This is a genomic window from Micromonospora sp. NPDC005194 (genome assembly GCF_040608335.1).
Taxonomy (GTDB): domain Bacteria; phylum Actinomycetota; class Actinomycetes; order Mycobacteriales; family Micromonosporaceae; genus Micromonospora.
In genome coordinates this window covers 55715-112171 of record NZ_JBEXIA010000017.1, presented here as the reverse complement: position 1 = coordinate 112171, position 56457 = coordinate 55715, and the positions used below count along the sequence as shown (strand labels likewise).

The window sequence follows — 56457 nt, the reverse complement described above, 5'->3', positions numbered from 1 at the left end:
TCCACGTGCTCCAGGCCGGCGCCCGGGCCGAGCAGCGACCGATCTCGGCAAAGGGGTTGACCGGCCCCGGTTACGACGGGCACGCCTTCTGGGACACCGAGATGTTCGTCCTGCCGGTGCTCACGTACACCCAGCCGAGCGCGGTGCGCAGCGCCTTGCAGTGGCGGCACAGCACGCTGGGGCAGGCCCGGGAACGGGCCGAGACGCTCGGCTTCAAGGGCGCTGCCTTTCCCTGGCGGACCATCGAGGGGCCGGAATCCTCCGGGTACTGGCCGGCAGGCACCGCGGCGTTCCACATCGCCGCCGACATCGCCGACGCGGTCCGCCGGTACGTGCTGGTCACCGGGGACACCGTCATGGAGCGGGAGATCGGTCTGGAGCTGCTGGTCGAGACCGCCCGGCTGTGGCGCTCGATCGGGCACCACGACCGGCACGGCCAGTTCCACATCGACGGGGTCACCGGCCCCGACGAGTACACGGCGGTGAAGAACGACAACGTCTACACCAACCTGATGGCCCAGCGGAATTTGCTCACCGCCGCCGAGGTCGTGATGCGCTACCGGGATGAGGCGTTCCACCTCGGTGTCACCGACGAGGAGGCGGCGAGCTGGCGGGACGCGGCGACCTCGATGCACGTGCCGTACGACCACGAGCTGGACGTGCACCAGCAGGTGGAGGGGTTCACCCGGCTGCAGGAGTGGGACTTCCCGCACACACCCGCGGAGAAGTACCCGCTGCTGCTGCACTACCCGTACTTCGATCTGTACCGCAAACAGGTTGTCAAGCAGGCTGACCTGGTCCTGGCCATGCACTGGCGGGGGGACGCGTTCACCCCCGAGCAGAAGGTGCGCAACTTCCTCTACTACGAACGACGGACGGTGCGCGACTCGTCGCTGTCGGCCTGTACCCAGTCGGTGCTCGCCGCCGAGGTGGGCCATCCCGACCTGGCGCACATCTACCTGCGCGAGGCCGCGCTCATGGACCTGCACGACCTCAACGAGAACACGCGCGACGGCGTGCACATGGCCTCGCTGGCCGGCGCGTGGCTCGCCCTGGTCAGCGGGTTCGGCGGGCTGCGCGATCACGACGGTGAGCTGTCGTTCGCGCCCCGGCTCTCCAGCCGGCTCAGCCGCCTGGAGTTCTCCGTTCAGTGGCGCGGGCTGGCGCTGCGGGTGGACGTCCGGCCGCACCAGACGACGTACTCGCTGCGCCACGGGGGCCCGGACGACGTCGTGGAGCTCCGCCACCACGACCAGATGCTGCGGGTCACCTGCAATGAGCCGGTGACCGTGCCGGTGCCGCCGGCCGAGCCCTCGGGGCCGCCGCCGGAGCAGCCACCGGGCCGGTCGCCGTTGCTGCGGCTGCCCGAGCACGAGCAGTGACGGCCGGGGCGGGAGCACTCCCGCCCCGGCCGTCACGCGCGTACGTCAGACCGGCTCGCCGGTCGAGGGCCGCCCGATCGCGTCGCGGGGTGCGGCCGCCTTGGGATCGTCGGGCAGCCGGGCCGAGGCGGCCTGGTCCCCGAAGTCCTGGTTGCGCTCCGCGTCCTGTTCACGTTGGTCGCGCTCGGTCATCTGCTGCTGCCGGGAGATCTGCTGCTTGGCCATGCTGATCCTCGCGATCCGTCGGGGCGCCGGTGCGCCGACACGGTCTGCGGTCGGTCGTCGCGTACCCGGCGGCCCACCCGGCAAACGCCGCCCCGGAAGCCGCGCGATGCGGCGGGCGCGGGGCGCGTGCGACGCGGCGGGTGGGGTAAGCGGGCCAGAGGCGAGCACGCGGAGGTGCGGCATGGACGAGCAGCGCAGCACGGTGACCATTCCGATCCGGGACGCCCAGCTTCCCGCCGATCTGATGCTGCCCCCACGGCCGGTCGGCGTGGTGCTGTTCGCGCACGGCAGCGGTAGCTCGCGGCACAGCCCACGCAACGTCGCGGTGGCCCGGACGCTGACCGACCGCGGCCTCGCCACCGTGCTGGTGGATCTGCTCACGCCGGACGAGGACGAGCTGGACACGCGCACCGCCGAACTGCGGTTCGACATCGGGATGTTGGCCAGCCGGCTGGCCGGGATCGTCGACTGGTTGGCGGTCGAGAGCCCCGCCGGTGACGTGCCGATCGGTCTCTTCGGTGCCAGCACGGGCGCCGCCGCCGCGCTGGTCGCGGCCGCGTACCGCGCCGACCGGGTGGGCGCGGTGGTCTCCCGGGGCGGCCGACCCGACCTGGCCGGCGCCGCCCTGGCCCAGGTGCGTACCCCGACGCTGCTGCTGGTCGGCGGCCTGGACGAGGAAGTGCTCACGCTCAACGAGCAGGCGCTCACCGAGCTGGGGGAGGTCGGCGAACTGTGGGTGGTGCCGGGGGCCACCCACCTCTTCGAGGAGCCCGGCGCGCTCGACCAGGTCGCCGAACACGCCGGCACCTGGTTCACCACCCATCTCGCCCGGACGACCGCCGCGCCGCGCCGCTCATGACAGTGCCGGCGCGTCCGTGGTGGAGCGGCGGCGCTGAACGGTGTCGATGACTCGCCAGAGAACGGCGGTGATCGGAACGCTGACGAAGGCGCCGGCGATGCCCGCGATCAGGGTGCCCGCGGTGACCGCCACCAGGATGACGGCCGGGTGCAGGCGCACCTGCCGCTTCATGACCAGCGGCTCCAACAGGTTGCCCTCGATCTGCTGCACCGCGACCACCGCGGCGAGGGTGAGCAGGGCGGTCGTCGGCCCGTTGGCCGCCAGCGCCACCAGCACCGCCACCGCGCCGGCCACCGTCGCCCCGATGATCGGTACGAAGCCGCCGAGGAAGGTGATCAGCGCCAGCGGCAGGGCCAGCGGCACCCGCAGCAGCACCAGGGCCAGGCCGATGCCGATCGCGTCGATCGCGGCGATCAGCATGGTCCCCCGGCTGTACGCGCCCAGCGTCTGCCAGCCGGCCCGGCCGGCCTCGGCCACCACCGGTCGGTTCGGGCCGGTCATCCGGGACAGCACCCAGTGCCACATCGACCTGCCGTCCTTGAGCAGGAAGAAGAGCAGCACCAGGGCGAGCAGCGCGGAGCCGACGACCTCGCTGGCCGTCCGGGCGCCCGACACCGGGTCCGGAGAGCTGCCGCTGAGCCCCTCCCGGGCCTGGTCGACCAGCTTGTCGAGTTGGGCGTCGCTGACCGGCAGGGTGGACGTGACGAAGTCACGGCTGCGGTCGAGCCCCTGGGTCAGCTCCTGACTGAGCTGGTCGAACTGGCTGGCGGTCAGGTTCCACACCAGCGCGCCGACCCCCACCAGGATGCCGAGCAGCAGCAGGACGGTGAGCAGCGCGGCCAGTGCCGCGGGCAGGCGCAGGCGGCGCAGCCGGAGCAGCACCGGGTCGAGCAGCGCGGTGAGGAAGATGGTGGCGGCCAGCGCGATGGCCAGTGGCGCCAGCAGGACGGCGATCCGGCCCAGCAGATAGAGCCCGGCGACGATCACCACCAGGCAGGCGCTCCACAGCACCGCGGTCCGGACCAGCCAGGGCAGGCTGGCCCACGCCTGGCGCGGGCCGGTCTCACCGGTCTCACCGGTCTCACCGGTCGTCGCCGCAGTGCCGGTTGTGGACGCGGTGCCGGTTGTGGACGCGGTGCCGGTTGTCGGCGCGGCGTCCGCCCCGGGTTCGTCTGCCGTCATGTCGGCCCTCCTCGACCTCGGCGAGTCGGTACCCGGCCGGCGATGCACCGACACCCGAATCGCGCCATCCCCGTCCGGACCGTCGGTGTTTGCGCCGACAGGCCCAGGGAACGCAAGTGGAAACGATCCGAGGAGGAGCGCCGTGGGTGACTTCATGGACAAGGCCAAGGACGTCACGGACAAGCACGACAAGCAGGTCGACCAGGGCATGGAGAAGGCCGGCGACATGGCCGACAAGCGCACGGGCGGCAAGTACGACGACCAGATCGACAAGGGCGTGGATCAGGCGCAGGCGCGTACCGGTGAGGGTGACCAGGTCCGCTGACGAACCGGACGTCTCCCGGGCCGCCGAGGTGTCGGCGGCCCGGGATTGTCCCTGTCGGACGGTACGTCGGTCAGCGCTGCTGCTTCTCGCGTAGCTCGTCCATCGACGTCGGCCGGTCGCGCAGTGCGTCACGCAGCCGGTCGATCAGCCCGGTGCCGGGGGCGAGCAGCTTGTTCGCCGGCGGGCGGTCCGGCGCGCTCGGGTGGGGCCGGGTCGGCGCCACCTTCTTGAACGCCGTCACCTTCCCGGCCAGCTCGACCAGCTCCTCACGGGCCGTGGCCGCGCGCAGCCGGGGGAAGAGGTCGTTCTCCTCGTCCTGCACGTGGTGACGGATGGTGCTGGTCAGGTTGGCGAGCAGCTCGTCGAAGCGGGGGTCGGACGGGTCAACCGACTCCAGGTCCTTCATGGTCCGTTCGGCGTCGGCGTGTTCGTCGATCTCGTGGTCGGCGATCTGGTCGCCGTCGGGCAGTGCCTTGCGAGCCGTCGGATAGACGTACGCCTCCTCGGCCACCGCGTGCCGCACCAGCTCGGCGATCAGCACGTCGGTGAGCTGCCGGCGGTACTCGGGCGTGCCCTGCCGCGTCTCCAGCTCGACGAAGAGGGTCTCGACCTCGCGGTGGTCGGCGATGAGGATGTCGACGACATCCTCATCGTCGGTGGTCTGTGGATTGCTCATCTGGGCCCCTTACCGGTTGCGGTCGGTGGGTGTGTGGCCCCTGGTACCCCGCAGCGGTCGGGCAAACCTACGGTCGCCGATGGATTTGACGGCGACCCGTTGTTCGCGTCGGGACGCTGTCGTACGCTTCGTCTCGGCCCGCCCTCACGGTCTCCTGTGAGGAGCAGTCATGCCCCTGAACCGCCTGCTGGCCCTCGGGCTCGGCGTGTGCACGGCGGTCGCGATGAGCGTCCCGCTGGCCGCGGCACCAGCCTCGGCCCATCCGTCCCACTCCGGTGGCGGCAGTCTGGTCCTTGTCGGCGGCGGGCTCGCCGACGACAACGCTGCCGTCTACGGCGACATCGTCCGGCTGGCCGGCGGCGTCGGCAAGGCCCGCATCGGCATCTTCACCGCGGCCGCTCCGGTGCCGGCCGAGGATCCGGACGCGGCCACCCCGGACTGCAACAACAGTGTCTGCAACGGCGACTACTACGCCACGCTGTTCCGGAGCTACGGCGTGGCCGACGCGCAGTGGATCCCGATCGACCTGGACCGGTCGGGCGCCGCCGAGGACCCGGCCGTGGTCCGGCAGATCGACTCGATGACCGGCTTCTTCTTCGGCGGCGGCGACCAGTACCGCTATGTCACCACGATGACCCGGGGGAAGGCCCAGCGGGACACGCCGGCCCTGGCGGCGGTGCGGCGCAAGCTCCGCGCCGGCGCGGTGGTCGCCGGCACGAGCGCGGGCGCGCAGATCATGGCCGGCCGCGACATGATCACCGGTGGCTCCACCGAGCCCGGTCTGCGCGACGGTGCCCGGCCCGGCTACTTCGAGGACGCCGGCGTGCTGGCGTACCTGCCCAAGGGTGGTTTCGGATTCTTCACCGACGGCCTGCTGGACACGCACTTCTCGCGGCGGGGCCGGGAGGCCCGGTCGATCCGGCTGGCGGCGGACACCCGGCACCAGCGGGTCTTCGGCCTGGACGAGGACACGGCACTGGAGGTGACCGGGGTCGGCACGCCGCGGCAGTCGCTGCGCGTCCTCGGCACGCGCGGCGTGAGCGTGCTCGACCTGCGCCGCGCCCGCGTCACCGAGTCGGCCGTGTGGGGCATCGAGGGGGTCCGGTGGAGCCGGCTCACCTCCGGTGACCGCTACCGGTCCGGCCGCTGGCAACCGGTGATTTCGCCGGGCAAGCAGCGGGTGACCCCGACCGCCGGCGCGTGCACCGTCCCGGCCTCGGACGACGTCTTCTACGACTATGCACTTGTCGGTCTCGCCGAGGGACTGGTCGACCAGGCCGGTTGTGCGTCGACGTCGGGCACGTCGTACGAGAAGGACCCGCAGTTCGCCGCCGAGGTGACCCGGGGCCGTGGCTTCGCCGGGTACCGGGTCGGCTCGACGACGTCGTTCGTGGACGCGGTGATCGGCATCCGTCCGGTCTGACGATCGGCCCACCTGGCACGTTTCACCAGGAGCGGTATGACTCTGCGTCATAAATATGGCGGGGAGTCATACCGCTCGTCCCGGTGGTGGCGGCCGGGCCACGTCGCCGCGCGCTGCGACGAGATGTAACAGGGGTTACTTATTGAGCAACGAACGTGATGGATGTAACTTCTGTTTCATCGATTCGTGGCCCCTCGGAGGTGCCCATGTCCCCTTCCCGTAACCCCATCCGCAAGCGGCTCGCGGTGCTCGTCACCACGACCACCCTGCTGACCGTGGCACCGATCGGGGTGACCGCCGCGTACGCCCAGGTCACCCGGGTCCGGCAGGGCAGCTCGACGGACGTCAGCCGGGCCAGCTGGTCCGGCCCGGCGTACACCATGAACGGCTCGGGCGGCATCGTGGCCGCGACGATGAACCAGGCGATCGCCGCGATTCGCGGCGGCTCCGGCTCGATCGACGTGGCCGTCGTCGCCGGATCGGGCACCGGCACCCCGGAGTGTGACGTGATCACCGGGCTGAGCGGCGTCAACTCCTGCACCACGCTCACCCTCACCGCCGCCAGCGACGGCAACAACAGCCAGGTCAACACCGACATCCGCAACGCCGAGTTCGTCTACTTCGCCGGCGGCGACCAGTGTCGGTACGTGGCGTGGAAGGGCACCGCGCTGGAGGCGTCCGTCGAGTCGGTGGTGGCCAAGGGCGGCGGGGTCGGCGGCGGCAGCGCCGGGCACCACGTCAACAGCGACATCGTGTACGACGCCTGCGGCGGCAGCGCCACCTCGGCCATCGCCCTCGACGATCCGTACGACGCGTCGATGACGTTCACGACCGGGATGTTCCGCTGGCCGAACTACGCCGACACCATCAACGACTCGCACTTCGTCACCCGGGACCGGATGGGCCGGCTCATGGCGTTCGTGGCGCGGTCCATCAAGGATGGCCGGACCAGCGGTGGCAAGGCGTGGGGAGTGGGCGTCGAGGAGGGCGCCTCGCTCTTCATCGACCGCTTCGGCCTGGCCACCCTCAGCGGGCCGAGCGCGTACGTCGTGCTCGGCGACCACCAGCCGGAGGTGGCCAGCTCGGGCCAACCCCTGACCTACTCCAACTTCAAGATCTGGAAGCTGACCAGCGGTCAGAGCTACCACTTCGGCAACCGGCCGACCTGCGGCTACTACCTCAAGAGCGTCACCAGTGGCGTCCCCAGCGGCAGCCTCTACAGCGGTACGCCGGTCACCGACTGCTCCACGCCGCCGCCCACCGGCGGATCCAGCTATGCCGAGGTCGAGGCCAACGACTCCCGCGCCGCGGCCAACGACGTGACCGGCCGCAGCTACCCGCTGACCATCACGGGGGACATGAAGAGCGGCACGGACCGGGACTACTTCACGGTCAGCCTCGCCAGCGGGCAGACGCTGTCCGTGAACTGCGCGGTGCCCACCGCGTACGACGCCGATCTCTACCTGCTCAGCTCCACCGGAAGCACGCTCACCAGGTCGGTCAACGACGGCGCCGGCACCGGCGAGTCGGCGTCCACCACCCGTACCGCGTCCGGCTCGGCGACCTACTACGTCGAGCTGGAGGCGTACTCGGGATCGGGCAGCGCCGACTACAGCTGCACCGTCACGAAGTCCTGATCACCGCTGCGGCGCGGACGCGTTCGGCGCGTCCGCGCCGCCTCGGGCCACGGCTAGGCTCAGCGCGTGTCGACCTCCGATCACGCCGACCAGCCGGGCGCCCGGCCGGTGGCGTACCCCAGCGGTTCTGATCCCGACGGCGTTGAGCCGGCGGCCGTCGGGGTGGCCGCCCTCATCCGGCAGCGCCTCGGTGAGTGCAGCCCGGCCGAGCGGCGGGTGGCGCGGGCCCTGCTCGCCGCCTATCCGGCGGCCGGGCTCGGCACGGTGGCCGCCCTGGCCGAGCGCGCCGAGGTGAGCGCGCCGACCGTGCTGCGCTTCCTCAGCCGTCTCGGCTTCGGTGGCTACCCGGAGTTCCAGCGCGCGCTGCGCGACGAGCTGACCGAGCGCGAGGTCTCGCCGCTGACCGCGTACCGGGCGGCGGAACGAACGGGCGAACCGCCGGCGGGGGCGCTGTCCCGCGCGGCGGCGCGGCTGCCCGAGGCGGTCGCCCGCACGCTCGTCGAGCTGCCGCAGGGTGAGCTGGACGCGGCGGCCCGGCTCCTCGCCGACCAGCAGCTGCGGGTCACGGCGGCCGGCGGCCGGTTCTCCGGGCTGCTCGCCCACTATCTGGTGCTGCACCTCATGCAGGTACGCGGGGGGAGCCGGCTGCTCCCGGCCAGCCCGGTCGAGCGCACCGACATGCTTGTCGACGTGGGCCGGCGTGACCTGGTCGTGCTCTTCGACTTCCGGCGGTACGAGGAGCCGACGCTGGCACTGGCCCGCGAGGTGACCGGGCGCGGTGCCCGGGTGGTGCTGTTCACCGACCGGTGGCTGTCCCCGGTGGCCGGTCTGGCCGAGGTGGTGCTGCCCGGCCGGGTGGAGTCGCCCTCGCTGTACGACAGCTTCGTTCCGGCGCTGGCCCTGGTGGAGACGGTGGTGGCGGCGGTGATCGACCGGCTCGGGCCGGTCGCGGGCACCCGACTGAAGGCGATGGAACAGGCGCAGCAGGAGTTCCACATCGGCTGACCGCCGTTACAGAAAACTGTAACCCCACAGAAATAGTAATGTGCGTTACAGTCCGGGTGCTGGTACGTCTGGCACCCGGAAGGACACCCCATGCGCATCCGTCAGCTCGCCCTGGCCACCACGGCCACGGCCCTTCTCGCCGTCACCGCCGGCTGCGGCGGCACCTCCTCCACCGCTGCCGGCTCCGGCGGCGAGGCCCCCACCGTCACGGTCACCGTCGAGGGCGTCGGCCCCATCAGCACCGACGCCAACCTCGCCAAGAAGGTCCCCGCCGACCTGCGCGGGCGGGGCACGGTCACGGTCGCCACCAACGCCCCCTACGAACCGTTCATCGACTTCAAGCAGGAGGGGCGGACCGACGAGTTCAAGGGTCTGGACTACGACCTCTTCCTCGCCGCCTCCGCCCGGCTGGGCATCAAGGCCACCTTCACCCAGCAGCCCTTCGACGGGCTGGTGCCCGGCCTCCAGGCCGGCAAGTACGACGCCATCGCCGGTGGCATCACCGACAAGAAGGAGCGCCAGCAGGTCGCCACCTTCGTCGACTACTCCGCCTCCGGCACCGGCTTCCTCGTCAAGACCGGCAACCCGCTCGGCGTCAAGACCGTCGCGGACCTCTGCGGGCGCAAGGTCGCCGTGCAGAAGGCCAGCAACCAGGCCAAGAACCTGGCCGCGTACTCCAAGGAGAGCTGCGCCGGCAGGGCTGTCGAGGTCAAGGAGTACCCGGAGAACCCGCAGGCCGTGCAGGCCCTGATCGCCGGCAACGTCGAGGTCGTCGCCGCCACCAAGGTCAACCTGGTGGACACCGCCGGCACGCTGGCCGGCAAGGCCGACCTGGTGGACGACCCGTCCGCCCCCAACGGCTGGCTGGCCAGCCCGAACGGCTTCGGCTTCCTCAAGAGCAAGAAGGACGTCGCCGAGGCGTACCGGGCCGCCGTGCAGTCACTGATCGACGACGGCACCTACGCCAAGATCCTCGGCCAGTGGAAGCAGACCCCGATCGCCGTCAAGCAGGCCACCATCGACCAGGCCATCGACTGACCCCGCGGTAGGCGACCCCCTGAACCGCGGTCGCCGGGCGCCCTTTCCACACCGTGAGGGCGGGTCCGAAAGGCGCCCGGCGACCGCCGCACCGCTTTCCGCAGGAGGCACTGCACATGAACGACACCGAGACCGTACGGGTGGTCCCCGTGCGGCACTACGGTCGGTGGCTGACCGCGCTGCTCGTGGTCGGACTGGCGGCCCTGTTCCTCCGGGCGCTGCTGGACAGCCCCAACCTCGAACCCGCCACCATCGGCGAGTACCTGTTCAAGGACTACATCCTCGACGGCGTGGTCACCACGCTCTGGCTGACCCTGCTGGCGATGGTGCTCGGCACCGTCGGCGGCGTCCTGCTGGCGGTCATGCGGCTGTCGCCCAACCCCGTGCTGAGGGCGGTCTCCTGGGCCTTTATCTGGGTCTTCCGGGGCACGCCGCTGCTCGTGCAGATCATCTTCTTCGGCTTCCTCGGCGCGCTCTTTCCCCGGCTGACGCTGAGCCTGCCGTTCACCGGCACCGTCCTGTTCGACCAGCCCACCAGCGTGGTGGTCACCGGCACGGTCGCCGCCGTCCTGGCCCTGTCGCTCAACGAGATGGCGTACGCCGCCGAGGTCATCCGGGGCGGCATCCTCGCCGTCGACGGCGGCCAGACCGAGGCCGCCGCGGCGCTCGGCATGAGCCCGGCGCTCACCCTGCGCCGGGTGGTGCTGCCCCAGGCGATGCGGGTGATCATCCCGCCGATGGGCAACGAGACGATCACCATGCTCAAGTCCACCGCCCTGGTCTCGATCATCGCCGGGCGGGACCTGATGACCGCCGTGCAGACCGTCTACCAGGGCAACTACAAGGTGATCCCGCTGCTGGTCGTCGCCGCGATCTGGTACCTGGCGCTGGTCAGTCTGCTCTCCGCCGGGCAGTGGGCGGTCGAACGGCGATTCGGGCGCGGGTTCAGTCGAGGAGGAGTGCGATGACCGTCGCCGAACGGGTCCCCATGGTCCGGGCCGAGTCGGTCACCAAACGGTACGGCCCCATCGAGGTGCTCAGGGGCATCGACCTCGCTGTGGCGCCCGGCGAGGTGGCCTGCCTGCTCGGCCCCTCCGGCTCGGGCAAGTCGACGTTCCTGCGCTGCATCAACCACCTGGAACGGATCGACGGCGGCCAGCTCTGGGTCGACGGCGAGCTGGTCGGCTACCGGCGCAGCGGCGACAAGCTCTACGAGTTGAAGGCCCGCGAGGTGGCCCGACGTCGCCGGGACATCGGCATGGTGTTCCAGCGGTTCAACCTCTTCCCACACCTGACCGCCCTGGGCAACGTGATCGAGGCGCCGGTCCGGGTGCTCGGCACCGCCCGGGAGGCGGCCCGCGACGAAGCGCTGCGGCTGCTCGAACGGGTAGGGCTGGCGGAGAAGGCGAACGCCTACCCCGGGCAACTGTCCGGCGGGCAGCAGCAGCGGGTGGCGATCGCCCGCGCGCTGGCCATGCACCCGAAGTTGATGCTCTTCGACGAGCCCACCTCGGCGCTCGACCCGGAGCTGGTGGGTGACGTGTTGGACGTGATGAAGGGCCTCGCCGCCGAAGGGATGACGATGATCGTGGTGACCCACGAGATGGGCTTCGCCCGCGAGGTGGCCGACTCGGTGGCCTTCCTGGACGGCGGGGTGGTCGTCGAGGCTGGCCCACCGGCGGACGTGCTCGGCAACCCCCGGCACGAGCGCACCCGCGCCTTTCTCGACAAGGTGCTGTGATGGATCCGCTGCTCACCGCCGCCGGCGACCGGCTTACCGCGTACCACGAGCGGTTGGCCGAGCTGGTCGGCATCGACTCCGGTTCCGGACAGCTCGACGGACTGCGCGCGGCGGCCGATCTCGTGCAGACCTGGTGCCTGGCCGCCGGCCTGGCGGTGGAGCGGGAGCCTGTCGCCGACCCGGCCGGCACGCCGCTGGGCGACGTGCTGATCGCCCGCCGGCGCGGACGCGGCACCCGCCGCATCCTGCTCGCCGGCCACCTGGACACGGTGTTCCCGCCGGGCACGGCAGCCGCCCGTCCGTTCCGGGTTCAGGACGGGCGGGCGTACGGCCCCGGGGTGTGCGACGACAAGGGCGGTGTGCTCGCCGGCCTGGCCGCGATGGAGGTGCTGGCCCGGTTGGGGCTGGCCGAGTACGGGGAGCTGATCCTGGTCTGCACCCCCGACGAGGAGATCGGCTCGCCCGGCAGCCGGGCCCTGCTGCGCCGCCTCGGGTCGGAGGTCGACGTCGCGCTCTGCCTCGAGTGCGCCCGCGACAACGGCGACCTGGTCTCCGCCCGCAAGGGCGTGGCGGACCTGGAGGTCACCCTGCGGGGCCGCGCGGCGCACGCCGGTATCGAACCGGAACGCGGCGCCAACGCCCTGCTCGCCGCGGCCCGGTTGACCGTCGCGCTGGACGCGCTCAACGGCCGCTGGCCGGGTGTGACGGTGAACGTCGGGCACCTGCACGCCGGAAACCGGCCGAACGTGGTCGCCGATCAGGCCCGGATGCTCGTCGACCTGCGCGCCTGGCGCACCGGCGAGTACGAGGCGGCGCTGGCCGAGATCCGCCGGCTGGTGGCCGTGCCGACCGTCTCCGGAGTCCGGGCCGAGGTGGCCGTCCACGCGCCCACCCCACCCTGGGAGCCGAGCCCTGTCGATCGTCGACTCACCGAACTGGCCGCGAAGGTGGGGGCGGGGCTGGGCGTACCGGTGTCCCACACCGCGACCGGCGGGTGCGCCGACGCGAACCTGCTGGCCGAGGCGGGCGCGGCGGTACTGGACGGACTCGGCCCGGTCGGCGGCGCGGACCACAGCCCGTCGGAGTGGCTGGACCTGGACTCCGTCGTACCCCGTACCGCCCTGCTCGCCGGCCTGATCGACCAGGTCAGCCGGGACGGCGGTGGCTGACGTACGGCTGGTGCGGCCGGTGCCGGTGGGGCGGAGGGGCACGATTGGCCGGACGTCCCCCGGGTAACCGCCGCCATGGCCGACGACCGCCCACCAGCCGACCGGGACCGGTCGGCGCTCGGCGAGGCTGCCGAGCGGAGCGGGCAGGCGGTCGAGCGGGTGCGACACCGCAGCGGGCAGGCCAGCCGCATCCGGGCCCGGCAGTGGGAGGTCACCCTGGTCATCTCGATCCAGGCCGGGCTGGCCGCCGCGCTCGCCGCCCTGATCGCCCAGCACTTCCTCGGCCCCGGAGCGCACGTCTTCGCCCCGGCTGCCGCCGTCGGTACGATCGCCACCGCCATCGGCCAGCGGGCCCGACGAACCTTCGAGCTGTTGTTCGGCGTCGGCCTGGGCATCGTCATCGGTGACGCGCTGCGCTTCATCGTCGGATCCGGGCCGTGGCAGACCGGCGTGGTCGTCGCCCTAGCCGTCGCCAGCGCCCTCCTGGTGGCCGGTAAGGGCGGGCCGTTGGTCGGCCAGGCTGGCGGTACCGCCGTACTGATCGCCACGCTGGCCCCGATGCAACGTGGCCTAGAGCTGCCCCGGATCTTCGACGCGCTCGTCGGCGGCGCGGTCGGCCTCCTGGTGGTCGCGCTGCTCCTGCCCATCAACCCGATACGGGTGCTCGACCGCGCCGCCACGCCGATCTTCGCGGTCCTGCGCGAGCAACTCGCCGAGCTGGCGGAGGCGGTACGGCAGCGCGACGTCGACCGAACGCAGGGTGTTCTGGAGCGGCTTCGCGGCACCGAGGGCGACGTGGGGCGCCTGAACGACTCGCTGAGTGGGGCGGAGGAGGTGGTCACCATCGCGCCGGCACGCTGGCACCGCCGTCAACAGTTCCACCGGTACGCCCGCAGCGCGTCGCACCTGGAGCGGCTGCTGCTGGACAGCCACGCGCTGGCCCGCTGGTCGACGACCGCCCTGCAGTACGACGAGCCGATTCCGGCGGAGCTGCCGGACGCGATCGCCCGGCTGGGGCAGGCGGTGGCGGAGATGCAAACGGAGTGCCGGGTCGGCGAGACCCCGCGGTGCACCCGGAAGCTGGTCGAGGAGTGTGCCGAGCTGGCCGGACGGGCAGCCGCGACCGGGGTCAGGTCGTTCGGCGACGCCCTCGTCACCGGCCTGCGCACCGCGGCCAGCGACCTGCTCCGGGCGGCGGGGTGCGAGCCCGACGACGCCAACCGGATCGTGCGCAAGGCGGCCGGTGCCGGCGAGGCGGCCATCTCCCCGCCGACCCGACACCATCTGCACCGCGCCCGGCCGACTCGGGCCACCCGGGCGCGTCGGCGAGCGCACCACGCCTCCCGCAGACGCGACGACAGGGCCGGCCTCTCCGCGAGGAAGAGACCGGCCCGGTGAACCGTCAGGGTCAGGAGGAGTAGCCGCGCTCGGCGATCCAGTTGGCGACCTTCGGCAGGCTCATCCAGTACTCGCCGAGCGCCGGGTCGGCCGGGTCGGCGACGCGGATGCTGTCCCCGCCGTCGCGGTAGCCGACGAGCGTCAGGTAGTGGCCGCCCTCGTACGAGTGCGGGTTGCCGTCGGTGTCCACGGTCGTGCCCTTGATGTTGGCCACCACCGGTCGGCCGGCGTCGATCGCGGCCAGGACGTCCCGGCGCAGCTGCTCGACCTGGTCGGGGCGGGCCACCGAGTCACGGATCTCGGTGGTCCGGTAGCGACCGCCGGTCAGCTCGTTGAGCACGCGGGTGGTGTCCAGGGCCGACGGTGTGCCCGCCTCGGTGGTGCCGAGCCGCTTGGCCACCTCGTCCTGGGACAGCGCCTTGCCCTGCGCGGAGAGCGCGATCCGGGTCGCGGCCGGGCCGCAGTAGAAGAAGTTCGGCTGGGCCTGGTAGTCGACGTCGAGAATGCGCTCCGCGCTCCGGTTGGTCTGGCTCGACGAGGGCGGGGCGCCCTGCGCGGGCGCTGCCTGCGCGGCGACCGCAGGGCCGAGGGCGCAACCGCCGGCGACCAGCAGGCCGACGACGGACAGGCCGCTCTTCTGCACGATCGGGTTCATGGTCGAGTCTCCGTTCGGGGGTAGCCGCCTCCGTGGCGGTCTCGGCCGTGCGTACCGGGGACGTAACGGCCCTGCTTCGGCCGACATTCCGTCGCCGGCTGCCGCCGGGGGCGTCGTGACCAGGTGCAACGGCTGTCGCCGGTGCGAGATTCCGGGAGACCGCGTGCGGCCGTGGGAGGGCCCGAAGCAGGCATGGTGGCATGAAGCGGACAGAACGCCAGTGCGGCTCAGAGGCTCCCGAGCAACCCGGTCACAGTGATCTCGATGACCACGCGCTCCGGATTCGGGCGCGGGGTCCGATACCGCTCGGCGTAGCGGCGCTCCGCCTCCGCGACGGCGGCTCGGTCCGACCGGAGCACCGCCCGGCCCTCGATCGTCAACCAGCGGCGGCCGTCCACATGGCAGACCGCCACCGGAGTGCCGTCGGCGCCGGCGGCGGCCACCTGGCGAGCCTTGCGGGACGTACCCGAGGTGATCACCCGGGCCAGCCCGGCCGCCGGATCGAGAGTGACCCCGACGGGCACCACGTGCGGGGTGCCGTCGGCGCGCAGGGTGGTCAGTGTCGCCAGGTGCCGTTCCGCGCAGAAGGCGGCCACCCGGTCGTCGCGGATGTCCAGCCGATGATCGCCCGCCACGTCCGTCCCCCGTCCTGTGCGCCAACCTCGATCATCGTACGGAGCGGGCGCGGTCCGGATCCGGCGGCGCGTCCGGCTGCCCGGGCAGGCGAAGGCCGGCAGCCCGGCGCTTGTGCACGAGCCGCGTGAGATAGATCAGCGCGCCGGCCAGAACACCCATGTCGTCCAGGTAGATCGGGTCCGGGAGGATGTCCACCGGAAAGATCGTGTAGATCAGCGCCCCGTAGAAGGCGATCTTGCCGCCCGCGCCGAGCCCGGTCAGCAGCCGCCTCGTGCGCACCACCCGTACCGCCAGCACCACCGCGCCGACCAGTGTGGCGATCGCCAGGATGCCGGCGATCACCACGAGGACCCACGCCTGTCGGGACATGCCGTCACGCTAACCCACCAGCGCCGGCCCGGCCCGGTTCGCCGGGTCGCGAAACCGGAACCGCCGGGCCACCGGGTCAGAACGCCGGGACCGCCGCCCGACCGCGGGCGACCACCGCGTTCTCCCGGGTCTGCTCGGTCGGCGGCCGGAGGACCTCGCTGAGCGGCAGCACCGACGCCGACTCCGCCACCCGCCGCCCGGTCGCCGCGTGGGCCTCCTCGCGAAGGCTACGAGCCGCCGCCACGGCCAGCTCCGCGGCCCGCCAGGCCGCCTGCTCCCGCTCCTGGGCCGCGACGTGCCGGGCGGCCAGATTGTCGCGGATCGCCCGCTGCAGCACGAGTTCCTGATCGACGGGGTGCAGCCGCGGGTCCCAGCCGTCGCGGTGCGCGAAGACGTCGCTGAGCTGCTCCACCGACAGCTCCCGCCGCCAGTACGCGTCCAGCGCGGCCCGGTGCAGGTAGCGCTCGCGGTCGGCGTACTCGGCGGGGGTCCGGGCGGTCTGCGGCAGCGGCATCGCGGCCGCTGCGCCGAGCCGTCGTACGCCGGCCTCGGCCGCCTCCAGCGCCTGCCAGGCGGCTTCGACGGTCTCCTGCGCGGCCACCCACTCCGCCCGTCGACGCTGGGCGGTGGTGGTGGCGCGCTCGGCGGCCACCGCGACCTCCTGCGCGTAGCGGCTCTGCTCCCGCTCCTGGAGCGCCTGTTCGAGCTGGCTGGGCATGGCGGCGTTGCGGATCCGGGCGGCCGGGTCGAGGCGGAGCCGGCCGGGTCGCAGCAGGAGCGCGGCGACGGCGACCACCACCACCCCGAGCAGGCTCAGCCAGATGGCGGCGGCCCGGGGCACGTCGGGCAGGACGGCGGAGAGGACGGTCTGCATGATCAGCACCTCGCGGTCGAACGACGGTATCGACGGATGGGTCCTGACGGCACCGGGCCGGTCGCTCGACTGGTGTCGACGCGCCGGGCTCCGAGTGGTCGGGGTGAGCTGCGGATGGCCGCCCGAGGCTCGGGCCGATCCCCGCTGGGCGGGATCTCGCGAGCCGGATCGGGTCTGGCTGCGGGTAGCGCCGGTGGCGGCGACCCGGGCACCCGGACGCACGACCCGGAGCCAAGTCACGGGGAGCGTCGGGTGGCCTGACGGCCTGAGATCAGCTGGTGGGAGGGCCGCGTCGGGGCGGGGTACCGCGGCCGGGCTCAACGGCCGACGTGTGCTCCGCGCCCGCGAGGACCGGGCCGGTCGGCGCGGCGACGATGGCGTCGCTGCTCGGCCGGGGCGCGGCCGGCTGGCTCGTCCGCTCGGTGGCCGCGACGGCCTCCGGCTGAACGGCGTCCACCCGGCTGCTCACGGCGCTGGGCCGCAGCTGCGCCTGAGCGGACGGCGGGGTGGCGGCGAGCGCGCCGCCGAGGCCGACCGCGAGCACCAGCGCGGTGACCGCCAGCCGGGTCAGCTCCCGCAGTGACCACAGCACGGCCCACCGGGCTGGGCGGACCAGGGCTGCGGACGACACCCGACCAACCTATCGCCCGACCCGGCATGGCGCAGCACGACAGCGGGCGAATGGGAGTGACCGCCACCACCGTCACCACTGTGGACGGTTCTGACCCGCGGCCGCACCGTATCCGGGTGTGAGGGCCGAGGGCCGGGGCCCGGGCCCCGGTGGCCGGTGGCCGAGGGCCGAGGGCCGAGGGCCGAGGGCCGAGGGCCGAACCACGGTGACCCCCGCCGCAGCAGGCGGCAGGGGTCACTCGGGTATCTCGTGCGGCGCCGGGTGCCGTCGGCGGGTCAGCCGGAGGTGCCGAGCACCGGCGGCGCGGCGTCCCCGCCGTCCTGCCACACCATCTCGTCCTCGGTCAGCCAGGTCAGCCGCTCGTCGGACTCGTCGTCCTCGGGGCGACCGTGCCCGCCGAGCACCCCCGGGCGGTTGGCGCCCCGGCCGTTGCCCGTCAGACCCTGGCGCCCACCCGCGGCCGACCGACCGGACTCACCGCGGCGGCCGTCGATGCTCCGCCCGACGCCACTGGCGGACCGGCTCTCGGCGGCGGCAGCGCCGCCGGTCGGCCGGGCCGCCGTGGTGGGCGTGCTGCTCGACCCGGCGAGCGCGGAGGTGCGCAGCACCCCACCGGCCGGCGCCCCGCCCGGTGCCCCGAAGAGCAGGCTCGGCCCGCCCGAGGCGCTGGCAGCCACGGTGGTGGTCGGCCCGGCCAGCCCGGCCAGCCCGGCCGCCCCGCCGGTGAGCAGAGCCCCGCCGAGCAGCGGGTCCGCGCTGGCGAGGGAGGTGGTGCTGCCCTCGGGGTCGCTACCGGTGCCCTCCGGCCCGATGGCGACGACCGAGGTGCCACCGTCCTGGCCGGGGACGGAACCGCCCCCGCCGGCCGGCGGAGGTGCCACCCCGTCGGGCGTCGCGACTGTCGCGCCGCCGGTGTGCGCGGTCAGGCCGGTGGCGGTCGGAGCGGCCGACGGCGTCGTGGTGGCCGGGCCGCTGCGCGGCGTCGGCCGGTCCTGATTGGTCGTCTTCGGCGTCTCCGGGTGGGGGTGGGGCGGGTCGACCACCCGGTCGTAGGCGGAGAGGTCGTAGCCGGCGGCCAGCTCGGCAACCACGTTCACCATCCGCTGGTGGGCCTTCTCCTGCTCTTCCTTGTCCTGCTGGTGGCCCATGATGCCCCCGACCACGGCACCGGGCAGGCCGAAGGCGGCACCCTTGAGCGCGCCCGAGATGGCCTGGTCGTTGTCGTCGGTCTCTTCCGGGCTCTCGGCCTGCTTGTGCGCGGCGCGCAGCTGGCTAGCCATCATGGTGAGGCTCTGCTTGATGCCGGCCATGCCCTCGCCCAGCGCGTCGGAGTGATCGACGATCAGCGTCAGCCGGCGCTGGAACTCCCGACCCGCCGGGCCGGTCCAGGTGTTGCCGAGCTTCTCCAGGTCGCCGCTCAGCTCCCGGCCGAGGCCGTCCAGGATGCCCTTGAGGGCGGCCCACTGGGCGGCGATCCCCTCGATCTGCTCCGGCTTGCCGGCCATCACCGCGTCGTACAGCTCGCGGTGGCTCTTGCCCTGGTAGCGCTGGGTGTACTCAGACACTGCCGTCCCCCTTCGGCTGCAACGCCCGGTCGACACCGGTCAGCGCAGCCGTGATGTCGGTGGCGTTGGCCGCGTTACGCGCCTCGGCGGTGCGGTAGTTGGCCAGGATGGTGCTGGTCGCCTGCTGCGCCGCCTGCACCGCCTGCCGGAGCCGCTCGGCCTGATCCACGTACGACTGGTGGACCTCGCTGTAGCGGCGCGAATTCTGGGTGGCGTCGGTGAACGAACCCAACGCCGGTGGACTGCACTGCATCTCGGTGTTGAGCTTGCGCAGCACCGACTCGGCCTGACTCAGCCGCGACGCCAGGTGCTTGTGGAAGTCCTCAAGGGACAGCAGGTCCACTTCCGTACGCCCGGTCATGGCAAACATCCCCGTCGTTCTGGTTGACAACCGTCAGCGAACCCAGGTTAGTCCACTGCCGCGACCCGGGGCGACCCGTCCGAACGGCTCAGCCGTCGGCGCCGGTCGATGCCCCGGGCAGCCCACCGCCCGTGCCGCCGCTCGCCGGGGCGCTCGTGGCCGTAGTGGACGACGTGGGCTGCGGCACGGACGCGGACGCCGGCGCGTCACCGGGTGCGAACTGCACGAGCGCGTCATCCCGGTCCAGGGTGGGCCCGGTCGGGATCAACGCGAGCAGCGAGCCGGGCACCGCCAGCGGGGTGACCCCTTCGTAGCCGAGCGCCCCCAGCGTCTCGGCGGAACCGAGCGGGTACCGGACACCCTGCGGGCTGATCAGGTAGACCGTCGCGCCAGCGGCACCGGACCCGCTGGTGCCGGCGCCGGGCGCGGCCTGGGCCAGTACGCCCTTGCCGCCGGGCAGCAGCACCGACTCGGCCGTGCGCACCGCGTCCCGGTTGGTCTGGCGCACCGGCACCGAGCCGGGCTCGTCCGCCGTCAACTCCGCCGGAGCCCGGTCGAAGACCTCCAGCGTGGTGGTCGGGGGACCACCGGCGCTGCCGGCCCGGTACGTCGCGCAGAGCAGCGTCTGCCCGGCCCGGGCCTGGTACAGGGTGGGCAGCGTCCGGGGCATTCCGTCCGCGTCCACCCGCTGCTCGGTCAACAGCCGACCGGCCTGGTCCGGCGTGATGTCGGTGATCTGACCGCCGCCACTGATGAGCAGCAGGGCGGTGATCTCACTGATCGAGACGAGACCCTCCCGCGCGAGCACGTAGTGCTGCCCCGCCGCCTGGAAGACCTGACCGATGGTGGCGGGCCGGCCGGCGACGCTCAGCCCGCTGCGGTCGCCCATTCCGGGCAGCGACGGCTTGCGCAGCGGCGGCCCGGCCGGCACGGCGTTGAGCAGCTGCTGCCCGACCGGCAGCGGTGCCGTGCCGGTCATCCGCAGCGCCGCGACCGCCTGGTCACCGCCGCGTACCTCGAGCCGGGAGTTGCCGGTGAGCAGGTGCCGCTGACCGTCGACGGTGACCAGGACCGCCCGGTCGCCGAGCGGCGCACCGCCGGGCAGCGCGCGGTCGATCACGACGCGGGTGGTGGAGTGGCGCGGGTCGGCCGCGTCGGGCACGTCGCAGACGGACCACGGCAGGCCGGTCAACGACTTGCGGTCCGGCAACGCGTCGGGCGCGCCGACGATGCCGACGGTGTGCCCCCGTGGACGGTCGCGCAGCGCCGCCTGCGACATGGTGCGCACCGTGGGGTCGGGCTCGTTGAGGATCAGCCGTGCGGAGGCGTAGTTGAGCGTCGGATGCAGCTGTCCCTCGGCGAACACGTACGTCGCGCCGGTCTCCCGCTCGATGACCAGGCTGTTCTCCTCCAGTGGCGCGGTGTTCCCGGTCAACTGGCCGTACGCGCCCACGCCGCCGAGCACCACCGCCGCGGCGATCACACTGCCGAAGACCGCCATGCCGAGCCGTCGCATCGGCAGGTTGGTCGTCTCCGGATCGCCCGACACGAGCGCGGAGACGATCCGACGGGTGACGAAGCGGTACGCCTGCACTTGATCGCGGCGGGTCCGCATGACTTACCTCCGGCGGGGTGGATCCGCGACGATGTCCTCGGGGTGCCGTCGCGGGCTTCCCTACGATAAGGGGCCGACGGCGGGTCCTCGGGGCCGCCGCCGGATCGGTGCCGGGCCGACCCGGCGCAGAGTCGTACCGTCCAGGAGGGACAGTCAGCGATGACGCAGGTTCAGGCGCCACCCGCGGATGCGGTCGCGAGGCCGTCCGACGTCCCGGTACGGGCCACCCCGGCGGCCGATCGGCCGGGTCGGGGTCGCATCGGTCCGGTGCTGGTCGGCCAGCTCGTCGTACTCGAGGTGTGTGCCCTCGCCGTCTGGGCCGCGACGGCCGGGCCGAGCTGGCTGCTCGCCACGGTCGCCGCCCTGGCGGTCGCTGTCGTGGTGGCCGCGTTCGCCCGCCGTGGCGGTCGCTGGTGGTTCGACGACCTGCTGCTGCGTCGCCGGCTCCGCCACCGCCGCGAACGGGCGGCGGCCGCGCTGGCCGGCGGGACCGCCGTGGACCCCCGGCTGGCCGCGCTCGCACCCGAGCTGGGCGTCATCGAGTTGACCGACCGGGGCACCCGGCTCGGCATCGGGCAGGACGAGCAGGGCTGGTTCGCCGCGGTCGCGCTGCAACCGGTCACCGGCGCCGCGGTCGGCTCGGTGGACGCGGCGACCGTGGACCGCGCGTTGCGGGTCCTCGCCGACTTCTCGGCCCCGGTGTCCAGGGCCCAGGTGGTCGCGCACACCCTGGTCTGGTATCCGGCCCCCGGTGCCCCGCCGGCGGCGCACCGGACCGTCTGGGTGGCGCTGCGGCTCACGGTTCACGATGCGCGGGTCGAGACGGTGAGCCGGGGCGGCGGGCTGCCCGGCGTCCACCGGACGCTGGCCGCCGGAATCGGCCGGTTGGGCAAGGCGCTGACGGCGGCCGGGTTGGCCCACCGGCCGCTGGGTCGCGACGAGCTGCGCGCCGCCGTGGTGTCGGCCGCCGGGCTGGACCTGGTGCCGGAGCCGCCGACGGAGAGCTGGCGGGGGCTGCGCGGCGGCGGCTGGACGCACCGCTGCCTGACCCTGCGGGGCCGCCCGGACGCGCCGCTGGGCCCGCTGGTGGACGCGATCACCGCCACGTCGGCCCCCTCGCACACGGTGGCCGCGGCGGTGTCGCCCGACGGGCGCATGGCGGCACCGCTGCTCCGGGTCGCGGCCGTGGACAACCACGTCGAGGCGCTGGTCAAGGTCGTCCGGGACGTCGCGCACCGCGCCGGCACGCCGGCCCGGCCGATGGACGGGCAGCACGGCCCGGGCGTCTACGCCAGCGCGCCGGTCGCGTCGGCGCTGGGCGGCGCCGGTCGTCGGCAACCCCGCTGACGGCGCGCTGGAGCCTCCCCGGTCAGGGCCGCAGGTTGACGATCCAGCCGTACAGGCCGCAGACCCAGACGGCGAGCGGCACCAGCGCGATGATCAGCATGATCTCGACGATGTCGAGCAACCGGCCCCACACCGGCGAGATGCGCTTGCCGACGACGGTCAGGCCGTAGATCAGGCTGACCACGGCAGCCAGCAGCAGGCCACCGAGGATCAGACCGAGCCGGACCGGAAGCGATCCACCGGCGAAGGTCGCCGCGGCGGCCAGGCCCAGTCCGACGGTGCCGGCGAGCAGCACCGGAACGCGCTGGGCTCGACCCAGGAGCGGACGCGCCCGCAGCAACGACAGCAGGGCCAGCACCAGGCAGAGCAGCACCGCCGGCAGGCGGCCGTCCAGGGCCAGCACGAGCTGCGCGCCGAGCACCAGCAGCGAGACCGTCCACAGCAGACCGGTGAGGAACTGGTCGGCCCGATCGCTCCGTTCGAGCACCTGCCGCCCGTCCACCGACTCGCTGTCGGTCTTCAGGTCGTCCGGGCCGGTCGGGATCGACGGCACCGGCAGCCGGGCCAGCCGGTAGGCCACCATCGGCAGCGCCGGCACCACGCCGAACGCGACCGCCGCCACCACCGCGGCCCCGGCCGCGGCGTCGCTGCGGAGGGCCAGGCAGAGCAGCGCCCCCAGACCCGTCCCCGCGCCCACCCCGATCGCGGCGAAGAAGAGAGGGTACCGGTCACCGACGGCCAGCACGGCCACCGCCCCGGCGACCACCACGGCGGTGGCCGCGAGCAGGACGTGCGGACTGGCCAGCTCGGTCAGCTTCCGGTCACCGGCGAGCAACAGCAGGCCACCGGTGCCCGCGTGCACCAGCCCGACCATCGCCAGCACCGAGCCCGTCCCGCTGTCACCCGCGGCCCGGGCGAGCACCGCAGCGCCGACCAGCAGCGCCACCGCGACCAGCAGGGCGGCCAGCGCGCCGGGCAGGTGGGGAGGGCCGGTGAACAGGGCGGCCAGGGCGCCGCCGCCGAACGCCGCAGCGGCGAACAGCACAGCGAACGATCGGCTCGCCCCGACCTGCCAGGAGCCCGGCCGCCGGGTGGTCGCGGTGGCGACCGCGTCCACCACGTCGTCGAATACGACCTCCGGCGCGGAGGCGGAACGGGGGTTGAAGTACAACACCTCGCCGTCGCGGACACCGAGCTGCGCGGCGGTACGACCACCCTCCAGAGGTGCGCCACCCAGGCGGGACAGCGCCCAGCCGCCGTGCCGCACCCCGTCGTCGGCCAGGTCCTCCCCGGCGTAGCGCAGCAGGGTGGGCAGAAGGTCCGCCATCGGCACGTCCGACGGCAGGGCCAGATCAATCCGGGTACGGGGGGCCACAATGGTGATCCGGCTCAGACCACCGGTCGCCGTCTTCGTCGCCACAGTGGCCTCCTGGTGTCCATCTACGATCGGCGGGCCGGGGTCCCGCGGTGCGGGTGCACCGCGCCCACGGGAGATTACCTACGATGACGGGCACGTACAGTGCCCACCCGCGGGCTTCGGGCCGCGCCGGCACGACAGCAGGGCCGCTTCTGGGGAGGAGACAGCCGTGAGCACGGTCGTGTTCCGCCGACCTCCGCGCCAGCCGGGGCCGGCCTTGCCGCGCGGTGAGGTGCTGCTGGAGTCCCCGCCCGAGCTGCCCGAGCCGACGCCCCGCGGGATGGGGCAGCTGCTCATGATCCTGCCGATGGTCTGCGGTGTCGGTGCGATGGCGTTCCTCTACGCCGGCCGGGGCGGCGGCATGATGACGTACGTCGCGGGTGGCCTGTTCGGCGTCTCGATGCTCGGCATGGCCATCGGCTCGCTCAGCAACGGTGGCAACGACAAGGCCGAGCTGAACGCGGACCGCCGCGACTACATGCGTTACCTGGCACAGATGCGCAAGCGCACCCGGCGGGCGGCGGCCCAGCAGCGGGACGCGATGAACTGGCGGCACCCGGAGCCCGACGCGCTCTGGTCGATCGCGGCGTCCCGCCGGCTGTGGGAGCGGCGGATCACCGAGCCCGACTTCGGTGAGACCAGGATCGCGCTCGGCCCGCAGCGGCTGGCCGTGGAAATCGTCCCCCCGGAGACCAAGCCGGTCGAGGACCTGGAGCCGATGAGCGCCATCGCGCTGCGTCGGTTCGTCCGCGCACACTCCACTGTGCCCGGCCTGCCGACCGCGCTGTCGGTGCGCGCGTTCAGCCGGGTGGTGCTGCGCGGCGACCGGGAGCCCGTGCTCGATCTGACCCGGGCGGCCCTGGGCCAACTGGCGACGTTCCACGCCCCGGACGACCTGGTCGTCGCCGTGGTCGCCGCGCCCGACCGGCAGTTGGCCTGGAACTGGGTGAAGTGGCTTCCCCACGCCCACCACAGCGGCCGGACGGACGCGGCCGGCGCGCGCCGGCTGGTCTTCGCCAGCCTGGCCGAGGCCGAGGCGTCTCTCGCGGCCGAGCTGGCCGGGCGACCCCGGTTCGCCGCCGAGGCCAAGCCGCTGACCACCGCGCCACACGTGGTCGTGGTGGTCGACGGTGGCGAGATCTCCCCGACCTGCCAGCTGGTGGGCCAGGGGCTGCTCGGCGTCACTCTGATCGACCTCTCCGGGACGGTGCCGCGCGACGTCGGCCGCTGGCTGCTCTGCCTGGACGTGGGCGACGGCACCACCCTCGACCTGATCCGGGGCAGCTCGTCGTCGCGGCTCGGACGACCCGACCGGCTCACCGCCGAGGCCGCCGAGGGGCTGGCCCGGCAGATCGCGCCGTACCGGCTGTCGCAGCAGCAGACCAGCAACGAGGAGCCGCTGGCCCGCAGCACGGAGCTGCCCGACCTGCTCGGCGTCGGTGACGCCGCCGCCGTGGACGTGCACCAGACCTGGCGGCCGCGCGGTCACCGGGACCGGCTGCGCATCCCGCTCGGCGTCGGCCCGGACGGCAACGTCGTCGAACTCGACTTCAAGGAGTCGGCGCACGAGGGTATGGGCCCACACGGCCTGGTCATCGGCGCGACCGGCTCGGGCAAGAGCGAGCTGCTCCGTACGGTGGTGGCCGCCCTGGCGGTGACCCACTCGTCGGAGGAGCTGAACTTCGTCCTGGTGGACTTCAAGGGCGGCGCCACGTTCGCCTCGTTGGAGGCGTTGCCGCACACCAGCGCGGTGATCACCAACCTGGCCGACGAGCTGCCGTTGGTCGACCGGATGCGCGACGCGCTGGCCGGTGAGATGGTGCGCCGGCAGGAGCTGCTGCGCGCGGCGGGCAACTACGTGTCCCGGTTCGAGTACGAGAAGGCCCGGGCGGCCGGTGAGCCGTTGGCGCCGATGCCGAGCTTGTTGATCATTTGTGACGAGTTCAGCGAGTTGCTGGCGGCGAAGCCGGACTTCATCGACCTGTTCGTGATGATCGGCCGGCTGGGTCGGTCGCTCGGTGTGCACCTGTTGCTGGCCTCGCAGCGCCTGGAGGAGGGCAAGCTGCGCGGTCTGGACACCCACCTGTCGTACCGGATCGGTCTGCGGACCTTCTCGGCGGTGGAGAGCCGGATCGTGCTCGGCGTGCCGGACGCCTACGAGCTGCCGAACGCGCCCGGGCACGGCTACCTCAAGACGGACACCAGCACCATGCTGCGGTTCCGGGCCGCGTACGTCTCGGGGCCGTACCGGGCGCCCGGCCAGCAGGCCTCCGCGTCGCAGGCCCTGGTGCAGCGCCGGATCGTGCCGTACGGCGTCAGCTTCATTCCGGCGCAGGCCACGCAGGTGTCGGTGGACGCCATGCCGGAGCCGGAGCAGCCGGCCGACGGCAAGGCCGTCGCGATGCTGGACGTCCTGATCGACCAGCTCAAGGGTCGGGGCCGCCCCGCGCACCAGGTGTGGCTGCCGCCGCTGGCGGAACCGCCGGGCCTGGGCGAGCTGCTCGGTCCGCTGGCCGTCGACCCGACCTACGGGTTGTGCACGGCGTCCTGGCCGGGCCGGGGTCGCCTCACCGTGCCGGTGGGCGTGGTGGACCGCCCGTACGAGCAGCGCCGCGACCCGATGATGGTCGAGCTGGCCGGAGCGGGCGGCAACGTCGTCATCGTCGGCGGTTCGCTCAGCGGCAAGAGCACCATGCTGCGGTCGCTGCTGGCCTCGCTGGCGCTCACCCACACGCCGCGCGAGGTGCAGTTCTTCTGCCTGGACTTCGGCGGTGGCGCGCTGCGCAGCCTGGAGCGCCTGCCGCACATGGCCGGGGTGGCCGGCCGGCGCGACGTCGAGGCGGTGCGGCGCACGGTGGCCGAGGTGGTCGCGGTGCTGGACGAGCGGGAGATGCGCTTCGCCCAGTACGGCATCGACTCGGTGGCGAGCTACCGCCGTCGCCGGGCGGCCGGCGAGTTCGCCGACGACCCGTTCGGCGACGTGTTCCTGGTGGTGGACGGCTGGAACACCCTGCGCCAGGATTACGAGGAGCTGGAGCAGACCATCACGACGCTCGCCAACCGGGGTCTCGGCTTCGGGGTGCACGTGGTGCTCACTGCGGTGCGCTGGGCGGAGATCCGGATCAACATGCGCGATCTGCTCGGCACCAAGCTGGAGTTGCGCCTGGGCGACGCGGCGGAGTCCGAGATCGACAGGCGCTCGGCGATGAACGTGCCGGAGAAGTCGCCCGGTCGCGGCCTGACCCGGGACAAGCTGCACTTCCTCACCGCGATCTCGCGGATCGACGGTCGGCGCGACATCGAGGATCTGAGCGAGGCGTCGGTCGCGCTCGCCGGGCACGTGGCGGCGAACTGGCCGGGGCGTCCGGCGCCGAAGGTGCGGCTGCTGCCGCGCCGGCTGCCGGTGTCCGAGCTGGCCCGGATCATCGACCGGTCGGCCCCCGGTCTGCCGATCGGCGTCAACGAGTCGGCGCTCGCGCCGGTCTACCTGGACCTGGCCAACGAGCCGCACCTGACCGTCTTCGGCGACGCCGAGTGCGGCAAGACCAACCTGCTGCGGCTGATCGCCCGGGGCATCACCGAGCGGTACACGCCGGCCCAGGCGCGGCTGGTGATCGCCGACTACCGGCGTGGGCTGCTCGGCGCGGTGGAGGGCGATCACCTGCTCGACTACGCGCCGTCCAACCAGGCGTTCGCGCAGGGGCTCGGCTCGATCCGCAGCGCGCTGTCCAACCGGCTGCCCGGCCCGGACGTGACCACCGCCCAACTGCGGGACCGCAGCTGGTGGAAGGGCCCGGACCTCTACATCCTGGTGGACGACTACGACCTGGTGGCCTCCGGTGGCAGCAACCCGCTGAGTGCCCTGCACGAGCTGCTGCCGCAGGCCCGTGACATCGGTCTGCACCTGATCGTCACGCGTCGGGTCGGCGGGGTGTCCCGGGCGCTCTACGAGCCCGTGCTGCAACGGCTCCGCGAGCTGGACTCGCCCGGCCTGCTGATGTCCGGCAACCGGGAGGAGGGCACCGTCTTCGGCACGCTGCGTCCGAGCCCGCAGCCACCCGGCCGGGGCACGCTCGTCCGCCGACGCGACGGCCAGCAGTTGATCCAGACCGCCTGGTCCGAGCCAGCCTGACCGAGCCGTCACGGGGCTCGCTGAGCCGGCGGTCCGGAATCGGCGGGTGACCATGCGTGGTCGCGGGGCCGTTCGGGTCGGATTCCCGTCCGAACGGGCCGCACAAACGACGCGATTCACCGCCATCCATGGAACGCGGCCGGTCAGGGCTGCGATGGCTGGACAGATTCCGCTACGGTCTCAGGTGGAGTGTCCGTCGGTGGGGTGTTGCTGCCTTGCCGCGGGGGAGGGGCGCGGCAAAGCCGCCGCCACAACATGACGGAAGGGTGTGAAGCATGGCGTTCGAGGTCGAAGCTGCGACTCTGCATACCGCCGCGAGTGACGTGCGGTCCACGCGCAGCGAGGTCGACGGCGAGCTGAAGAAGCTGTGGAACGTAGTCGACGACCTGGCCATGGCGTGGAAGGGTCAGGCGTCCACGGGGTTCCAGTCGCTCATGGCTCGCTGGAACGAGGACACGGTGGGCCTGCTGACCGCGATGGACAACATCGCGGACCTGCTCGACAAGTCGGGTACGACGCACCAGGTCAACGACGAGGAGCAGCAGCAGATGCTGGACAAGTTCCACTCTGCGCTCAACCCGTGATCCGTAGCCAGCAGAGGAGGAAGTCGTGACGATCAAGGTTGACTACGCGGTCCTCGAGAGCAGCAACCAGCAGATGCAGGCCATCTCGAAGACCATCGACGAGAAGCTGGACACGCTGCGGTCGATGCTGTCCAAGCTGCAGTGGGAGGGCGAGGACCGCACCGCCTACGAGCAGCACCAGGCGAAGTGGGACTCGTCGGTCCGGGACATCAACCGGATCCTGAACGAGATCGGTGGTGCCGTCGGCATCGCCCGCGAGAACTACGTCTCCACCGAGATGAGCAACTCCAAGGTGTGGGGCTGACACAATCACCGATGCGGCTCCGGTCCGGCTCGACCGGGCCGGAGCCGCATCGTGTTGGCGTCGGTGAGATACGGGAGAGCGATGCGTACGGGGAAGCCTTTCCGATCGACACGGGCCGTGGGCGCGGCCGCGCTGGCGCTGTGCGCCGCGCTGGCCCCCGCGGTGACAGTCGCGCCGGCGCCGGCTCGGGCCGCTGACACGGTCCGTGGCCTTCAGTGGTACCTGGACTACCTCAAGATCCCTGCCGCGCACAAGATCACCAAGGGCGCGGGTGTCGTGGTCGCCGTCGTCGACACCGGGGTCGAGGCCAGTCATCCGGACCTGCGCGGGCAGGTGCTCGCGGGGCACGGCACCAACGCCACGGCCGCCCCGGACGGCCGGCGTGACGACGACAAGGTGAAGGGGCACGGCACCTCGATGGCCGGCATCGTCGCGGGACGCGGCGGTGGCGAGATGCACGAGTTGGGCATCGCCCCGGCCGCGAAGATTCTCCCGGTCTCGATGGGCGCCAATTTCGATAACCAGGACGTGGTCCTGGGAATCCGTTGGGCTGCGGACAACGGCGCTGACGTCATCAACCTCTCGCTCGGCGACGAGGGGACGGCTCAGCCGGAGCTGGTGGACGCCATCAACTACGCGCTGAGCAAGGACGCCGTGGTGGTCGCCTCGGCGGGCAACATCGAGCAGGGCGACCGACAGGTCACCTCACCCGCCAACATCCCGGGCGTCATTGCCGTCTCCGGGTTCGACAAGCGCGGCGGGTTCTTCGCCGGCTCGGTGCAGGGCCCGGAGATCGTGATCGCGAGTCCGATGGAGAGCATCATCGCCCCGGCGCCCAAGGCGGTCTCGCCGAACGGCTACACGCTGGCCAGCGGCACCAGTTCGGCGGCCGCCATCATGTCCGGTGTGGTGGCGCTGATGCGCTCGAAGTACCCGAAGCTCGATGCGCCCAACGTCATCAGCCGTCTGATCGAGACCGCCCGCGATGCCGGTCCGGCCGGCCGGGACCCGCAGTTCGGCTTCGGCCGAGTCGACCCGATAGCCGCCCTGACCCGATCGGTGCCGGCCGTGACGGCGAACCCGCTGTTGGAGGGCGCGGCGGCCGGTCCGACCCGCTCCGGCGGGGCCGCCCGGCCCGGCAACGACGACGACGGACCGGCGGTCGAGTTCGGCGTCTCGAACAAGGCCGGCGCGATCGTCCAGGTGGGACTCTGCCTCGGCGTGCCGATCATCGGGCTGATCGTGCTGCTGGTGGTGCTGCGACGCCGCAAGCGGCGCGCACCGCCGGCCGCCGTCGGCCCGTACCCCGGCGCACCCGGCGTGCCGCCACCCGGCTGGCCCGCCCAGCCGCCACCGGCCTACGGCCCGCCGCCGCAGCCCGTCCCCGGGTACGGTCCGCCACCGGGCCAGCCCGGGCAGGGATACCCGCCGCCCGGCCATCCCGCGCCGGGTCATCCGCCCGCGCCGACCGCTCCGGCGCCGGGCGCGCCCGGCTGGCCGGGCTCGGGCCCGCCGCCGAACGGCCCACAGCAGCAGTGAACGCAGACCACCAGTCAGGGTTTCGGGGAGGGGACCGATGACGGACGACAGGACCACCCAGCCGGCACGGTACGTGAACGACGACCTCTACATCCCGATCCCGGTGGGCGGGATGCCGACGTCGGGCCTCGCCCTGACCGGCCTGGAGATGGACAACGTCGACCACGCCGCGACGCCGAAGGGCCTGGTCACCGCGCCCGGTGAGGCAGGCGTCAAGACCGAGTGGGACGCGACCAGCCTGGACTCGGCCATCACCTGGCTGGAGACCCACGCCGCCTACCTGAACAAGCTCTCCTACGACATGGTCGACATCCAGGACCTGATGGGGGGCGCGGCCAGCGGCGTGGCGGGTGGGGCGGGCGGCCAGCCGAGCCCGCTCGGGGGGTTCGACTGGGCGGCCCGGTTGGCAGCCAAGCACCAGGGGCTCTACCAGGGCACCGAGTCCGGTGTCCGCAAGCTCTCGCAGAGCCTGTACGACGCGGCGGAGGCGCTGCGCCAGGTCAAGCAGAACTACGAGACGGCGGAGGAGCAGAACAGGATGTCCGCCGCCGACATGCAGCGTGTCTTCGGCGACGTGGCCGGCAATGGCGACGGACGCTAGGACGGGGGAGGACGGCAGATGGGCCTGAGCTGGGAAGAGATGTGCCAGAAGGTCGTCATCGACGGCCGGCCGGGTGACGTGGAGAGCGCCGCCCTCGGCTGGGAACAGCTGATCAAGAATCTCAACAACGTCAAGCAGAGCCTCGACACCAACATCAAGGACCTGGGTACGACCTGGAAGGGTCCGGCGTACGAGGCGTTCAAGGGTCACATCGAGCAGATCTCCAAGGACACCGGGCAGATCGTGGCGGACGCGGAGAAGGGCACCGGCATCGTCCAGTCGCTCAAGACCGCCGCCGACAAGCTCACCGCGGCCCAGCGGGACTTCCCGGTCCCAACGACCTGCGTCAACGACGTGTTGGAGGCGCGTAACGCCAAGCTGACCCTCGGGGTCGGCTTCTTCGAAGCGAAGGTCTCGCCGGACTTCCTGGGCTGGTTCGACCCGGTGACCGCGATCGCCGACTGGATCAACGACCAGTCGGAGGACGCGGCCCGGGTCTACGAGCAGGTGAGCGGTGACTACCAGGCCATCGCGCCCGGCACTCCGGGCGATGCCGGCCCCCCCACCACACAGAGCCCGACGACCGAGATTCCCGATCTGGGCACCGGTGGTGGCGGTGGTGGCGGTGGCGGTGGCGTGCCGAAGCTCGGCGGCGGCCCGTCCACCGGCGGCCTGGGGGCCACGCCCTCGATCGGCGCCACCGACATGCCGGGCACGGGCAACCTGCCCAGCGGGTCCGGTGCCCATCCCGACCTCTCGGGCGGGTACGACTCCGGCACGGGCACCTACCCGAGCACCGGTGGCGTCCCGGGCGTCGGCGGTGCGGACGACGAGTTCAGCAGTGGCCTCGCGGGTGCGGGTGGTGGCGGTTCGCCCGGTCTCGGCTCCGGTCTCGGAGGCGGCCTGGGCTCGGGTGGCCTGGGCTCGTCCAGCGGGCTCGGCAGCGGCGGTGGCGGCCTGGGCGGCGCCGGTGCCCTCGCGGGCGGCGGCGCGCTCGGCCGGGCGGTCTCGCCGGGCATGGGCCCGATGATGGGCGGCGGCGCGGCGGGTGCCGGTCGTGGCGGTGGCCGGGGCGCCGGTGGCCGACTCGGCGCGGGCGGCAAGCTGGGCGGCGGCATGGCACCCGGTATGGGTGGCGTCGCCGGTGGCGGCGGTGCCGGCGCCGGTCGGGGCGGCGCCGGGCGTGGCGCGGCGGGGGCCGGTGGTCGGGGCGCGGGTGCTCGCGGCGCCGGTGGCGTGGCCGGGACGGGCGGCGGTGCCGGCTACGGCGAGGAGGACACCGCCCGCAACACCTGGTTGGAGGAGGACGAGGACGTGTGGGGCGCCGACAGCGGTGGCACCTCCGGCATCCTGCGCTGAGCTTTCCGCGTCACGGCGCTGCTGCGGTCGACCGCAGCAGCGCCGTGACGTGTCCCACGGACCAACCGTCCCGAGGGCTGTGCCGGCCGCTCAGCCGGTGACCGGTTCGTCGGTACGTCGGCCCGGCCGCCAGCCGCGCCGGCGGCCGCGCGCCACGATCGGTCGCGTGATCAGCAGCAGTACGGCGAGTAGAGCTCCCACCGCGGCGGCCCAGATCGCGACGGTGCGCTGCCAGCTCAGCGGGTCGGCCGCCGGGGCGGGTGCGGCAAGCGCGTCGACCGGCGGGTTGGTGCGGGTGCCCAGCAGGCTCGACACCGCCCGGTACGGGTTGACCACGCCGTAGCCGACCTCGGCGTTGCGCCCCTGCGGCGGGTTGTCCGCCGTCCGCTCCAACCGGTCGGCGACCTGCTCCGGAGTGAGATCCGGGTAGGCGGCCCGCACCAGCGCGGCCACCCCCGAGACGTACGCGGCCGCGAAGCTGGTGCCACCCGTCGGCTCGGCGCGGTAGCCGGATCCACCCGGTGCCGGGCCGATGATGTTCAGTCCCGGCGCGGCGACGTCGACGAAGGTGCCGCTGACCGAGGTGCCCACGTGCCCGCCCTGCTCGTCCACGCCGCCGACGGCGATCACCCCGGGGTACGCCGCCGGGTAGGCGGGCCTGTCCTCCTGGGTCTCCTGCCGGTTGCCGGCGGCGGCGACCAGCACCACCCGCTTGGCGAGGGCGCGTTCGACGGCCTGTGCCAGTTCGGGGCGGGGCAGGGTCACCAGGGACAGGTTGATCACGTCGGCGCCGTTGTCGACCGCCCAGTCGATGGCTGCGGCGATCTGCCCGGGCAGCCCCTCGTCGTTGGTGCCCTTGGCGTCCGGCAGGACCCGGATGGGCAGGATGCGCGCCGCCGGGGCGATACCGCTGAACGGCACCCCGGTGCCGTCCTTGCCGGCGATGATGCCGGCGACCATCGTGCCGTGACCGGCCAGGTCACACTGCCCCCGGTTGGCCGGCAGGTTGTTGAAGTCGCGGCCCTCGAGCACCTGACCCTTCAGGGCCGGGTGGATGGCGGAGACCCCGGAGTCGATGACCGCGACCGTCACCCCGGCACCCCGGGACAGCGGCCACGCCGAGGCCGGATCCACCCTTCGCAGCGCCCACGGCATCTGCACCAGACCGTCCTCGCCGGCCGGGCCGCAGGTGGGCGGTGCCGCGACCGCCGGGGAGGAGGGGACCACCAGGGCGGCGCCGAGCAGGGCCGCCAGCGTTCCACTGAGGACAGCTCGGACGGCACGGCGGGACGGCTCGGTCGCGCTCGGCGGCAGGCATTCGCGCACCCGCAGAGATTACCGCTGCACCGCGTCGGGCAGCGGCCCGGCGACGCCGTTCCGGGCGGGAACGATGACGTCGCTCAGCGGCGGGCGCGACGACGCCGGTCCGGGCGGGTAGCGGGTCGCCGCTCCAGGCCGGCGTGCGGCGACGCCGGTCCGGGCGGGTAGCGGGTCGCCGCTCCAGGCCGGCGTGCACCGACGACGGTCAAGGCCGGGACGTGACATCTTCTGCGGGTGCTTCGGCGAACAGCGCGAGCAGGTCGCCGACCTGGCGGTCGGCCTCGGCGGGGTGCCGGAACCGGCCGGCGGGGTTCAGGGTGTACTCGTTGCGACGCCCCACCCGGGTGCGGTGCAGGTAACCACCGGCCTCCAGGTCGGCGACGATGGCCTGGGCGGCCCGTTCGGTGACGCCCACCTCGGCCGCCACGTCGCGCAGTCGCGCGGTGGGATCGCGGGCGATGGCCAGCAGCACATGCCCGTGGTTGGTGAGGAACGTCCAGTTCCGGCCGCCTCCGGCCGTCGCCGCGCTCGTCATGGTGGAGCCGCCTCTCCGGTTGTCCGCCCCACCTCCGTGCCCGCCGGAGGGTCGGGCCAGGTGCCGACGGACGGGCCCGGTCCCAACGGCCGGAGGGCCGGTTCGGGGGTCAACGTATGAAATCTAAATCACGCATATCTTGACGCATCTTGCGGTGCGTGTGACCGTGGAGCCCGAGCCAGCGCCCACCGCCGGCCCGACTGAAAAGCCTCTTGAGCAGGTCAAACGCGTGGAGACGAGGTGCGGGGATGAGCCGTTCCGGTACGCCTGGCGGGCAGCCGGGCCCGCAGCGGGCTGCCGATCGAGCGCCGACGCCGACCGAGCCGGCCCGAGCGTACGCCGAGCTGGCCGCGGGCAACCGGCGCTTCGTCAGCGGGGCGCCGCGCCACCCCAACCAGGACGCCGGGCACCGGGCCGCCGTGGCCGACGGGCAGCACCCGTTCGCGGTGATCGTGGGCTGCTCCGACTCCCGCCTGGCGGCTGAGATCATCTTCGACCGGGGGCTGGGCGACCTCTTCGTGGTCCGTACGGCCGGACACACCGCGGGCCCGGAGGTGCTGGGCAGCGTGGAGTACGCGGTGACGGTGCTCGGCACTCCACTGGTGGTGGTCCTCGGCCACGACTCGTGCGGTGCGGTGCAGGCCGCCCGTGAGGCGGCCGCCACCGGCGTCGCGCCGCCGGGACACCTGCCCGCGGTGGTCGACGCGGTGCTGCCCAGCCTGCGACGTGCCACCGCCGAGGGCGTGGACGACGTCGACGGCATCGTCGACATCCACATCGCGCAGACCGTCGAGACGCTGCTCGGGCAGTCGCCCGTGCTGGCCGACGAGGTGGCACAGGGGCGGTGTGCGGTGGTGGGCATGTCGTACCGGCTCGCCGCCGGTGTGGTGCGCGCGGTTACCCCCGCACCGGCGGGTGCCGCGACGTTCGACGCGCCCGGCGCCTCGGACGACCCGGCAGCTTCCGCCGCCGCCTGACGCGGACCGCCCCGGCAACTTCCGCCGCCTGACGCGACGAGGGCCGCCCCGCCTGATGCGGGACGGCCCTCGACTTCTTGGCACCGGGTCAGAGCAGCGACATGTGCACGTGGTCGGTGTGGTTCGACGGTCCGCTGTACGACTTCCAGCCGGTCGCCGGGAACCAGATCTGCCGGTTCCAGATCACGTAGTAGATGCCGAGGCGGTCGGCGTTGCGGATGAGGAACGCGGCGACGTTGTTGCCGTACATGCGGGTGTCGTTGTTGTGCCACGGGCTGAAGCCGCTCTTCTGCAACGACCAGTCACAGGCGCGGCCCTTCGGGTGCTCGAACGGGCCACCGTTGCGGTGGCAGCCGACGAACCGGTTGAACCCGGCCCGCTTGACCTCCTTGTACGCGTGCAGGGTGCGCGGCGTGACACAACCGGAGGTGGTGGGGTCGTCCTCGCTGCATGACTCGGCCTTCCAGTCGCCGTCGGCGGTGCGACCCGGGCCGATCCGGGCGACCGGCGAGACGGCGTCGACCAGACCGCCGGTGAAACCCTGACCGCCGACCAGCGCGAGCGCCTTGTCCGCGTCGCGCTTGTCCTTCGCCATCAGGGCGGTCTGCTTCTGCTGCTCGCGGACCTCCGCGTCGAGGGCCAGCTTGGCCTGCTCGGCGCGGGTCTTGACCGTGTTGACCTCGGCGAGCTTCTTCTCGTTGACCATGTTCATCTCGTCGAGCGCCGCGGCCCGTCGGACGAACGAGTCCGGGGCGTCGCTCTCCAGCAGCATCGCGATCGCGCCGATCCGCCCGGTCCGGTACGACTGGGCGGCGATCTGCCCGACCTGCGGGGCCAGCGCCTCCAGGTCGGCCTTCGCCCGCTCGACCTGCAACGCCAGCTCAAGCTGCCGCTTCTTGGACTTGTCCAGCTTGGACTTGGCCGCCACGTAGTCCCGGTTGGTCTGCTCGATGACGTCGTTGAGGAGCTTGGGTTCGTCTTCCTCTTCGTGCCCGGACGGTGTGGGGGTCGTCGGGGCGGCGTGGGCCGGGAGGGGCCCGGCGAACACGGTCAGCGCAGCGAGCACGGCCACCACGGGTGTCAACCAGCGGCGTAGGGGTGCCGTCACAATGTTCCCTTCCGTCGACCGCCGACCGGGTTAGCTGACGGGTTCGGGGCGGAAGTGGCCCCTACCGCTGTCGCGGATTCACCCCACGTACCTGGGTCCCCGGCTCGCCGGTTGGCGATTGGGCGGTGGCACCGCAGGCGCCGCTGCGCGCCTTCGTCGGTGACCGGCAGCGAGGTTACCCGAGAGTCCACCGCCTGAGCTACGTCCTGATGCCGACTAAAAGCGTCATTTCGCCATGGCGTTGAGTGACCAGTGACGCGGTTCTCAGGGCGTAGGCCCGATCCGGTCACGCTGAGGAGTGTCACCATGCCGTATCCGTGCTCCTGTTCGGCTCTGGCCACCCGGTGGTGGCGGTGGATGGGGGTGCGCTCCGCTCCGGGTCGGGCCCGTCGGACCGACCCGCTGGCGGGGAGCTGAGGGCGGCCAACGCCTCCGTCCGGTCCGGACGGGGGCGCGGCGTCAGGACGTCGGCGGCCGCGTCCTGCGCCGGCGTCGACCCGGCCGCGGTCACCACGGCGGCGAGCCCGGTGGTGAGGGGTACGGCGGCGATCAGGCCGAGCGTGGCGACCGCGCTGCGGACGATCTCCTGGGCGAGGAACTCGCTGGTCAGGATCTGCCCGAGGGGGCGGGTGTCGGCGGTGAGCAGAAGCAGCAGCGGAAGTGAGGCGCCCGCGTACGCCAGGACGATGGTGTTGACCGTGGAGGCGATGTGCGCCCGGCCGACCCGGGTGGCCGCCCGGTAGAGCTGCAGCCGGCTCAGGCCGGGGTTGGCGTTCGCCAGCTCGGTGACGGTGGCGGCCTGGGTGACGGTCACGTCGTCGAGCACCCCGAGTGAGCCGATGATGATCCCGGCGAGCAGCAGGCCACGCAGATCGACATCGGCCTGGAACATCGACAGCGTGGTGGCGTCCTCGCTGCCGAAGCCGGTCAGGTGGGTGGCGGCGGTGGCGATGGTCGCGAGCACGCCGGTGAGCACCAGGCTGCCCAGGGTGCCGAGCACCGCGACCGAGGTCTGCGCGGTCACCCCGTGTGTCAGGTAGAGCACCACGAACATGATCAGGGCTGCGCCGACCACCGCCACCAGCAGCGGTGACCGGCCGGCGCTGATGCCCGGCAACACGAAGGTGAGCAGGATGGCGAAGCTGGCGGCCAGCCCTGCCAGCGCGGCCAGGCCCCGCCACCGGCCGAACGCGACGATCGCGGCGGCGAAGACCACCGCGAGCCATACCAGCGGCTTTCCGCGCTGATGCTCGGCGATGTTCCAGCTGCTGGTGGCGGGATCGGTCGGGTCGGTCAGCTCGACCAGGACGACGTCGTCGCCGACCTCGATCCGCGGAGCGCCGGGCCCGGCGGGGACGGGCGTCTGCACCTGCTGGCCGGCGCTCGGCCCGTCCTCGATCCGTACGTCCACGGTCCCGCACGGCCCGATGGCCGGCGTGCCCGCCGGGTTGGCCGACGGTGGGCAGGGTTCGGTCACCACCCGGGTGACCGTGCCGTGGTGGCGCGGCGCGTCCGTGCCGCCGCCGGTCTGCGGCGCCCCGTCCCGTGGCCAGAGCACCACGGCGGCGACGACGGTGGCCACGAAGAGTGGCACCACCGTCGCGACGAGGATCCGCCGGACCCGGGGTGGGACGGGCGGAGCGGTACGGCTGTGGTCGGAACCCAATGCGAGAACTCCCAACGATCCGGTGCGGGGTACGTGCCGACGGGCCGGTCGGTTCACCTCCGCCGGTCGAACGCGGTGCCGGGCGCATCGGATTGCCGGCTGGCGACCCGGTGATCACACAGGGTGAGCCGTCGGACCGGCCGGTCGGCGGAGGCGCCGCGCCGTGGCGGCGCCGGTGCCCGACTGGGCGGTGGGGTCCGGTAGGCCATCGCCGGAAATGCTAGCCAGCCGGACCGGGTGTCGCAGGTCGTGGCGGAGTGTCGGATGGTCGAACCGCCCGCGCGGCGTCGCCCGGAGCGGCATGTTGGAGTCATGCCCGCGTCCGAGCCCGCCCCTGAGCAGGCCGCCGACCAGAGCCAGCACGCGACGCCGGCCGGCCACGATCAGCACGCCGGCCCGGAGAGGCACGCCGGCCAGGACAAGCACGCTGGCCACGACAAGCACGCCGGCCACGACCCGGCGATGTTCCGCCGCCGGTTCTGGGTCTGCCTGGTGCTCACCCTGCCGGTGGTGCTGACCAGCCACCTGGTGGTGGACGGGCTCGGGCTCCGGTGGGACGTTCCGGGCCGCTCCTGGGTCGGGCCGGTGCTCGGATCGGTGATTTTCCTCTGGGGTGGCTGGCCGTTCCTGGTCGGTGCGGTGCGCGAGATCCGGGACCGGGCGCCGGGAATGATGCTGCTGGTCGCGATGGCGATCACGGTGGCGTACTCGGCGTCGTTGGCCACCAGCCTGGGCGCCTTCGACCTGGACTTCTGGTGGGAGTTGGCCGCGCTGGTCACCATCATGCTGCTCGGGCACTGGCAGGAGATGAAGGCCATCGGGCAGGCCCGGGGGGCGCTGGCGGCGTTGGCCGCGTTGCTGCCCGACGAGGCCGAGCGCGTGGCGGCGGACGGGCAGGCCGAGCCGGTGCCGGTCGGCGCGTTGCGGGTGGGCGACGTGGTGCTTGTCCGGCCCGGGGGTCGAGTGCCGGCGGACGGCCGGATCGTCGATGGCGACGCCGAACTGGACGAGTCGATGATCACCGGTGAATCGCGGCCGGTGGCCCGGTCGACGGGCGAGCGGGTGGTGGCCGGCACGGTCGCCACCGACTCGGCGATCCGGGTCCGGGTCGAGGCGCTGGGTGACGAGACCGCGCTCGCCGGCATTCAGCGCATGGTCGCGCAGGCGCAGCGCTCGGGTGGGCAGGCCCAACTGCTGGCCGACCGGTTCGCCGCCGCGCTGTTCTACGTGGCCGCCGGCACAGCCGTGGTGACGCTGGCGGTCTGGACCGCGCTCGGTGAGCCCGACCAGGCGGTGGTCCGTACGGTCACCGTCCTGGTGATCGCCTGCCCGCACGCGCTCGGCCTGGCCATCCCGCTGGTCGTGGCGCTCTCCACCGCCCTGGCGGCGCGGCGCGGGATCCTGGTCAAGGACCGGTTGGCGCTGGAGCGCATGCGGACCGTCGACGCGGTGCTCTTCGACAAGACCGGCACGCTGACCCGGGGTGAGCACGCGGTGAGCGACCTGGTGACGACCCAGGGGCTGGAGCGGGAGGAAGCGCTGCGGATCGCCGCCGGCGTCGAGTCCGACAGCGAGCATCCGCTGGCTCGGGCGATCGTGACGGCGGCCGGGTCCGCCGGCCCAGCGCGTGCCACCGGCTTCCGGTCGCTGCCGGGCCGCGGCGTGCGGGCCACCGTCGACGGTACGGAGTACGCGGTGGGCGGCCCGGCGTTGCTGCGGGATCTGGGCCGAGCGCTCCCGGACGACCTGAAGGCGGCGACCGGCCGATGGTCGGCGCGCGGGGCCGTGGTGCTGTACCTGGTGCGGCTGCCGGGCACCGTGCTCGGGGCGTTCGCGCTCACCGACGAGGTGCGTCCGGAGGCCCGGCAGGCCATCGCCGAGCTCCGTGCCGAAGGCGTCCGCACCATCGCCATGATCACCGGCGACGCGCGGTCGGTGGCCGAGTCGGTGGCAGCCGATCTCGGCTTCCGGTCGGGGGTGGACGAGGTCTTCGCCGAGGTGCTGCCGGCCGAGAAGGACAGCCGGGTCGCGGAGCTCCAGCGGCGAGGGCTGACCGTGGCGATGGTCGGCGACGGGGTGAACGACGCGCCGGCGCTGGCCCGCTCCGACGTCGGCATCGCGATCGGGGCGGGGACCGACGTGGCGATCGAGTCCGCCGGGGTGGTGCTGGCGTCGTCCGACCCGCGCGGTGTCGGTGCCGTGGTCCGGCTCTCCCGGGCGTCGTACCGCAAGATGCGGCAGAACCTGGCCTGGGCCGCCGGCTACAACGTGGTGGCGTTGCCCCTGGCGGCCGGGGTGCTCGCCTGGGCCGGGGTGGCGTTGAGCCCGGCGGTGGCGGCGGTGCTGATGTCGGCGTCCACCATCGTGGTGGCGCTCAACGCCCAGTTGCTCCGCCGGGTACGCCTCGACGCGGAGCCCGACTGACCGGCTCAGCCGCGCTTCATGAGTCGGCCGACGGCCGCCATCATCTCGGTGGCCATCTCGTCGGCCCGGCCCTCGGCCGCCCCCTCGTGCATGCAGTGCCGGGCGTGCCCGTCGAGCAGGCCCAGGGCCACCTTGTCGAGCGCGGCCTGGATCGCGGAGATCTGGGTGAGGACGTCGATGCAGTAACGGTCGTCGTCGACCATCTTCTCGATGCCCCGGACCTGCCCCTCGACGCGGCGGAGCCGCGCGAGCAGCTGGTCCTTGCTGGCGGTGTAGCCGCGGATCGGCGTGGGTGCGGTCATGGCGACGAGGATAGCGTACCCCTGGGGGGTATGGTAACGTCCCTCGTGTCCGATACCCCCACCGGGTACCGGTACATGACCGGTCACGAGTCTGCCTCGGCCTTACCCCTGGGGGGTATAGGCTGGCAGACGACGAAGGGAGAGATTCGATGGTCGACACGACGTTCCAGGTGCGGGGCATGACCTGCGGGCACTGCGTCAGCGCGGTCAGCGCCGAGGTGGGCGCCATCGCCGGGGTGCGCGACGTGCAGGTGGATCTCGCCACCGGCCGGGTCGCCGTCACCAGCGAGCAACCCGTGGACGCGGAGTCCGTCCGGGCAGCGGTCGACGAGGCCGGTTACGACCTCGTCGAGGCGTGAGCGGAAAGCCCGGGATGAACACGGTGACCAGAATGGGCGGGTTCGCCCTCGGTCTCGCGGCGGTCTTCGGCGCGGCGTACGGGATCGGCCGGGTGGTCGACCCGGCCGCCCCGGTCGCCGAGAGTCGGCCCGACGGCGGCGTCGCCCACAGCTCGGGCCCCACCGCGCACGACGAGGTGACCGACCAGACTCCCGGCGGTCTGCTCGTCTCCGACCGTGGCTACACGCTCGTTCCGGTCGCCGCTCCGGCCGGTGAGTTCGCCTTCCGGATCGGCGGGCCGGACGGCCGCCCGGTGACCGGGTACGACGTGGCACACGACAAGCGGATGCACCTGATCGTCGCCCGGCGGGACCTGTCCGGCTTCCGCCACGTGCACCCCGACCTCGCCCCGGACGGCACCTGGCGGGTCGACACCCCGCTGGACGGCCCGGGGCAGTGGCGGGCGTTCGCCGACTTCACGCCGACCGGGGGCGAGGCGCTGACCCTCGGGGTGGACGTGACCGTCCCCGGTGAGCTGACCGAACGGCCGCTGCCCGCCCCGGCCACCAGCACCACGGTCGACGGCTACACCGTCACCCTGGCCGGCGTGCCGCAGCCCGGCCGCACCTCGTCACTCACCCTGAGCGTCAGCCGCGACGGGCGACCGGTCACCGACCTGGAGCCCTACCTGGGCGCGTACGGGCACCTGGTGGCGCTGCGCCGGGGCGATCTCGCGTACCTGCACGTACACCCGGACGGAACACCCGGCGACGGGCGCACCCGGCCCGGTCCGGAGGTCACCTTCCTCGCCGAGGTGCCCTCGGCCGGCAGCTACCGGCTCTACCTCGACTTCCGGCACGGCGGGCGGGTGCACACCGCCGAGTTCACCGTCGTCGCCGGCACCGCCACGACCGGGGGCGACCCCACTCCGAGCGGGCCGGCGCCGACCGAGCACGGCACCCCCGGCCACGGGCACAACTGACGGGACCAGACGATGACCACCACCAGCAGACCACTGCCCGAGGCGCCGAACCGGATCGAGCTGGCCATCGGGGGAATGACCTGCGCCGCCTGCGCCGCCCGGATCGAGAAGAAGCTGAACCGGATGGACGGGGTGAGCGCCACCGTCAACTACGCCACCGAGAAGGCCACCGTCCGGTACGTCGACAGCGTCACCCCGGACGACCTGATCGACACGGTGCAGAAGACCGGCTACACGGCGGCCCTGCCGGCACCGCCGACGACCGAACAGCCGGTCGACCCGCTGCGGGGTCCGCGTACCCGTCTGTGGGTGTCGGCGGTGCTCAGCGTGCCGGTGGTCCTGCTGGCCATGGTGCCGCCCTGGCAGTTCGACTACTGGCAGTGGCTCTCGCTGACCCTCGCCGCCCCGGTGGTGGTCTGGGGCGGGCTGCCGTTCCACCGGGCCGCGTGGACCAACCTGCGGCACGGCGCCGCGACCATGGACACCCTGGTCTCGCTGGGCACCCTGGCCGCGTTCGGCTGGTCGCTCTGGGCGCTCTTTTTGGGCGACGCCGGGATGCCCGGGATGACGCATCCCTTCCGCTTCGACATCACCCGCACCGACGGCGCCGGCAACATCTACCTGGAGGCGGCCGCCGGGGTGACGGTGTTCATCCTGGCCGGCCGCTACTTCGAGGCCCGATCCAAGCGGACCGCCGGGGCGGCCCTGCGTGCCCTTCTCGAACTCGGCGCCCGGGACGTGGCGGTGCTGCGCGACGGGGTGGAGACCCGGATCCCGGTGGACCGGCTCGTCGTCGGTGACCGGTTCGTGGTCCGCCCCGGCGAGAAGATCGCCACCGACGGGGTCGTCGACGAGGGCACGTCCGCCGTCGACGCCAGCATGCTGACCGGCGAGTCGGTGCCGGTCGAGGTCGGCCCGGGCGACGGTGTGGTCGGCGCCACGATCAACGCGGGCGGCCGGCTGGTCGTCACCGCCACCCGGGTCGGCGCGGACACCCAGCTCGCCCGGATGGCCGACCTCGTCGAGCAGGCGCAGAGCGGCAAGGCGGCCGTGCAGCGGCTGGCTGACCGGATCTCCGGCGTCTTCGTGCCGATCGTCATCACCCTCGCGGTGGGCACCCTCGGCTGGTGGCTCGGCACCGGAGCCGGTCCGACCACCGCGTTCACCGCCGCGGTGGCCGTGCTGATCATCGCCTGCCCGTGTGCCCTCGGCCTGGCCACGCCGACCGCGCTGCTGGTCGGCACCGGTCGCGGCGCCCAGCTCGGCGTGCTGATCAAGGGACCGGAGGTGCTGGAGTCCACCCGGCGCGTCGACACCGTCGTGCTGGACAAGACCGGAACCGTGACGACCGGCCGGATGACCCTGGTGGACGTCGTGGCGGCGAGCGGCGAGGACCGCGCCGAGCTGCTCCGGCTCGCCGGGGCCGTGGAGGCCGCCTCCGAGCACCCGATCGCCCGGGCCGTCGCCGCGGGCGCCGCCGAGGCCGGAGCGCTGCCCCCGGTTACCGGCTTCGCCAACCTCGAAGGGCTGGGCGTCACCGGCACGGTCGACGGTCGGACCGTGCTGGTCGGCCGGCTCCGGCTGCTGCGCGAGCGCGGTGTCGACGTACCGCCGGAGGTCGATCTGGCCGTGCGTGACGCGGAGGCCGCCGGGCGTACGGCGATCGTCGCCGGCTGGGACGGACGGGCGCGGGGCGTGCTCGCGGTCGCCGACGTGGTCCGGCCGACCAGCCGGACGGCCGTGGCCCGGCTGCGCGCCCTGGGGCTCACCCCGGTCCTGCTGACCGGGGACAACCCCACCGTGGCCGGGGCGGTCGCCGCCGAGGTGGGCATCGACGAGGTGATCGCCGAGGTGCTGCCCGCCGGCAAGGTCGACGTCGTCCGGCGGCTCCAGGCGCAGGGGCGGTCGGTGGCGATGGTCGGCGACGGGGTGAACGACGCGCCGGCGTTGGCCCAGGCAGATCTGGGGCTGGCGATGGGCACCGGCACCGACGTGGCGATCGAGGCGTCCGATCTCACCCTCGTCCGGGGCGACCTGGATGCGGCGGTGGACGCCATCCGGCTGTCCCGGCGCACGCTCGGCATCATCCGGGGCAACCTGTTCTGGGCCTTCGGCTACAACGTGGCGGCGCTGCCGCTGGCCGCCGCCGGCCTGCTCAACCCGATGATCGCCGGTGCCACCATGGCGCTGTCCTCGGTCTTCGTGGTGGCCAACAGCCTGCGCCTGCGCCGGTTCCGTTCGGCCGCCGATCGCGGATTGTGACGGCGGTGATGGTTGGGCGGTGGACTGCGGGGGTATTGCTGAGGTCGTAGCGACGCTCGCAATGGAGGTTGGCACATGGGTATCGATGACAAGATCAACAACGCCAGCGAGGACGCGGCCGGCAAGCTCAAGGAAGGCGCCGGTCGGGCCACCGACAACGAGCAGCTCGAGGCCGAGGGGCGCGCAGACCAGTCCACGGCCAAGCTCAAGCAGGCGGGCGAGAAGATCAAGGACGCTTTCAAGAGCTGACGTACGACGTAACCCGCACGCCGGGCCGGTGATCATTCACCGGCCCGGCGTGCTGTGTGCCCGGGGCCGTGAACCCTGAGATCCCCCCTGTGACGGCCGGCCCGCCAGCCGGGCGGCTCTCAGCTCCAGGTAGCGCTGCTCGGGCAGGCTCGTCGTGCCGCGCGCGGCCGCCAGGTACGCCTCCCGGGCCGCGCCCGGCTCCCCGGCCAGCTCCAGCAGGTGCGCCCGGACCGCGGCGAGCCGGTGGTGCCCGGCCATCCGCTCGTCGGCGTCCAGCGGGGTGAGCAGGGCGAGCCCCGCCCGCGGCCCGTCCACCATGGCCACGGCCACCGCCTGGTTGAGCGTGACCATCGGGTTCGGAGCGATCCGGGCCAGCAGCCGGTAGAGCGCCACGATCTGCGGCCAGTCCGTCTCCGCCGCCGTCGGCGCCTCGGCGTGCACCGCCGCGATCGCCGCCTGGAGCTGGTACGGGCCGGGCGGCGACCAGGTCAGCGCCTCGGTGACCAGGGCGACTCCCTCCGCGATGGCACCGGCGTCCCACCGGGCGCGGTCCTGCTCGGTCAGCGGCACCAACTCGCCGTCCTCGCCGACCCGGGCCGCCCGGTGCGCGTCGGTGAGCAGCATCAGCGCCAGCAGCCCGGTCACCTCACCGTCGTCGGGCAGCAGCCCGTGCAGGACGCGGGCCAGTCGGATCGCCTCGCCGGTCAGTTCGGCCCGTCGCAGGTCCGGTCCGCTGGACGCGGTGTACCCCTCGTTGAAGATCAGGTAGAGCACCCGGAGCACGGTCCGCAGCCGCTCGCCGCGCTCACCCGGCCCGGGCATCAGGAACCGGGCCCCGGCGGCCTCGATTCGCTGCTTGGCCCGCCGGATCCGCTGGCTCATCGTCGCCTCGGGCAGCAGGTGCGCCCGGGCGATCTGGGCGGTGCTGAGCCCGCCGACCGCCCGCAGGGTCAGCGCCACCTGCGCCGAGGGCGCCAGCGCCGGATGGCAGCAGAGGAAGAGCAGGGTGAGGGTGTCGTCCGCGTCCGCCACTGCCGGCTCCGCGTCGGCCGCCGGCGCCACCTGGGCGTACGCCGGCTCGCGCAGCGCCACCGCCACCTCGCGGTCCCGGCGGGCGCTCTCGCTGCGCCACTCGTCGGTGAGCCGGCGGGTGGCCACGGTGAGCAACCACGCGCGCGGATTGTCCGGTACGCCCTGCGCGGGCCACTGCGTCGTGGCGGCGAGCAACGCCTCCTGGACCGCGTCCTCGCACCTGTCGAACTGGCCGTGTCGACGGACCAGCAGGCCGAGGACCTGCGGCGCGAGCGTGCGCAGCAGATCCTCGACCGTCCGGTCGTCGGTCACATCTCCGTCCCGGCCTGCTCCATGATCGGGCGGACCTCCATCGCCCCGCCGAAGCGCACGTCCGGCCACCGCGCGGCGATCTCGGCGGCCCGCTGCGGGCTGTCGCAGTCGACGGTCAGGTAGCCCGCGAACTGCTCCTTGCTCTCCATGAACGGCCCGTCGACGATCTCCGGGCGACCGCCGGCGAGCCGGACCGTCTGCGTCTGCGACGGGTTGGCCAGCGCCTGGCCGTCGACCAGCTCGCCGCTCTCGGTCAGCTCCTTCATGATCTCGTCCACCTCGCCGAACAGGGCATTACGGTCCGCTTCGGTCAGCTCCTCGGTGAAGCCGGGCCGGTTCCAGATCAGCAGCATGTACTTCACGGCGATGCTCCTCGCTTGGCTGGCCGCTCCCCGGTCGGGGCGCGGCTCACCGGAGGGTCGGAGCCGAGACCCCGTTCCCTACCGCGTACCGAAGAAAATCGCAGAAAGACTCTCCGGCGGTGGTCCCACGCCGTGCGGATCAGGGTCGGCCCGGCACCTGTCGAGGCCGCTGGCCGCCGCCGAGGTCGAGCGCGGCGCGGTCAGCGGCCGAGGTGCCGGACGACCAGCCCTCGGCGTCGCGGACGCTGAGCCGGTGTCGGGTGACACCCGGAAAGAGGGCGCCCAGCCGCTCCTGGACCGCCTCGCCACGGGCGGCGAGCACCGGTAGCAGACGCTCCGGGCCGGCCGTCTCGGCAGCCGCCTGGTCGGCCGCCTCGGTGGCCGCGCGCAGCCGCTCACCGATCCGCAGCGCGAACGCGTTGAGGAAGGACTCGTCCCACACCTTCGTCCGCCGGCCCGACCCCGGCCGGCGCTCGGTGCGCCCGCGCAGCATCGCGGCGGTGGCCTGCACCAGCAGCGAGGTGTAGAGCAGCTCCACCGCCACGAGATCCGCCGGCCACCCCAGCACGGTGGTGAAACCGAGGTCGTCGGACCAGACCGCCTCGCACCGGTTCGCCGCCGCCACCTCCTGCACCAGCAGCGCCTTCGCCCCCGCGTACGGGGTCTCGGTGCCCAGCCGGACCCCGCCCGGCACATCGCCGGGCTCCGCCCCGGCGGCCAGCAACGCCTCGTCGATGCTGTGCCGGGCGATCAGCTCCTGTGCCTTCCCGGTCAACGCCTCCGCCTCGGCCGGGAAGGTGGTCGACTCGGCCTTCGCGAGCAGCGCGCGTACCCGGTCCAGCATCGGCGATCCGCTGCGGACCGTACCGGCGGTGCGGGGGATCGTCGCCCCGGTCGAGCCGGGCGGCGGGCGTAGCACCGCGATCGGCGGCAGGCTCTCCACCAGCGCGAGCACGTCGACAGCGGCGCGGAGAGCGTCGGCCCGGTCCAGTCCCTCCGCGGCGGTCCAGGCGGCCAGCAGGTCGTCGCCGTCGTCCCGGCCCTCGGCGGCCAGAGCACGTAGCTGGTCGTCCCACCAGTCGGGGACCGGCCCGGCCTGCTCGCGTCGCTGGGCGGCCAGCGCGTCCCGGACCAGCCGGGCCGCCCGTGCGTCGAGCCGCCGCGCGGTGATCCGGTGCACGTCGACCGGCTGCCAGCCGCGTGGCCAGAGCTGCCCGAGGCCACGGACCAGCCGACGCCGCAGGGCCGCGTCCACCCCCGTGGCGCCGTCCGCCGCGCCGGTGCCGACCATCAGCCGGTCCAGCTGCCGTTCGGCCTGTCGTACGTCGGTGCCGCGCACCGCCGCGAGCGCGTCGGCGACGAGTTCGTCCGCGTCCGGCACAGGCACCTCCTTCGGTCTCCGCTGCCGGCGAGGCATCCGGCCGCCCCACCCAATGATCATGCCGGCACGGCTTCGGCGGGCATGACTCGGCCAGTTTGGGGTAGTTCGGCCGTGACCCGGGCGGATGCGAGGTGTGTGGTGGTCGGTTCGAGCCTGCCGCGGGGGCGTCCCGTCGCCGCGCCGGACCGCCGGTCGTCCACGCTCGCGGGCGTCCTGATCGGGGTCGCGATCATGGCCGCCGTGGACGAGATCGTCTTTCACCAGTTGCTGGCCTGGCACCACTTCTACGACCGGTCCACCCCGTCGGTGGCGCTGCTCTCGGACGGGCTGCTGCACGCCGCTGAGGTGATCGCCCTGGTCGGTGGGTTCTTCTGGTTCGCCGATCTGCGCCGACGGCTGGCCCTGTCACCCCGGCTGGTCTGGGGTGGCTTCCTGCTCGGCGCCGGAGGATTCCAGCTCTTCGACGGGCTGGTCGACCACAAGGTGCTCCGGGTGCACCAGATCCGCTACGGCGTCCACCTGGTGCCGTACGACGTGGTGTGGAACGTGGGCGGCGCGGTCCTGCTGCTGGCCGGCGCGGCGCTGGTCTGGCGGACGCGGTCCCGCCGACCGGATGACGGCCCCCGGTGACGGCAGTCGCTCCGGGCCCGGCGGCGGTGGTGCCATGGGCGCACGGGGGCCACCCGGCGGACGGGCCGGGCTGGTTGCCGCTGCTCCCGGTCGCGGTGCTGGCCGTCGGCTACCTGCTGGCCGCCGTACGCGACCCGCGAGGCTGGGACCATCGGCGTACTCTCGCCTGGCTGGCCGGCTGCACCGTGCTGGCGGTCGCGGTCGGGCCGCTGGCCCACCTCTCGGACGACCCGCGCGGGCACATGGCGCAGCACCTGCTGCTCGGCATGTTGGCACCGCTCGGGCTGGTCCTCGGCGCCCCGGTGACGCTGCTGCTGCACGTCGCGCCCACCTCGACGCGTCGGCGGGTGGGCCGGCTGCTGCGCGCCCGCGCGCTGCACCTGATCGCCCACCCGGTCACCGCCGCGCTGCTGAGCACGGGTGGGCTGGCGCTGGTGCTGCTCACCCCGCTGTACGCGACGGCGGAACGCCAGCCAGCCCTGCACCACGGCGTACACCTGCACTACCTGGGCGCGGGCTACCTGTTCGCCTGGTCGCTGGCCGGGCCGGACCCCGCGCCCCGCCGCCCCGGGCTGGCCGTGCGGGTCGGCGCGCTGCTCGGCGCGTCGGCTGGCCACGCCGCGCTCGCCAAGTACCTCTACGCGCAGGCCGGCACCCTGCCCCCGGGGCTGACCGACCCGGACGCCGCGGCGTTCGGATCGGCCGCCCACCTCATGTACTACGGCGGCGACGTCGCGGAGCTGCTGCTGGCGGTGGCACTCTTCGCAACCTGGTACCACCGCTCCCGCCCACCCCTGGTGAACAGGAGTTTCGCGTCACGACACCGCGATGCCGTGACGCGAACCTCTTGATCAACTCTGTGCGGGCGGGGTCGCCAGGGCGGCGGAGAGCCGCCGGAAGAACGCGCGGATGTCGTCCTCGCTGTGGTGCGTCTCGGCCTGGTCGTTCAGCGGGCCCGAGTAGAGCAGCGCCTGCTCCAGCGCGTCCCGCGTCTCGGCCCGGTTACCCGGGTAGAGCCCGGCGGCCACCCCGTCGGCGACCCGGGTCACCACCGCATCGTCGAGCGACCTGTCGAACTGGACCCCGTAGAGGATCCCGTTGACGTGGCCCTTCCAACTGTCCGTACCCATGCTCGTCGACTCCCCTAGAAGATCCGGCCGCCATCCCAGCCCAGAATCGGAACCCCGTTGACGCCGTTGCGCTTGAACTCGGCGTCGAGATTGGCCATGTGGCTGGGCTCGGGCTGGTAATGACCGCTGCGCGCCGTGGCGTACTGGACCCTACCGTCCTTGACGACCAGCTCGCCGGCCGCGGCGACCGGGTTTCCGCCGCCCAGAGTGGAGTGGTGGAAGTCGCCGACCTTCTGGTAGTTGGACGCGTAGAGGTTGCCGTTGCGGTCCATCACGAAGATCGCTTGACCGTTTCCGCTGAACACGGTCTGCGCGCTCGACGTGTCGAACGGCTCGCCGTTGCGCGCGCTGCGCAGCACGCCGTTGCTGTCGAAGAAGACCCGGTGCTGTTCCAGCTCCTCGGGGCTGAGCCGGCGCACGGCCGTCGGGAAGTGCCCTCCGGGCAGGTGCTCGTTGCGGTACTTGTCGAGCATCGGCTTGGTGTTGGAGTAGCGCGGGGTGGTGTGCGGGCCGGGCACGCCGGGCCGCTTCGGGCCGCCGCGCTTCGCGCCCTTTCGGGTGAAGCGGCGCAGCAGCGTCTTCGCGCGCTTCAACAACTGCGGGATGATCTCCTTGACGACCTTCTCAATGACCTCCTTGATGACCCGCTGGATCGCCATCCGGGCCAGGCCGATCGAGACGGGGATCTGGGCCAGCGAGGCGCCGAAGCTGGGTGCCGCCGCCGCCAACGCGATCGCCACCTGAATGACCAGGATCGTCAACTGGACGATCACGATGATCTTCTGCGTCAGGGTGATGATGGCCATCACCAGCAACGCCATGCCGATCAGCTCGGCCGCCTGCGCGCCGTCCTCCATGCGGCGCGGCGCACCCTCCTCGTCCTGCCACGCCTGCTCGAACGCCCGGATGTCGTCGCCGCTGTTGGTCGTGCTGACCTGCGCCGCGCCCGCCTGGGCCTCCCCGACCGCCGTCCGCAGCCGGCCGGCGAACGCGAACCACAGCTGGGACGCCTCGAACAGCAACTCCTCGTCGGCGGTCGGCCAGGTGAAGCCGACCCAGCCCAGCGCCTCGGCGAGCTCAGGAGGAAGCTGCATACCCACTGGGCAGCTCCATCCTCGTGAAGAGTTCCGCGTTGGCGAGGTCGGTCGCCTCGTGCGCGTCGGCACCGAGGTCGAGGTTCTCGGCGGCCTCCAACAACTGGTCGGCCATCGACCGGTACACGTCGAGCGCATGCGTCAGGACCTCGACGTACACGGCCCCGAAGAGGGAGCCCGCCTCGTCGGCGCCCCAGGGATTACCCGCTCCGTTCACCGTCGACTCGAGGCCGCTGACCGCCTCGCCGAGCTGCTGGCCGGTTGTCGCGATCGACGCGGCTGCGGCATGCAGAGCGTCGACGTCCACCTCAATTCCGTCGGACATGGCTCAGCGACGATCCATCCGGCGGGTGGCCGCGTCCAGGTCACCGATCATCTGTTGGAAGCCACGGAACGCCTGCTCGGAGACCCGTTCGAGCTGCTGGGTGAGGGCCGTGCTGTCGACCTGGGCCCCGGCCGTCAGGTCGGCCCGGCGGGCGCGCTCGTCGGCCTGTGCCGCCTGGACCGCCTCCAGGACGTACTCGGCGATCGTGCTCGTGCCGGCCCGGGACAGGCTCGGGTCGATCACCAGCGTCTGCAGGGCGCCGAACGCGGAGACCTCCGCCTCGACGAGACCGTCACCGCCGGTGCCCCGCCCTACCATCTGCTCGGCGTCCGGCGCGGGCCCGTCGCCGTCACCCGGCTGCGCCGTGACAGCACCCGTTGCCTGGCTCAGCAGGCGCATCGCCTCTTCGAGCGAGCTGCTCAGGCCGGACGGATCAATCCCGCTCGCCATGCACGTCCCCCCACGTCCGCAGTCCACCGTCGGTGCACGACCGTATCAATGCGGCACCCGCACGGCTGCCCCGGAAGTCGGCTGTGGATCACTCCCAGGTGGACAGAATGTCCTCGACCGGCGCGCCGTCGCGCCCCGGATCGGGCGCCGGGGCGGGCGGGCCAGCCGGCGTACGGTCGAAGCGGGGTGCCGGCGCCGGTTGGATCTCGCCGTCGACTTCGACGAACGTCCCCCGGGCCGCGTTGTGCGGGTGCCGGTGCGCCTCATTCGGGGCCAGCACGGGGGCGACGCAGGCGTCCAGGTCGGCGAAGACCGCCGTCCACTCGTCCCGGGTCCGCTCGGCGAACCGTTCGGTGAACCGCCTCCGCAGCTCGTCCCAGCCGCTCGGGTCGTACTGGTCGGGCAGCTCCGCCTCGTCGGCCAGGCCGAGACCTGCCAGCAGTACGGCGTAGAAGGCCGGCTCCAGCGCGCCGACGGCCATGAAGCCGCCATCAGCGGTGGCGTACGTGTCGTAGAAGGGCGCTCCTCCGTCGAGCAGGTTCCGCCCGCGCGGGGCGGCCCACAGGCCGGTGCCGAGCAGCCCGTGCAGGAACGAGGTGAGCAGCGCCGATCCGTCCACCATGGCCGCGTCGACGACCTGGCCGACGCCGGAGCGTTCCCGCTCCAGCAGTGCGGCCAGCACGCCCACGGCCAGCAGCATGCCGCCGCCGGCGAAGTCACCGATCAGGTTCAGCGGCGCGTGTGGGCGTGCATCGGCTCGACCCAGGGGCTCCAGCGCCCCGGCGACCGCGATGTAGTCGATGTCGTGGCCGGCCCGAGCCGCCAGCGGGCCGTCCTGGCCCCAGCCGGTCATCCGCGCGTACACCAGCCGGGGGTTGCGGGCCTGGCAGACGTCCGGGCCGAAGCCGAGCCGCTCGGCGACCCCCGGCCGGTACGCCTCGACGAGCACGTCCGCCCGATCGATGAGGCGCAGCAGGTCGGCCACACCGGCCGGGGACTTCAGGTCCAGCGCGGTGATCCGCCGGCCGCGCTGCAACGGTCCACCGGTCGGCGCGGCGAGGCGCCCGTCTCCCGGGCCGCCCGGCCGGTCGACGCGTACCACGTCCGCCCCGAGGTCGGCGAGCACCATGCAGCCGAACGGGGCCGGCGCGAGGCTGGCCAGCTCGACCACCCGCACCCCGGCCAGCGGCCCGCCGCGCGCCGCCGTCACGCGACGCCAACCGGCTCAGCGAGCCGGTCCGCCAGGTCGACGGGAGGCGTGAACCGGTCGCCGTACCGTTCGGCCAGCTCGGCGGCGCGGGCCGCGAAACCGGCCGGGCCGCCCGCGTACTGCCGGACGTAGCGGATCACGCCGCCCGTCCAGGCGGGGAAGCCGATGCCGAAGATCGAGCCGATGTTGGCGTCGGTCTCGGTACGCAGCACCCCCTCGTCGAGGCAGCGCAGCGCGTCCAGCGCCTCGGCGAAGAGCATCCGTTCCTGGAGGTCGGTGAACGGCACCGCCTGGCCGGCGTCGGTGACCAGGTCGGCGAGGCCTGTCCACAATCGACCCCGGACGCCGTCGTCGTAGGAGTAGAAGCCGCGTCCGGCGGCGCGGCCCGGCCGGTCGTACGCGTCGACCAGCTCGTCGACGAGCCGGTGCGCGGGCAGCGGCAGGTACTCCTCGCTGGCCGCCTCGAACTGGCGGCGGATCCGCTGGATCAGGGTGAGGCTCACCTCGTCGGCCAGCGCGAGGGGCCCGGTCGGGTAGCCGGCCTGCAACGCGGCCTGTTCCACCGACGCGGCCGGTACGCCGTCGGCGACCATGCCGACCGCCTCGTCGATGAACCGGCCGATGACGCGGCTGGTGAAGAAGCCCCGGCCGTCGTTGACCACGATCGGGGTCTTGCCGATCCGCCGGCCCAGGTCGAACGCGCGGGCCAGGGCGGCGTCCCCGGTCCGTTCGCCCACCACGATTTCCAGCAGCGGCATCCGGTCCACCGGCGAGAAGAAGTGCATGCCGATGAAGTCGGCCGGCCGGTCCACGCCGGCGGCCAGCTGAGTGATCGGCAGGGTGGAGGTGTTGGAGGCGAGCAGCGCGCCCGGCGCGAGCACCGGCAGCACCTCGGCGAAGACGGCCTGCTTCAGGGCCGGGTCCTCGAAGACCGCCTCGATGACGGCGTCGCAGCCGGCGAGCGCGTCCACCTGGTCGGTGGTGGTGATCCGGTCCAGCACCGCGCGGGCGTCGGCTTCCGTGGCGCGGCCCTTGCGGACCCGGCGGGCCAGCAGTCGTTCGGCGTGCTCCCGGGCCCGCCCCGCGGCCTCCGGCGACACGTCCCGGACCACCACGTCGAGGCCGGCGCTGGCGCAGGCGTACGCGATGCCCGCGCCCATCATGCCGGCGCCGAGCACCGCCACCCGCCGCACCGGCGGGACGTCCACGGCCGGTCGGGCGGCGCCGCCGTTGACGGCCTTGAGGTCGAAGAAGAACGCGCCGATCATGTTCTTGGCGACCTGCCCGGTGAGCAGGCCGATCAGGTGCCGGGTCTCCACGGTGAACGCGGTGTCCAGGTCGACCTGTGCGCCCTCGACGGCGGTGGCCAGGATCGCCTCGGGCGCGGGCAGCCGGGCCCCCTTGAGCTGCTTGCGCAGGGTGGCCGGGAAGGCGGGCAGCTGCGCGGCCAGCGAACGGCTGGCCGGGGTGCCACCGGGCATCCGATAGTCCGGCCGGTCCCACGGCTGGGCCGGGTGCGGGTTGGCAGCGATCCAGGCCCGCGCGCGATCCAGCATCTCCGCCTCGGTGGCGACGACCTCGTCGACGATCCCGGCGGCCAGGGCGTCGGCCGGGCGCATCCGCCGGCCGGTGAGCAGCACCGTGGTCAGCGCCCCGGCCAGGCCGAGCATCCGCACCGTCCGGGTGACGCCGCCGGCCCCGGGCAGCAGACCCAGGGTCACCTCGGGCAGCCCGAGCCGCGAGTCGGGCGCGTCCAGCGCGATGCGGTGGTGGCAGGCGAGGGCGATCTCCAGGCCGCCGCCGAGCGCGGAGCCGTTGACCGCCGCGACGACCGGTCGGCCCAGCGTCTCCAGTCGGCGCAGGTCCCGCTTGATGGTGCCGAGCAGGTCCGCCAGCGCGGGCGCGTCGGCGCGGGTGGCACGGATCATCTCGGGCAGGTCGCCGCCGGCGAAGAACGTCGACTTCGCGCTGGTCACGATGACACCGGCGAGATCGTCCTCGGCCTCCAGCCGGTCCAGCACCGCGCTCATCGATGCCGCGTACGCCCGGTTCATGGTGTTGGCGGACTGGTCGGGGTCGTCCAGGGTGAGCGTGACGATGCCGTCGGCGCTGCGGTCGTACCGGATGGTGGTGGTCATTGGTCTTGTCCCCCGGGTCAGCAGCGCTCGAGAACGGTGGCGACGCCCATGCCGCCGCCGATGCAGAGGGTCACCACGGCGCGGCGCAGGTCGCGGCGCTCCAACTCGTCCAACGCTGTGCCGAGCAACATGGCTCCGGTGGCGCCCAGCGGGTGGCCGAGAGCGATCGCGCCGCCGTTGACGTTCACGCGGTCCGGGTCGAGGCCCAGGTCGCGGACGTACTTGAGGACCACGGCCGCGAACGCCTCGTTGATCTCGAACAGGTCGATGTCGTCGAGGGTCAGCCCGGCGACGGCGAGCGCCTTGTGGGTGGCCGGGATCGGGCCGGTCAGCATGAGCGTCGGGTCGGCGCCGGTGACGGCCGCGCCGACGATCCGGGCGCGCGGGGTGAGGCCGAGGTCCTGCCCGACCTGCTCCGAACCGATCAGCACCAGCGCCGCGCCGTCCACGATGCCGGACGAGTTACCGGCGTGGTGGACGTGCTCGATGGCCTCCAGCCAGTGGAACTTCTGCAACGCGACCGCGTCGAAGCCCGCGGCCGCACCCATGGTGGCGAAGGACGGGGTGAGCCGGGCCAGTGCCTCCCGGGTCGTCTCCGGGCGGGGGTGCTCGTCGACGGTGAGGATGTCCAGCCCGTTGCCGTCGCGGACCGGCACGACCGAGCGGGCGAAGTGCCCGCCGGCCCACGCCTTGGCGGCCCGCTCCTGTGACCGCAGCGCGTAGCCGTCCACGTCGTCGCGGGTGAAGCCCTCCAGGGTGGCGATCAGGTCGGCGCTGACGCCCTGCGGCACGAACGACGTGGCCAGCGCGGTCTGCGGGTCGGTGGCCCAGGCGGCGCCGTCGGAGCCCATCGGCACCCGGGACATCGACTCGACCCCGCCGGCGAGCAGCAGGTGCTCCCAGCCGGAGCGGATCCGGGCGGCGGCGGAGTTGACCGCCTCCAGCCCGGAGGCGCAGAACCGGTTGAGCTGCACCCCGCCCACCTCGTCGGGCAGCCCGGCCAGCAGCGCGGCGGCCCGCGCCAGGTCGCCGCCCTGCTCGCCGACGGGGGTGACGATGCCGAGCAGCAAGTCCTCCAACCGGCCCACGTCCAGGCCGGGGTTGCGCTCGCGCAGCGCGTCGATCAGGCCGACCACCAGCGAGATCGGCTTGACCCCGTGCAGCGCGCCGGTGTCCCGGCCGCGTCCGCGCGGGGTGCGGACCGCGTCATAGACGTACGCCTCAGAGGGCACGGGCGATCAACTCCTTCATGATCTCGTTGGTGCCGCCGTAGATCTTCTGGACGCGGGCGTCGGCGTACATCCGGGCGATCGGGTACTCCGTCGTGTAGCCGTAACCGCCGAACAGTTGCAGGCACCGGTCGATGACCTCGCACTGCCCGTCGGTGAGCCACGACTTCGCCATCGCGGCCGTGGCGACGTCCAGGTCGCCACGGGTGTGCCGGACGATGCAGTCGTCCAGGAAGACCCGGCTGACCCGGGTGCGGGTGGCGCACTCGGCGAGCACCATCCGGGTGTTCTGGTGCCCCATCAGGGTCTTGCCGAAGGCGGTGCGCTCCTTGGCGTACGCCACGGTCAGCTCGACCGCGCGTTCCATCGCGGCCACCGCGCCGACGCCGATGACCAGCCGTTCCTGCGGAAGTTGCTGCATGAGTTGGATGAAGCCCAGCCCCTCGGCACCGCCGAGCAGGTTGGCCGCCGGCACCCGGAACTCGTCGAAGAACAGCTCGGCGGTGTCGTTGGCGTGCAGCCCGATCTTGGACAGCAGCCGGCCCCGGCGGAAGCCCTCCGGGTCGCCGCCCACCTCGCACACCAGCAGCGAGACGCCGGCTGCCCGCTGCTCGGGGTCGGTCTTCACGGCCACCAGAATCAGGTCGGCCAGGCCGCCGTTGGTGATGAACGTCTTCGCGCCGGTGACCAGGTAGTCGTCGCCGTCGCGGACCGCCCGCGTGCGCATCGCCTGGAGGTCCGAGCCGCCGTCGGGCTCGGTCATCGCGATCGCGCCGACCAGCTCACCGCTGCACAGGCCGGGCAGCCACCGTCGCTTCTGCTCCTCGCTGCCGTACGCGACGAGATAGCCCGTGACGATGCCACTGTGGACGGCCAGCCCGAGGCTGCTCTCCCCGGTGTACGCCTGCTCGTGCAGCAGCACCGCCTCGTGGGTGAAGCCGCCGCCTCCGC

General features: G+C 73.1%; 54 protein-coding genes and 1 riboswitch (2 of these 55 only partly in view). Of the genes, 26 read left to right on the top strand and 28 right to left on the bottom strand.

Features of this window, described 5'->3' with window-relative positions; translation table 11 throughout:
* A protein-coding gene (locus ABZU53_RS17100) for a glycoside hydrolase family 65 protein (protein ID WP_355066671.1) crosses the window boundary here: on the top strand, positions 1–1382 show its 3' portion. Its footprint begins 991 nt before the window's first position; the window shows 1382 of its 2373 coding nt (coding positions 992–2373); the start codon falls outside the window, past its left edge; the stop codon is at positions 1380–1382.
* Positions 1383–1427: 45 nt separating this feature from the next.
* Here ABZU53_RS17100 and ABZU53_RS17095 read toward each other — a convergent pair whose 3' ends face one another.
* Positions 1428–1607, bottom strand: a complete 180-nt coding sequence (locus ABZU53_RS17095; RefSeq protein WP_354861957.1) for a hypothetical protein — start codon at positions 1605–1607, stop codon at positions 1428–1430.
* A gap of 181 nt (positions 1608–1788) precedes the next feature.
* Here ABZU53_RS17095 and ABZU53_RS17090 point away from each other — a divergent pair, with 181 nt between their 5' ends.
* On the top strand, positions 1789–2466 hold the full coding sequence (locus ABZU53_RS17090) for a dienelactone hydrolase family protein (RefSeq protein WP_354861958.1): 678 nt from the start codon (positions 1789–1791) through the stop codon (positions 2464–2466).
* On the opposite strand, the gene ABZU53_RS17085 is transcribed toward ABZU53_RS17090, so the two are convergent.
* Positions 2461–3648 carry an AI-2E family transporter gene (locus ABZU53_RS17085; protein ID WP_355066670.1) on the bottom strand — a complete coding sequence of 396 codons (1188 nt, stop codon included), beginning with the start codon at positions 3646–3648 and terminating at the stop codon, positions 2461–2463. The two genes, ABZU53_RS17090 and ABZU53_RS17085, sit on opposite strands and share 6 nt — an antisense overlap.
* A 142-nt stretch (positions 3649–3790) precedes the next feature.
* Between ABZU53_RS17085 and ABZU53_RS17080 the strand changes: the two genes are divergently transcribed.
* Positions 3791–3973, top strand: coding sequence for an antitoxin (locus ABZU53_RS17080; protein ID WP_355066669.1), 183 nt, complete (start codon positions 3791–3793; stop codon positions 3971–3973).
* Between the two features lie 70 nt (positions 3974–4043).
* On the opposite strand, the gene ABZU53_RS17075 is transcribed toward ABZU53_RS17080, so the two are convergent.
* The gene (locus tag ABZU53_RS17075; RefSeq protein ID WP_355066668.1) at positions 4044–4649 is read right to left on the bottom strand and encodes a hemerythrin domain-containing protein; all 606 of its coding nucleotides are present in this window, start codon (positions 4647–4649) and stop codon (positions 4044–4046) included.
* Between the two features lie 169 nt (positions 4650–4818).
* Here ABZU53_RS17075 and ABZU53_RS17070 point away from each other — a divergent pair, with 169 nt between their 5' ends.
* From ABZU53_RS17070 to ABZU53_RS17035, 8 genes are all read left to right on the top strand, one after another.
* On the top strand, positions 4819–6072 hold the full coding sequence (locus tag ABZU53_RS17070) for a cyanophycinase (protein ID WP_355066667.1): 1254 nt from the start codon (positions 4819–4821) through the stop codon (positions 6070–6072).
* 206 nt (positions 6073–6278) lie between these two features.
* A complete protein-coding gene (locus ABZU53_RS17065) occupies positions 6279–7709 on the top strand; it encodes a pre-peptidase C-terminal domain-containing protein (protein WP_354861896.1) in 1431 nt (476 codons plus the stop codon).
* 66 nt (positions 7710–7775) lie between these two features.
* Positions 7776–8714 (top strand): MurR/RpiR family transcriptional regulator, encoded by a 939-nt coding sequence (locus ABZU53_RS17060; RefSeq protein ID WP_355066666.1) that lies wholly within the window; start codon positions 7776–7778, stop codon positions 8712–8714.
* A 90-nt stretch (positions 8715–8804) separates the two neighbouring features.
* Positions 8805–9752 carry a transporter substrate-binding domain-containing protein gene (locus ABZU53_RS17055; protein ID WP_355066665.1) on the top strand — a complete coding sequence of 316 codons (948 nt, stop codon included), beginning with the start codon at positions 8805–8807 and terminating at the stop codon, positions 9750–9752.
* A 116-nt stretch (positions 9753–9868) separates the two neighbouring features.
* Positions 9869–10720, top strand: coding sequence for an amino acid ABC transporter permease (locus ABZU53_RS17050; RefSeq protein WP_355066664.1), 852 nt, complete (start codon positions 9869–9871; stop codon positions 10718–10720).
* Positions 10717–11493, top strand: coding sequence for an amino acid ABC transporter ATP-binding protein (locus ABZU53_RS17045; RefSeq protein WP_355066663.1), 777 nt, complete (start codon positions 10717–10719; stop codon positions 11491–11493). The genes ABZU53_RS17050 and ABZU53_RS17045 overlap by 4 nt, the downstream gene beginning before the upstream one ends.
* Positions 11493–12662, top strand: coding sequence for a M20 family metallopeptidase (locus ABZU53_RS17040; protein WP_355066662.1), 1170 nt, complete (start codon positions 11493–11495; stop codon positions 12660–12662). The genes ABZU53_RS17045 and ABZU53_RS17040 overlap by 1 nt, the downstream gene beginning before the upstream one ends.
* 75 nt (positions 12663–12737) lie before the next feature.
* Entirely contained in the window at positions 12738–14060 is a 1323-nt protein-coding gene (locus ABZU53_RS17035; protein ID WP_354861905.1) for an FUSC family protein, read from the top strand.
* A gap of 10 nt (positions 14061–14070) precedes the next feature.
* On the opposite strand, the gene ABZU53_RS17030 is transcribed toward ABZU53_RS17035, so the two are convergent.
* The 8 genes from ABZU53_RS17030 to eccB form a co-directional block, all read right to left on the bottom strand.
* Entirely contained in the window at positions 14071–14715 is a 645-nt protein-coding gene (locus ABZU53_RS17030) for a C39 family peptidase (RefSeq protein ID WP_354861907.1), read from the bottom strand.
* A gap of 227 nt (positions 14716–14942) precedes the next feature.
* Positions 14943–15350 carry a TIGR03618 family F420-dependent PPOX class oxidoreductase gene (locus tag ABZU53_RS17025; protein WP_354861908.1) on the bottom strand — a complete coding sequence of 136 codons (408 nt, stop codon included), beginning with the start codon at positions 15348–15350 and terminating at the stop codon, positions 14943–14945.
* Positions 15351–15381: 31 nt separating this feature from the next.
* The gene (locus ABZU53_RS17020; protein ID WP_354861910.1) at positions 15382–15720 is read right to left on the bottom strand and encodes a YkvA family protein; all 339 of its coding nucleotides are present in this window, start codon (positions 15718–15720) and stop codon (positions 15382–15384) included.
* A gap of 76 nt (positions 15721–15796) precedes the next feature.
* A complete protein-coding gene (locus ABZU53_RS17015) occupies positions 15797–16594 on the bottom strand; it encodes a hypothetical protein (protein WP_354861912.1) in 798 nt (265 codons plus the stop codon).
* Between the two features lie 271 nt (positions 16595–16865).
* Positions 16866–17225, bottom strand: coding sequence for a hypothetical protein (locus ABZU53_RS17010; RefSeq protein ID WP_354861914.1), 360 nt, complete (start codon positions 17223–17225; stop codon positions 16866–16868).
* Positions 17226–17500: 275 nt separating this feature from the next.
* Positions 17501–18790: a hypothetical protein gene (locus ABZU53_RS17005; RefSeq protein WP_355066661.1), complete on the bottom strand. Its 1290-nt coding sequence runs from the start codon at positions 18788–18790 to the stop codon at positions 17501–17503.
* Positions 18783–19151 (bottom strand): hypothetical protein, encoded by a 369-nt coding sequence (locus ABZU53_RS17000; RefSeq protein WP_007454914.1) that lies wholly within the window; start codon positions 19149–19151, stop codon positions 18783–18785. The genes ABZU53_RS17005 and ABZU53_RS17000 overlap by 8 nt, the downstream gene beginning before the upstream one ends.
* An 88-nt stretch (positions 19152–19239) precedes the next feature.
* Entirely contained in the window at positions 19240–20766 is a 1527-nt protein-coding gene (gene eccB / locus ABZU53_RS16995; protein ID WP_355066660.1) for a type VII secretion protein EccB, read from the bottom strand.
* 159 nt (positions 20767–20925) lie between these two features.
* On the opposite strand from eccB, the gene ABZU53_RS16990 reads away from it, so the two are divergent.
* Positions 20926–22113 carry a type VII secretion protein EccE gene (locus tag ABZU53_RS16990; RefSeq protein WP_355066659.1) on the top strand — a complete coding sequence of 396 codons (1188 nt, stop codon included), beginning with the start codon at positions 20926–20928 and terminating at the stop codon, positions 22111–22113.
* 22 nt (positions 22114–22135) lie between these two features.
* Here ABZU53_RS16990 and eccD read toward each other — a convergent pair whose 3' ends face one another.
* Entirely contained in the window at positions 22136–23533 is a 1398-nt protein-coding gene (gene eccD / locus ABZU53_RS16985; RefSeq protein ID WP_355066658.1) for a type VII secretion integral membrane protein EccD, read from the bottom strand.
* A 166-nt stretch (positions 23534–23699) separates the two neighbouring features.
* Here eccD and eccCa point away from each other — a divergent pair, with 166 nt between their 5' ends.
* The 6 genes from eccCa to ABZU53_RS16955 all read left to right on the top strand — a co-directional run bounded on the left by eccCa (position 23700) and on the right by ABZU53_RS16955 (position 32049).
* Entirely contained in the window at positions 23700–27662 is a 3963-nt protein-coding gene (gene eccCa / locus ABZU53_RS16980; RefSeq protein ID WP_354855537.1) for a type VII secretion protein EccCa, read from the top strand.
* Between the two features lie 275 nt (positions 27663–27937).
* Positions 27938–28246, top strand: a complete 309-nt coding sequence (locus tag ABZU53_RS16975) for a WXG100 family type VII secretion target (protein WP_354855538.1) — start codon at positions 27938–27940, stop codon at positions 28244–28246.
* 25 nt (positions 28247–28271) lie between these two features.
* The gene (locus ABZU53_RS16970) at positions 28272–28550 is read left to right on the top strand and encodes a WXG100 family type VII secretion target (protein ID WP_354855539.1); all 279 of its coding nucleotides are present in this window, start codon (positions 28272–28274) and stop codon (positions 28548–28550) included.
* 117 nt (positions 28551–28667) lie between these two features.
* Positions 28668–30089 (top strand): S8 family serine peptidase, encoded by a 1422-nt coding sequence (locus ABZU53_RS16965; protein ID WP_354855540.1) that lies wholly within the window; start codon positions 28668–28670, stop codon positions 30087–30089.
* A 37-nt stretch (positions 30090–30126) separates the two neighbouring features.
* Positions 30127–30690, top strand: a complete 564-nt coding sequence (locus ABZU53_RS16960) for a hypothetical protein (protein WP_354855541.1) — start codon at positions 30127–30129, stop codon at positions 30688–30690.
* 18 nt (positions 30691–30708) lie between these two features.
* Entirely contained in the window at positions 30709–32049 is a 1341-nt protein-coding gene (locus ABZU53_RS16955) for a WXG100 family type VII secretion target (RefSeq protein WP_355066657.1), read from the top strand.
* 90 nt (positions 32050–32139) lie between these two features.
* On the opposite strand, the gene mycP is transcribed toward ABZU53_RS16955, so the two are convergent.
* Both mycP and ABZU53_RS16945 read right to left on the bottom strand, forming a co-directional pair.
* Complete coding sequence (mycP, locus tag ABZU53_RS16950; protein WP_355066656.1) at positions 32140–33375, bottom strand: type VII secretion-associated serine protease mycosin; 1236 nt, start codon at positions 33373–33375, stop codon at positions 32140–32142.
* Positions 33376–33574: 199 nt separating this feature from the next.
* Positions 33575–33904 (bottom strand): MarR family winged helix-turn-helix transcriptional regulator, encoded by a 330-nt coding sequence (locus tag ABZU53_RS16945; RefSeq protein ID WP_355066655.1) that lies wholly within the window; start codon positions 33902–33904, stop codon positions 33575–33577.
* A gap of 248 nt (positions 33905–34152) precedes the next feature.
* Between ABZU53_RS16945 and ABZU53_RS16940 the strand changes: the two genes are divergently transcribed.
* Complete coding sequence (locus tag ABZU53_RS16940; protein ID WP_354855545.1) at positions 34153–34881, top strand: carbonic anhydrase; 729 nt, start codon at positions 34153–34155, stop codon at positions 34879–34881.
* Between the two features lie 88 nt (positions 34882–34969).
* Here the strand turns inward: ABZU53_RS16940 and ABZU53_RS16935 are convergent, their stop codons facing one another.
* Both ABZU53_RS16935 and ABZU53_RS16930 read right to left on the bottom strand, forming a co-directional pair.
* Positions 34970–35989 (bottom strand): hypothetical protein, encoded by a 1020-nt coding sequence (locus ABZU53_RS16935; RefSeq protein ID WP_354855546.1) that lies wholly within the window; start codon positions 35987–35989, stop codon positions 34970–34972.
* A 4-nt stretch (positions 35990–35993) separates the two neighbouring features.
* Positions 35994–36124, bottom strand: a riboswitch (cyclic di-AMP (ydaO/yuaA leader).
* Between the two features lie 166 nt (positions 36125–36290).
* Positions 36291–37655 carry a YibE/F family protein gene (locus tag ABZU53_RS16930; RefSeq protein ID WP_354855547.1) on the bottom strand — a complete coding sequence of 455 codons (1365 nt, stop codon included), beginning with the start codon at positions 37653–37655 and terminating at the stop codon, positions 36291–36293.
* Between the two features lie 462 nt (positions 37656–38117).
* Here ABZU53_RS16930 and ABZU53_RS16925 point away from each other — a divergent pair, with 462 nt between their 5' ends.
* Positions 38118–40079 carry a heavy metal translocating P-type ATPase gene (locus tag ABZU53_RS16925; protein WP_355066681.1) on the top strand — a complete coding sequence of 654 codons (1962 nt, stop codon included), beginning with the start codon at positions 38118–38120 and terminating at the stop codon, positions 40077–40079.
* 5 nt (positions 40080–40084) lie between these two features.
* Here the strand turns inward: ABZU53_RS16925 and ABZU53_RS16920 are convergent, their stop codons facing one another.
* The gene (locus ABZU53_RS16920) at positions 40085–40381 is read right to left on the bottom strand and encodes a metal-sensitive transcriptional regulator (RefSeq protein ID WP_030329541.1); all 297 of its coding nucleotides are present in this window, start codon (positions 40379–40381) and stop codon (positions 40085–40087) included.
* Positions 40382–40530: 149 nt separating this feature from the next.
* Here ABZU53_RS16920 and ABZU53_RS16915 point away from each other — a divergent pair, with 149 nt between their 5' ends.
* The 4 genes from ABZU53_RS16915 to ABZU53_RS16900 all read left to right on the top strand — a co-directional run bounded on the left by ABZU53_RS16915 (position 40531) and on the right by ABZU53_RS16900 (position 44213).
* Entirely contained in the window at positions 40531–40740 is a 210-nt protein-coding gene (locus tag ABZU53_RS16915; protein ID WP_355066654.1) for a copper ion binding protein, read from the top strand.
* Positions 40741–40754: 14 nt separating this feature from the next.
* Entirely contained in the window at positions 40755–41702 is a 948-nt protein-coding gene (locus tag ABZU53_RS16910) for a hypothetical protein (RefSeq protein ID WP_355066680.1), read from the top strand.
* A gap of 12 nt (positions 41703–41714) precedes the next feature.
* Entirely contained in the window at positions 41715–43964 is a 2250-nt protein-coding gene (locus ABZU53_RS16905; protein WP_355066653.1) for a heavy metal translocating P-type ATPase, read from the top strand.
* A 75-nt stretch (positions 43965–44039) separates the two neighbouring features.
* On the top strand, positions 44040–44213 hold the full coding sequence (locus ABZU53_RS16900) for a CsbD family protein (protein WP_139583988.1): 174 nt from the start codon (positions 44040–44042) through the stop codon (positions 44211–44213).
* A gap of 36 nt (positions 44214–44249) precedes the next feature.
* Here ABZU53_RS16900 and ABZU53_RS16895 read toward each other — a convergent pair whose 3' ends face one another.
* From ABZU53_RS16895 to ABZU53_RS16885, 3 genes are all read right to left on the bottom strand, one after another.
* Positions 44250–45557: a DUF6596 domain-containing protein gene (locus tag ABZU53_RS16895; RefSeq protein ID WP_355066652.1), complete on the bottom strand. Its 1308-nt coding sequence runs from the start codon at positions 45555–45557 to the stop codon at positions 44250–44252.
* Positions 45554–45910 carry a YciI family protein gene (locus tag ABZU53_RS16890; RefSeq protein ID WP_355066679.1) on the bottom strand — a complete coding sequence of 119 codons (357 nt, stop codon included), beginning with the start codon at positions 45908–45910 and terminating at the stop codon, positions 45554–45556. The genes ABZU53_RS16895 and ABZU53_RS16890 overlap by 4 nt, the downstream gene beginning before the upstream one ends.
* 148 nt (positions 45911–46058) lie before the next feature.
* A complete protein-coding gene (locus tag ABZU53_RS16885; protein WP_355066651.1) occupies positions 46059–47300 on the bottom strand; it encodes a DUF2786 domain-containing protein in 1242 nt (413 codons plus the stop codon).
* Between the two features lie 138 nt (positions 47301–47438).
* On the opposite strand from ABZU53_RS16885, the gene ABZU53_RS16880 reads away from it, so the two are divergent.
* Entirely contained in the window at positions 47439–47930 is a 492-nt protein-coding gene (locus ABZU53_RS16880; RefSeq protein ID WP_354855552.1) for a DUF2243 domain-containing protein, read from the top strand.
* Positions 47927–48781: a cytochrome c oxidase assembly protein gene (locus ABZU53_RS16875; RefSeq protein ID WP_354855553.1), complete on the top strand. Its 855-nt coding sequence runs from the start codon at positions 47927–47929 to the stop codon at positions 48779–48781. Before ABZU53_RS16880 ends, ABZU53_RS16875 begins: the two co-directional genes overlap by 4 nt.
* Here ABZU53_RS16875 and ABZU53_RS16870 read toward each other — a convergent pair whose 3' ends face one another.
* The 8 genes from ABZU53_RS16870 to ABZU53_RS16835 all read right to left on the bottom strand — a co-directional run.
* Positions 48782–49060, bottom strand: a complete 279-nt coding sequence (locus ABZU53_RS16870; RefSeq protein ID WP_355066650.1) for a hypothetical protein — start codon at positions 49058–49060, stop codon at positions 48782–48784. It abuts the gene before it with no gap.
* A 14-nt stretch (positions 49061–49074) separates the two neighbouring features.
* Entirely contained in the window at positions 49075–50154 is a 1080-nt protein-coding gene (locus tag ABZU53_RS16865; protein ID WP_355066649.1) for a hypothetical protein, read from the bottom strand.
* Positions 50138–50479, bottom strand: a complete 342-nt coding sequence (locus ABZU53_RS16860) for a hypothetical protein (protein WP_355066648.1) — start codon at positions 50477–50479, stop codon at positions 50138–50140. The genes ABZU53_RS16865 and ABZU53_RS16860 overlap by 17 nt, the downstream gene beginning before the upstream one ends.
* A gap of 3 nt (positions 50480–50482) precedes the next feature.
* Complete coding sequence (locus ABZU53_RS16855) at positions 50483–50929, bottom strand: YbaB/EbfC family nucleoid-associated protein (protein ID WP_354855557.1); 447 nt, start codon at positions 50927–50929, stop codon at positions 50483–50485.
* 88 nt (positions 50930–51017) lie between these two features.
* On the bottom strand, positions 51018–52139 hold the full coding sequence (locus ABZU53_RS16850) for a CaiB/BaiF CoA-transferase family protein (RefSeq protein ID WP_355066647.1): 1122 nt from the start codon (positions 52137–52139) through the stop codon (positions 51018–51020).
* On the bottom strand, positions 52136–54277 hold the full coding sequence (locus ABZU53_RS16845) for a 3-hydroxyacyl-CoA dehydrogenase NAD-binding domain-containing protein (protein ID WP_355066646.1): 2142 nt from the start codon (positions 54275–54277) through the stop codon (positions 52136–52138). The genes ABZU53_RS16850 and ABZU53_RS16845 overlap by 4 nt, the downstream gene beginning before the upstream one ends.
* 17 nt (positions 54278–54294) lie before the next feature.
* Positions 54295–55509: an acetyl-CoA C-acetyltransferase gene (locus tag ABZU53_RS16840; RefSeq protein ID WP_355066645.1), complete on the bottom strand. Its 1215-nt coding sequence runs from the start codon at positions 55507–55509 to the stop codon at positions 54295–54297.
* Positions 55499–56457, bottom strand: the 3' portion of a protein-coding gene (locus ABZU53_RS16835; RefSeq protein ID WP_354855561.1) for an acyl-CoA dehydrogenase family protein. Its footprint extends 202 nt past the window's final position; the window shows 959 of its 1161 coding nt (coding positions 203–1161); its start codon lies beyond the right edge, outside the window — the gene reads right to left on this strand; its stop codon occupies positions 55499–55501. Before ABZU53_RS16835 ends, ABZU53_RS16840 begins: the two co-directional genes overlap by 11 nt.

Bases quoted from the DNA above. Each gene is read 5' to 3' on its own strand.
- ABZU53_RS17095 (WP_354861957.1), bottom strand. From the start codon at position 1,607: ATGGCCAAGCAGCAGATCTCCCGGCAGCAGCAGATGACCGAGCGCGAC.
- ABZU53_RS17090 (WP_354861958.1), top strand. From the start codon at position 1,789: ATGGACGAGCAGCGCAGCACGGTGACCATTCCGATCCGGGACGCCCAG.
- ABZU53_RS17085 (WP_355066670.1), bottom strand. From the start codon at position 3,648: ATGACGGCAGACGAACCCGGGGCGGACGCCGCGCCGACAACCGGCACC.
- ABZU53_RS17075 (WP_355066668.1), bottom strand. From the start codon at position 4,649: ATGAGCAATCCACAGACCACCGACGATGAGGATGTCGTCGACATCCTC.
- ABZU53_RS17070 (WP_355066667.1), top strand. From the start codon at position 4,819: ATGCCCCTGAACCGCCTGCTGGCCCTCGGGCTCGGCGTGTGCACGGCG.
- ABZU53_RS17065 (WP_354861896.1), top strand. From the start codon at position 6,279: ATGTCCCCTTCCCGTAACCCCATCCGCAAGCGGCTCGCGGTGCTCGTC.
- ABZU53_RS17055 (WP_355066665.1), top strand. From the start codon at position 8,805: ATGCGCATCCGTCAGCTCGCCCTGGCCACCACGGCCACGGCCCTTCTC.
- ABZU53_RS17050 (WP_355066664.1), top strand. From the start codon at position 9,869: ATGAACGACACCGAGACCGTACGGGTGGTCCCCGTGCGGCACTACGGT.
- ABZU53_RS17045 (WP_355066663.1), top strand. From the start codon at position 10,717: ATGACCGTCGCCGAACGGGTCCCCATGGTCCGGGCCGAGTCGGTCACC.
- ABZU53_RS17040 (WP_355066662.1), top strand. From the start codon at position 11,493: ATGGATCCGCTGCTCACCGCCGCCGGCGACCGGCTTACCGCGTACCAC.
- ABZU53_RS17035 (WP_354861905.1), top strand. From the start codon at position 12,738: ATGGCCGACGACCGCCCACCAGCCGACCGGGACCGGTCGGCGCTCGGC.
- ABZU53_RS17030 (WP_354861907.1), bottom strand. From the start codon at position 14,715: ATGAACCCGATCGTGCAGAAGAGCGGCCTGTCCGTCGTCGGCCTGCTG.
- ABZU53_RS17020 (WP_354861910.1), bottom strand. From the start codon at position 15,720: ATGTCCCGACAGGCGTGGGTCCTCGTGGTGATCGCCGGCATCCTGGCG.
- ABZU53_RS17015 (WP_354861912.1), bottom strand. From the start codon at position 16,594: ATGCAGACCGTCCTCTCCGCCGTCCTGCCCGACGTGCCCCGGGCCGCC.
- ABZU53_RS17000 (WP_007454914.1), bottom strand. From the start codon at position 19,151: ATGACCGGGCGTACGGAAGTGGACCTGCTGTCCCTTGAGGACTTCCAC.
- eccB (WP_355066660.1), bottom strand. From the start codon at position 20,766: ATGCGGACCCGCCGCGATCAAGTGCAGGCGTACCGCTTCGTCACCCGT.
- ABZU53_RS16990 (WP_355066659.1), top strand. From the start codon at position 20,926: ATGACGCAGGTTCAGGCGCCACCCGCGGATGCGGTCGCGAGGCCGTCC.
- ABZU53_RS16975 (WP_354855538.1), top strand. From the start codon at position 27,938: ATGGCGTTCGAGGTCGAAGCTGCGACTCTGCATACCGCCGCGAGTGAC.
- ABZU53_RS16960 (WP_354855541.1), top strand. From the start codon at position 30,127: ATGACGGACGACAGGACCACCCAGCCGGCACGGTACGTGAACGACGAC.
- ABZU53_RS16955 (WP_355066657.1), top strand. From the start codon at position 30,709: ATGGGCCTGAGCTGGGAAGAGATGTGCCAGAAGGTCGTCATCGACGGC.
- ABZU53_RS16945 (WP_355066655.1), bottom strand. From the start codon at position 33,904: ATGACGAGCGCGGCGACGGCCGGAGGCGGCCGGAACTGGACGTTCCTC.
- ABZU53_RS16940 (WP_354855545.1), top strand. From the start codon at position 34,153: ATGAGCCGTTCCGGTACGCCTGGCGGGCAGCCGGGCCCGCAGCGGGCT.
- ABZU53_RS16925 (WP_355066681.1), top strand. From the start codon at position 38,118: ATGTTCCGCCGCCGGTTCTGGGTCTGCCTGGTGCTCACCCTGCCGGTG.
- ABZU53_RS16920 (WP_030329541.1), bottom strand. From the start codon at position 40,381: ATGACCGCACCCACGCCGATCCGCGGCTACACCGCCAGCAAGGACCAG.
- ABZU53_RS16915 (WP_355066654.1), top strand. From the start codon at position 40,531: ATGGTCGACACGACGTTCCAGGTGCGGGGCATGACCTGCGGGCACTGC.
- ABZU53_RS16910 (WP_355066680.1), top strand. From the start codon at position 40,755: ATGAACACGGTGACCAGAATGGGCGGGTTCGCCCTCGGTCTCGCGGCG.
- ABZU53_RS16905 (WP_355066653.1), top strand. From the start codon at position 41,715: ATGACCACCACCAGCAGACCACTGCCCGAGGCGCCGAACCGGATCGAG.
- ABZU53_RS16900 (WP_139583988.1), top strand. From the start codon at position 44,040: ATGGGTATCGATGACAAGATCAACAACGCCAGCGAGGACGCGGCCGGC.
- ABZU53_RS16890 (WP_355066679.1), bottom strand. From the start codon at position 45,910: ATGCTGCTGATCTGGAACCGGCCCGGCTTCACCGAGGAGCTGACCGAA.
- ABZU53_RS16870 (WP_355066650.1), bottom strand. From the start codon at position 49,060: ATGGGTACGGACAGTTGGAAGGGCCACGTCAACGGGATCCTCTACGGG.
- ABZU53_RS16865 (WP_355066649.1), bottom strand. From the start codon at position 50,154: ATGCAGCTTCCTCCTGAGCTCGCCGAGGCGCTGGGCTGGGTCGGCTTC.
- ABZU53_RS16860 (WP_355066648.1), bottom strand. From the start codon at position 50,479: ATGTCCGACGGAATTGAGGTGGACGTCGACGCTCTGCATGCCGCAGCC.
- ABZU53_RS16855 (WP_354855557.1), bottom strand. From the start codon at position 50,929: ATGGCGAGCGGGATTGATCCGTCCGGCCTGAGCAGCTCGCTCGAAGAG.
- ABZU53_RS16845 (WP_355066646.1), bottom strand. From the start codon at position 54,277: ATGACCACCACCATCCGGTACGACCGCAGCGCCGACGGCATCGTCACG.